Below are 57,671 nucleotides of genomic sequence, written 5' to 3'. Positions count from 1 at the left end.
TCCTGGAAGAAGGGGTCGCGAGCCAGCGCCTCCAGCAGGGCATGCGGCTCCGAGGGCAACCGGGACAGCTCACGGTAGGTTCGTGGCAGATCGTCGGTGTACCGGCTGGGTGTCTTCTTGGGCCCGTCCTCGTCGCGCACGACGACCCGGTGGTCCGGTCCGGAGAACGCCCACTGGCGTCCGTCGCCGCGATACCACGTGACCCGGTCGCTGCAGGTCGCCTCGCAGGCGACGCCGGCCACATAGACCCACTGGTCCGGGCCCGGTACCTGCGCAGCGTGCTGCTCGGCGGTGAGTGCCGCCGCCGCCAGCACCGTGGCCACGGTCTGCGGCCGTGCCGTGCTGCCGGGACGGGTGACGGCCGGGAGGCCGGGTCGCAGGGCGAAGACTCCGGCCGTCACGGCCGCGGCGGTCACCGCAGCGAGGAGCGTGCGACGGACCAGCCGAGGCGTGGCAGGAGACCCTTGCGAACATCGACGGTGCCGGAACGGTGGGCGGGCGGTGGTATCGGCGGCCGAAACCTTCCCGGTCGCGGTCTCGGCTGCCATCGCGTCCATCAGCGCCCGACGGCCGGCGACGAGACGCGCCGGGTCCGCGGACGGGGCATCGGCCCGCAGCATCCGTACGACGGACAGGTCAGTGGCCACATCGGTCGGCTCAGCCACGGCTGGTCTCCTCGGGATCCTCTGTCATGAACGTGGGGTCGACACCGCCGAGAGCCGCGCGCATCCTCCTGCGGGCCCGGTGCAGGCGGGAACGGACGGTGCCCAGCGGAACATCGAGGGCGGTCGCCACTTCCTCGTACGAGAAGTCGGCCCAGGCGATCAGCAGAAGCACGTGCCGGTCGCGGTCGCTCAGCGCCCGCAGCGCGGCAGCCAGCCGGGAACGCGCAGCCGCCGCGACGACCCGGGTGTCGGCGGCATCCGACCAGGACTGCGCCACCGGGTCCACACCGGTCCTGGCCAGCGCCCGGTAGGCGCGCAGCTCGGACCTGCGGTGCTTCGCCATGACATTCACAGCGATGCCGTACAGCCACGGACGGGCCTGCGGCCGTGCAGTGTCGTACCTGGCCCGGAGGCGGAAAGCGATCAAGAATGTCTCGCTGACCACGTCGTCGGCCAGACTCGGGCCGAGCCGGCGCAGCACGTAGTGATGCAGGTCTGCGGCATGCCGGTCATAGAGCCGGGCGAACCACTCGGGCTCCGACAACGACATCGCGATCAGCGCCGCATCGTCGCAGTCGGCCACCGCAGGCGGAGGGTGAGCAGTAGAGGCGATCACAGGACTCTGTTCTCCAGGAGAGACGGTGAGCGCTCCTCGGCACTCGCTCCTTCTTTCCCGGAGGCCACTCCCGGGTTCACGCACACCCTGCGAAGCCGACCCCATGAGCGTGGTTCCTGACGGTTGCGCAGGGGTCCGCGGGGGATGTGGCCACGACTTCTGCCGGTAGCGCTCGGGGCTCCTCCGCCAACCGATGCCGCGAGTTGGGAACTGTTGCCGTGTCACCGCACTGTCGGACCGGACCGATGACAGTCGGAGAGGCCGGCGGGGCCTGGGGCCTCTGCCCGAAGCCTGCCACGACGGCACCGCTTACCGGGAATCGGCCCTGGCCGGCCCGATACGGGCCGGCGCCCCTGTTGCCCCCCTGGGCTACCTCAGCCGTCACCGGCGACACGGTCGCACCAGGTAGGTGGGGCGCTCAGTGCGCCGGCTCCTCCTGCAACCGGTCCTCCGCCGCAGCGCTGTGCCCCGGTCCGCTCTGCCCGGGCAGAGCGGCCGGCGCCGTTCCGCTGGGTTCGGCCCCCGTCGGTGCCGCGCGCCGCTGCTGGGCCCGCTGCTCGTGCTCCCGTCTGATCCGCCGCACCTCCGGCAGCGGCATGCCCAGTCGTCCGGCGGCCTCGACCTGACCCACGCCGGTCTCCAGCATGTCGAGCACCAGGGAGTCCGCCTGCTCGCGCAGTGCCGTCAGCGGCGCCTCCAGCTCCTCGCGCAGCCGGGCCAGGCGCTCGTCCGCCGCACGCCGGCCCCGCACCAGGTCCTCCTGCAGCAGGAGGTACTCCGCCGCGATCCGCTGCCGCGCCTCCTCCCGCACGACGTACTGCGCCGCCTGCAGCCGCGCCCGCTCCCGCGCCTCTACCCGGCGTGAGGACCGCCGCCGGCCTCCGGCCTCCCGGTCGGTGCCGTGCTCCTCGGTCATGCGCACTCCTCCCGTCGCTGTTCAGCCACCCATGGTCGCCGCGGGCTGCGGCGCCGGGCGGGCCGCCGCGCGGCGCGGTCACCCGCCCGGCGGGCGCGGCTCGAGGCAGGGGAGTGCGTGTGCCGTCAGGACCGGGGTGCGCCGCCGTCCGCTGCCGCCGAACCGGTGGTCAGGTCGAGCAGGAACTGGGGCCCCGGCAGCGCCGGTGTCCATCCTCGCCCGAGTGCGGTCCTGACGGTGTCGGCGACCTCGCCCGGCAGGACGGGTGTGCTCTGCCGGCCGAACCAGTTGTCGGTACGGACCCGGTCCGTCGTGACCACGAGCACGGCGCCGGGGCGCGCGGCATGCTGGACCGCGTACGTGCAGGGCCACCAGCACATGGCCTGGGAGTAGGTCGGCCTCCGCCGCACCCGCCACAGGTAGGCGGTGCCGTCCACCACGATGCGCCGCGCACCCTTGCGGTTGAGCGCCATGCTCCCTCTCCTTCTCCCTCGCCGGGAGTCAGTCGGCCGGGCCGGTCACGCGGTCCCGGAACTCCTGGAACGCGTGCCATCCCGAGGACTGCCGCGGCGTGATCAGGTCTCCCTCGGCGAAGTCCAGCACCCGGCAGCCCAGGGCGTCCGCCAGGCGGAAGACGGGGACGAGCACGTCATCGCCGGAGCCCCGGATGTGGAGCATGACCGAGTCCACGGGATCCCTCCAGCCGATATTGAGCCCCAGGGACCAGGTGGGCCCGACGAGTTCGCCCCAGGCGGGGTCCGACAGGTCGGCCTCGGGGAGGACCTGGCGCACGATGGCCAGGACGTCCTGCAGCCGGCCCAGCGGCGGCGAGGCGTATCCCTTCGGCACGTCCTGGACCGAGGCGGCATCGTCGGGCAGACGGAGGAGAAGGACGTCCCAGATCATGGTCGACCTTCCAGACGGAGAACGGGCGGCACCGCATGGCTGCGGGACGGGTCCGCCGGCAGTCGGTGGGCGAGGGTGCGGCGGATCCGGTGGACGCCCACCTGCCAGGGGGCGCCGTCCGACAGTGCCCAGAGCTCCGGCAGTTCGGACGGCTCGGTCATGACGCGGTCGAGGGCCCGGACGGCGAGGCCGCGCAGGCCGGTGAGGCCGGACAGGGACTCCTCGAGACCGCAGCCGGGACCGGCGGGTTCGCCTCCGGGACACTGGGCGGCGACCAGTGCGGCCGCGGCCACGGCCTCCTGGGGGGTGTCGGCGTCGAGGCATCCGACGGTGCCGGCCGCGCGGAGCAGCGCGCCGCGCAGGAGGTCCTCGCGCGCGTCGGGGGCCGCCCTGTCGAGCGCGTCGCAGACGTCCGCCGCGGTGTCGTTGTCGAAGGGACCGGTGTCCCAGGTGCCCATGTCCGTCTCCCGGTCGTGGTGGAACCCGGGCATCGTTGCAGGCACCGCCGACACCGGCCGTCCCGCGCCGAGGCGCTCCCGCCGCCGGACGGCCGCAGGAAGGTGAGGTGTGGTCGTATCACCCCTTCGGTCCCGATACGACCACACCTCATGCATTCCGTCCGGTCGGCGGGTTAGCGTCGCGGTGTGATGACCGTCCACAAGCTCAGCGCGGGGGACGGCTACCTGTACTACCTGCGGGAGACCGCGACCGCCGACGTGCGCCGCGCGGCCGCGCGCACCCTCGAGGAGCACTGCACCCCGGGCGGCGGTCCGCCGGGGGTGTGGACCGGCTCCGGGACCGCCGAGCTGGGGGTGTCCGGCACCGTCACCGAGGCCCAGATGCGCGCCCTGTACGGCGAGGGGCTGCACCCGGACGCCGACCGGATCGTCGCCGAGCGCCTCGCCGCCGGCGACCGCCCGGAGCAGGCCGTGCGCGCCGCCCGGCTGGGCCGCCGCTACTACCGCTACCGCATCCGCGCCGTCCCGCACCGGAGCGCTGCTGCCGCCGGCGGACCCGGGCCGCGGCCGGACGACCGGCCCTCCGCGCCGCCCGCGGAGCGCCCGACTGCACCCGACCGGGCGGGCATTCCTTCCTCGGACGGGCCGCACGACGACGGCCCCGCCTACCGACCCGACCCCGCCCGCGGTGTGCGCGGACCGCTCGCGGTCGCCGGGTACGACCTCGTCTTCGCCGCGCCGAAGAGCGTCAGCGTGCTGTGGGCCCTCGGCGACGAGGACACCTGCCGGACGGTGGAGCAGGCCCACGACCGCGCCGTCGCCGACACCCTCGCATGGATCGAGCGGCACGCCCTGATGACCCGGACCGGCGCGGGCGGGGCCCTCCAGGAGGAGGTCGTCGGCGGCCTGGTCGCCGCCCGCTACCGGCACTACGACTCGCGCGTCGGCGACCCGATGCTGCACGACCACGTGGTGGTCGCCAACAAGGTCAAGGGACGCGACGGCGTCTGGCGCAGCATCGACGGCACGCTGCTGTTCCAGATGAACGTCCCGGCCTCCGAGCACTACAACCAGCGCGTCCTCGAGGAGCTCTCCCGGCGCCTGGGAGTGGCGGCCGAACCCCGCCAGGCCACCGCAGGAAGGCGGCCGGTGATGGAGGTCGCCGGCATCGGCGCCGACCTGATCCGCGCCCACTCCCGGCGCTCGGCCGACATCCGCGCCCGCGCCGGCGAGCTGGCCGACCGCTACGCCGCCGCGCACGGCTGCGAGCCCTCCGGCACGGCCCGCCTGGTCCTGCTCCAGCAGGCCACGCTGGACACCCGGCCGCCGAAGGAGCACGCCCGCCCGCTCGCCGGGCTGCGCGCCGACTGGCGCCGCGAGGGGGTCGCGACGTTCGGCGCGGACCGCATCGACACCTTGCTGGAGCGCGCCCGGGCCGCCGCCGCCCCCGCACCGTGGGCGGAGCCGGACGTGCGGCGGTTGGCGGAGGCTGTGCTGGAGACCGTCAGCGCCCACCGCGCCGTGTGGCGGCGCGGCCACGTCCTGGCCGAGGCGCGCCGCCGGGTCGTCGCCGCCACTGGCGGCCGCGGCGCGTTCCCGGGACTGGCCGAACGGCTCACCGACCACGTCCTGGTCCGGCTCTGCACCGACATCACCCCGCCCCTCCCCGCACCGCTTCCCGGGCCGCGGGCCGGTGCTGCCGACCGGCGCGCGGCCCGGCGGCGCGGCAGTGAGCTGTACACCTCGGCGGCCGTACTCGCCGCCGAGGAGCGCCTGATCGCCGCGGCCCGGACCCCGGCACGCCCGCCGGTCGCCGCCGCAGCCCTCGACGCGGTGCTGACCGCCCGTACCGGCCCGCCCGACCCCGAGGCGGCGCGCCTGGCACGGGCCCTCGCCACCGGCGGGCGGCTCCTCGCGGTCGCCCTCGAACCGTCCGGACCGGCCCGGCAGGGCGCGCTGCGCCTGCTCGCCGAGGCCGTCCGCACCGCCGGCGGCCGCACGGTGGTGCTGGGCCCCACCGTCGCCGCGGCACGCATCCTCGCGGCCGGGACCGGCGCCGAGCCGTTCGCCCTGGACAACCTGAAGCAGGCGACCACACCTGACCGAGCAGACCCACCACGCAGGCCGGATCCGGCCGACCAGAGCCCGGCCGGTACCGCCGCCAGGGCACCCCGCAGCGTGCGCTACCGCCCGGCCTCCGGCGACGTCGTGGTCGTGGACCGGCCCGGCGAGGCGGGCTGCCGCCGCCTGGCCGCACTGGTCGAGGAGGCCCGGCGGGCCGGCGCCCACGTACGGCTGCTCGCAACCCCCGCCCAGCTCGCCGCCCCGGCCGCCGGGAGCGCGCTGCGCCTGCTCCTCGGACGGGAACCCCTCGAGCCGGACGCCGCGGCCGGCCCGGAGGACACCGGCCGACACATGCCGCCCACCCCCGCCAGGACGACCGCCCACTCGTCGGCCGAGGGCGGCACCTGTACGCCTCCGTACCCGTCTCACGGTGCCGCCGGTCTCCACCCGCAGTCCTCCGCTGCTGCACTCGCTCTCTGGCAGCATCACGCCGCTGCCGGGCACACCGTGCTGCTCATCGCCGCCGACGAACCCGCCGCCGTCGACCTCAACCGCCGCGCGCAGACCTGGTTCCTGGACCGCGGACGACTGGACACCTCTCGCGCCGCCGCCCTGCCCGCCGGGCAGCAGGCCTACGGCGGAGACCTGCTCGTCACCCGCCGCACCGTCCGCACCGCCGTGCTGCTCGGCGGCAGGGACTTCGTCCAGGACGGCGACCTGTGGACGGTGCAGAAGGTGCACGCCGACGGATCGGCCACCGCCCGGCACACCCGCCACGGCGGCCGCGTCCGGCTGCCCGCCGACTACCTGTGCCGGCACGCCGCCCTCGGCCACGCCTGCACCGCCGACCGCCTCCCCAGGACCTCAGACTCCCTCGAAGCGGCCTTGCGCCTCGCCGCGGCACGCGCCTGCACGGAAGGGGCCCTCGCCGTGTCGGCGCGAGACTCCGGCGGCATCCGGCTGCATGGGGTGCAGGCCTTGGCGAAGGACCTGGCGCCAGTCAGCCCCACCTCCGACGGCATGCCGCCTTCCACCGCGCACGAGCCCGCTCCGCCCTCCACCACGGCGGCACGCACCGCAGGCTCGGAGCCGCCCGCTTCGCCGCCCGCGGACGGCTGGCGGGCCGTCGCCGGCAGCAAGCCGCAGGCCTCGGCGTCCACCTGGCGGTCCGGCCGCCCCGCGCCGCAGGAAGCCGCCGCACAGCGCGGAACGCAACGCCGACAGCGACAGGAGGAGCGACGCCGTGACGACCGGCCGCGTCCTCCGGACGACCGCGGCCCCGGGCGCTGAACAACGCCCGCTTCCGGCAGCACCCGCACACATCACCCATTGCCCCTATCGGGCTTCGGCACAGCCGCCTGGCACCCGATCTGCGACTGAGCGAGGCAGAGCAGTTCAAGGGAACGGCGGAGACCGCAGGCATCCCGACGAAGGGCAGCGGCGATGTTCTCCACGCCGACTGCCGTGCCCCACCGCGCGGGCCTCTCGCGGCCGCACGGAGCGGCGGCGCCACCCCGGCCGGATCCCCAAGCGGCCGGGCCTGGGTAGAGGGCGACCCCCCGCGCCGCCGGATACGGGCCCGATGCCCGCGACGAGCACGAGGACTACCTGGACGACTACCGCCAGGCCTTCGGTGCGGCCGGGGACGAGGTCTGAGACCTGGAACGCGGGCGGGGCGCGGTCCACATCAGCGACCACGGGTGCGGGATGACCGGCTGACTCATCGTCGTCGGTCCGCACCGCGGAGAGCTCCGTGCCCGGAACTGCCAGGTCAACCCGCCCTTCGAGCCGTACGGCTACCGGCGCTGGAGCTCACCTCGCCGGACCTCCGCAGCCGGCGAAGCCCCGCGGCGGACTGATCCGAAGCGATGCCCCGGCACGGCGGCTACAGCATAATCGCGGTCCATGGCCACCTCCCCTGACCCCGCCGCTCTGTACCCCGACATCGCAGCTCAAGGCAGCCTCGGCGCGGCATTCCAAACCATCGCGGCCCAGGGCGGCTTTTTTGTTCCGTTCACGGTCTCGGAGTCCGACCCGCTGCGCTACGCCGTCGTCACCAGCACGGTTCGGCACCGGAAGCCCCTGGCGATCACCGCCTGGGCGGTCGAGCGACGCTGGTCGATCCGCGGGTGCGAGTCCCTCCAAGACCTGGCCCTCGTCGAAGGCGACACACAGGACCTCGCCCAGATCATCCAGACCGCGCAGGCCTGGCACGACGGGACGGGACTGGCCGGTATCCGCCGAGCCGCGCCGTTCGTGCACCTGGCCGGCCGCTACAAGGTGCCCGACCACGACCCGGTGCGACTGACCGACTCAGAGTGGCAGCACCTGCGCACCGAGGCCACCGAGACGGAGTGGCCCGAACACCGCGCGCTCGTCGAAGCTGCGTACGCCGAACCGGCGCTGCGGATGCTCTACCCCTTCACCAGCCACTGGACGCTGCGGTTCTCCACGACCACCCGCCCCCGCCTGACCGTCGTTCCGATCTGCCTGGACGCCGCCCGCCGGGAGGGCCGGTACACCGTCAGCGCCCGCATCGCAGGCAGAACCCTCGCCGAGACGACGACGGCGGAGGAGGCCGTGGCGGCGGCTCTGCACCACCTGCCTCCCGGCCTCGGCCCTGTCACGTCCGGAACCGCCTGAACAGGCTCTGGCTCACTTTCGGTGGTAACGCATAGCAACTTTTCTTGCGATACGTGATCGCAGCAGGTGAAGGGCGTGCAGGGTGCGGCTCGCTTGACGGGTGGCACGGCGTGAGGCGTTTCCTTTCGTCGCCGTCACCGGCGATGGAAGGGCGCCGACCAGTGGGGTAGCGGCCATCACTATGCGTTACCACCGAAAGTGAGCCAGAGCCGATTACGGGACAGAGCCGCTGGCTGTACAGACCCCGCTGGCGCCGGGCCGTAGGCCCGGGTACCCGGCGGAGCGGGAGCGAGGGTGCAACCGGGTGAAGCCGCCCGGCCGCCGCACTAGGCTGGCCACGACCGACGGTTGACCAAGGGGGCGGCGTGCCGGAGCGGCTTGCGGTGGTGTCGGGCGGCGGCACGGGCATCGGCAAAGCGATCGCCCGGGAACTCGCCGGCTGCGGGCACCGGGTGGCCATCATCGGACGCCGCGCCGAAGTCCTTGCCGCCGCGGCCCGGGAGATCGACCCGGTCCGCATACTGCCGGTGGCGGCCGACCTGACTGACCCCGCCCAGGTGACCGCGGCCGCCGCCCGGATCGCCGAGCATGGCCCGGTGGACGTGCTGGTCAACAATGCCGGCGCCGTGACCACCGCGCCGGCCGACGACTCCCTGGAGGCGCTGGCGGCCGGCTGGCGCCGCGACCTGGAGACCAACCTGCTGACCGCGGTCCTGCTCACCACCGCCCTGGGGGAGCAGCTGCGCCGCCCCGGCGGGCGCCTGATCATGATCAGCTCGTCGGCCGCCCAACGCGGCGGCAGTGGCCCGTACTCGGCCGGCTCCTACGCCGCCGCCAAGGCCGCCATGCACGGCTGGGCCCTGGGCCTGGCCCGCCAGTGGGGGACCGAGGGCATCACGGTCAACGTGCTGGCCCCCGGCTACATCGCCGACACCGAGATCTTCGGCGAGCAGTGGACACCCGAGTTCCACGCGGTCAAGGTGGCCGACACCCTGGTCGGCCGGGCCGGCACCCCCACCGACGTCGCCGCCGCCGTCGGCTACCTCGCCTCACCCGCCGCCGGCTACCTCACCGGCCAGATCATCGGCCTCAACGGCGGTGCCGTACTGGGTCGCTGAGACCCCGGATGCGCGCACCGCCCGTCGTCGGCACGACACTGCTCGGCCCTTCGCATCCTCGGCCCGCAGCACAACGGCGACCGGGGGAGCGGCACCGATGACAAATCCGCGGGTGCGCGTGGTCGACCACGCCCGCGGTGGGCGTGACAACGGCATCGGCACGGGTCCGGCCGACTGCCGTGCCGGCCTGGTGCTGTCCGTGGCCATTGGTGCGCGGATCTACACCGGCATTGACACGGCTGGTGCCGGTCCCTGGGCGGCACCAGCGCCAGCCGGCTGGTCAGGCACCTGCCGCGGCCGGGCGTGCTCGGCCAGAGCGACCGGGGTTGACGACACGCTGGGACGCCCCGAAGCCGCCCGGCTCTTTCACCCGGGCAGGTGGCGCCCCGCCAGGTCACCGTGAAGGAGGCGTTCGATGGCGACCACCTCGACAGGCCGCTGCCGGAGCCGATGGAGTTCACTGCGGCGACCCCGGACGACAGCGCTGCCTGGCAGCGAGGTCTGATGACAATGACGTGCTCGGTCAGTCGTGTGGCTCCGCGCTCCGCGTCGGAGTTCGCATCCTCCCCTGGGCTTGTGCTGCGAAGCGGCTCTTGCGGCGCTGTCGCCGGTGAAAGAATCACGAATGGAGGTGGGGCGTGATGGGTTTCGGTTTCCGGGTGGGGATTCCGGGGATGAGCGTGCGCGTGTCCACGCGCGGAGTGCGAACCTCGGTGGGGCCGCGGATCGCACGGGTGAGCGTGGGCAGCGGGGGAGCGCGGGTCTCCAGCGGTCTGGGCCCGTTCTTCGCCTCGAGCTCGCTGGGCGGCGGCCGCCGGCGCACCACCAGCCGCCGCACCACCCGTGCGGTGGCTCCCTCGGCGGCGCAGTTGGAGCGGGCCCGCCGACAGGCCGAACGCGTTCAGCAGGAGGCCGCGCGCCAGGCCGCGATCCGGGACCTGCACGAGCTGCGCCGGCAGACCACCACCGTCCACCTGCAGGTGTTCCCCCCGGCCCGTCCGCCGCAGGTCCCGCCGCCGCCCCCACTGACCCTGCCCTGGTCGCTCGCGGAGGCCCGGGCGTTCCACCTGCAGGGCATCGGTCGCCTCGCCCGCGGCCAGCGCGCCGCGGCCCGGGAGGCGGCCGAACGCGACGCTCCCGGCTACCTCGCCGCCGAGACCGCGCGCCTGCGCGCGGTTCACGGCCACCTGGCCGACCAGGCCGCGCGCTGGTGGACCTCCCTGACCGGCAACGACGAGGCCACCGTGTGCGAGGCCGTGAACACCGCCTTCGCCGACAACCCCGCCGCGGGCTGCGCCGTCGGCGTCGACGGCACCGTGCTGTCGGTGGTGCTGCGCCAGCCCGACCTGGACACGCTGCCCACCCAGGCCCCCGGCCTGACCCCGGCCGGACGCCCCACGCTGAAGACCCTGACCAAACGCGACCGCACGCTGTGGTGGCTGACCTGCATGGGGTCCCACGTCATCGCCACCCTCAAGGAGGGCTTCGCCACCGCGCCCGGCATCACCGCGATCGACCTGGCCGTCCTGACCCGCCTGCCCGACACCCAGCGCCTCGGCTTCGTCGCCTACGGTCGCTGGACCCGCCACGCGGTGGAGACCACCTCCTGGCGCACCCCCGAGGACGCCCTGCGGTTCCTCGACATCGGCCAGGACGTCGCCTGCTCCGTCACCACCACCGCGTCCGGGAACCTGTCCAGCACCATCAAGCCTCTGGACACCACCCGCACACCGGGCCTGCAGGACCTGCTCGACCACGCCCAGGACGACGCCGAACCTGGGCAAGTCCCGCTCGCCGGCCTCGACACCTCCCTCGCCGGCCCCGACCCCACCGCGACGCCGCACCCGCCCCATGACCCCTACCGGCTCGCGCCCTTCGCCGCCTGGAAGCAGGCCGTCGCCGCGGGCAGCCCGCCCAGCGCCCCGAGCGGCTGCGGCGCGCCCGCCCCCGCGGCAGACGGCCAGGTGCGGCTCGCCCCCGGCCAGAGTGTCGACCTGCCCGACGAAGCCCGGCAAGGCCTGCACCTCACCTTCCGCTTCACCGGCGCCGACGCGGACCTGTCACTCCTGCTGACGGGCAGCGACGGCCGGGTGGCCCGCGACGAGGACTTCGTCTTCTACAACCAGCCCACCTCCGCCCACGGCGCCGCCCGCCTGCTCGGCAAGCACACCGACGGACCGCACACCACCGAGCAGGCCCTGATCCACCTGTCCGCACTCCCCGACGCCGTCCACCGCGTCGTCGTCTGCGTCACCATGGACGTCGACTCCGGCCTGACCTGCGGCGCGCTCACCCGCGCGACCCTGTCCGTTCAGGCCGGGCAGGGCCCGTCTTGGAGGTTCGAGGCGCCCGCGGACCCGGCCGTCCGCGCCATGGTCGTCGCCGAGCTCTACCGCCGGCCCGTCGACGGTCGGCCCGCCTGGAAACTGCGGGCCGTCGGCCAGGGATGGGCCGACGGACTGGCCGGCCTGGCGCGCGCCCACGGTGTCGACGTGGACTGACGGCCGACGCGGCAGCGCCGGTCTCTCAAGCGCGAGCCCGCCGCGGCCGCTGTCACGCGGTGGACGAGGGCCGCGGCCCGCCAGCTGATCAGCGCTCCGGCCGGCGCCCGATACCCCCCTTTCCCGGTCCGGCTCGTGGCGTGCGGAAACCCTGCCGCGAGCCCCGGGAACGCCCGTGCGTCAGAACAGCGGCAGGGCCGCCTCGTCCGCGTCGGCAATCGCGGACCGCAGCCTGCCGCGGCGGGCGGCGGCGCGGCGTTGGACGCCGCAGTGCCGGCAGCCGTATCCGGTGCGGACGGACGACAGGCGCGGTGAGCTCGGCGTGCCGCAGGCCAGGCACCGGCACGGCCATGGGGCATTGGTGCTGCCCGGATAGGGCCCGAGGGGCTCCAGGCCAGCCGCGCGCATCTGGGCGGCGGCCGACTCGGGATCGAACCCGCCGCGCGGCCCGCCCTTGTTGCGGCAGTGCCGGCACCCCGTCCCACCGCGCACGTTGCCGTAGGTGGGTGTCGACTCCTTGCCGCACGCCCGGCAGCGGCACCGCCACGGCCGGCCGCTGCCCGGGTAGGGCTCCAGCGGTTCGAACCCGGCCGCCCGCACGACCTCGGTCGCCTCCTGGGACTTCGCGGCGATCTTCCCGGCTGCCACCGCGGCGTTCCCGCAGCGCCGACACCCGCCACGCCCGCTGCGGATTCCCGTCAGCCGCGGCGTGCCCGCGTCGCCGCAGCGCAGGCAGCGGCATCGCCACGGCAGATTCGCTCTGCCCGGATACGGCTCGAGCGGCTCCAGACCGGCCGCGCGCATCTGCGCGGCGGCGGCGTCCGGGTCGATCAGGCCATGGGCGGATGGCCTGCGTCGCGGGCCGTCGACCGTGGCGCCGTCCGCCCCCGTGGCGACGATCGCCTCCACGACCATCCGCCACAGTTCCTCCACGCCGACGCGGGAGGCGTCCGCCGTCTCCGTCCACCCGTTCGGCATCACCTCGCTGGTGAGGAAGGGGGCCGCTTTGGCGTCGCGCAGCCGGTCCAGGACGGCCTGCTCGACGTCCAGGGCGGCCGCGCCGATAGGGAAGGCGCGGCGGCGGACGAGTGTCCAGCCGTTGCGGCGGTGTTGGACCAGGCGGTTGTTTGGTCCGGTACAGGCGCCGATGCCGATCTTGACCGCACCCCACCGCTCGTGCGTGATCACGTAGAGGTCGGTGGGGCCGGTGAGGTCGATGCCGTGGCTGGCGCAGAACCGGCAGCCGCCGCCGCGCCGCACCCGCACCAGGCGCGGGCGCACCTCGCGTCCGCAGGCCGCGCACCGGCACCGCCAGGGGATGTCCGAACCGGGGTAGGGCTCCAGCGGCTCCAGGCCGGCCGCGCGCATGTCGGCCGCGGCTCGCCGGGGGTCTTCGCGGCGGGCCGCCCCGGCGCGCTCGTTGGCGCAGGCGCGGCAGGCGCCCTGGCCGTTCAGGATGCCGCCCAGGGCGGGGGCGACCTGATGGCCGCGGGCGATGCAGCGGCTAGGCCAGGGATCCTTGATCCGTCCCGAGTAGGGCGCCAGGGGCTCCAACCCGGCCGTGCGCATGATCTCCAGCGCGTCCTCGGGGGCATACCGGCGCTTGGCGCCCCCGTGGGGGCGGCAGTAGCCACAGGCCCGCAACCCGCGCCTGAGGTTCGCGAGGCGAATGGTCACCTCGCGCTCGCACCCGCCGTGCCGGCACCGCCACAGCGCCGCAGGCCCGGGGTAGGGTTCCAGCGGTTCCAGGTCGACAGTGCGGAGGTAGGCGACGGCCTCGTCGTGGTCCCGCCGGGGCTCGGCCTTCCTACGCTCCCAGGCCCGACTGATGCCCGCGCCGGCCTTCTTGCGGCCGCAGGGCCGGCAGCCGCCCTGTCCCCGCTTGACCGAGCCGTGGGTGGGGCTGCCCTCGGTGCCGCACATCGTGCAGCGGCAGCGCCATGGGGCGTCCGTGCCCGGGTAGGGCCCCAGCGGTTCCAGGCCGGCCTCCCGCATGAGGTCGGCGGCGGCCTCGGGGTCCACCGGTGCGTTCGGGGCGCAGTACCGGCACGGGCCACCGCCGCGACGGACGTAGGAGTGGCGCACCGCGACCTCGCGGCCGCACGCCATATGCCGGCACCGCCAGGGGGTGCCGGTGCCCGGGTAGGGCTCTAGCGGCTCCAGGCCTGCCTCCCGCATGACAACCAGCGGGTCACGCGGATCCTTGCGCGGCCTTCCCGTGCGCACCGCCCACCATCTCCTTGCAGTCGTCGTCCATGGACCGCGGGCCGGCCCGCCCCTGATGCGTCCGAGTCGGGGTCAGCAGACTTTGTAGGCTGACCGGGTGGACTTGTAGGGGCAGGTGTCCTGGACGGTTCCGCCAGCCCGGCGCAGGGCGGCAGTGTCCTTGTCGTTGTTCCACACGTAGGCGGAGCGGCCCTGGTAGCGGTGGTAAGCGGTGTCGGTGCCCTTACCGGTGTGCACGGTCACGGTCCTGCCCGCGTCCAGGGGGTAGGCGCCGAGGGTGTACAGGGCCCAGCCCTTGAGGTTGACGGCCTGGGTGGCGGAGTTGGTGGTCTGCATCCACTCGGTGTTTAGGCTGGCATTGGAGCGGGTGTCGGTACCCGGCGAGTTGTAGCAGATCTTGGAGATGCGCACGGAGTCGGCGGCCTGGTCCGGGGAGGCGACGGCCAGGGCGGTGAGCAGCCCAGCGGCTGCGGTGGCTGCGGCTATGCGACGCCTGGGTGGAGCGACCCCCTCGTCGTGGTGCCGGCGCGGCCCCGGTCTGCCTCGCCGTGGAGGGCCTCAGCCTACCGGCGACGATCTCCGGGCGCGGGATCAATGTGGTTGCTGTGGAGGTCCTGTAACGCCCCGGATGCTCCGTATGCGGTGGAGGCGGCCACACCGGCGAGCCGCCGACCCCTGTCCTCCGGAGGCGCCGGGGCTTCGGCCTTCGCGACGTGTTCGAGGATGCCGCGTCCTGCCCGGCGGACCGACCGGAACGCAACCACGTCGCCCTCCTGCGGTGGGCGCTGCGCGCGCCGGGACCGGTCCGGCGAAAGCTCCACGGCCGCCATCGCCGAGGTGCACCTGTGACGCGCCCGGCGGGCGGCCGCGCCCGGTGAAGCCAGCGAAACCCTGGGTGCGGCCCCGCCGCAAGCCCTAGCATGATCCGCCTGGATGCCCGGCGTCGGCGTCCGGGGGGGTCTTCCGGGGGGTGGGTATGCACATCGGCGAGGTGGGCATCGAGGAGTTCCGGTCGTGCCGGAAGGCCACGATCCCTCTGCGGGAGAAGGTGACGGTTCTCGTCGGAGAGAACAACTCCGGCAAGTCGACCGTGATCGACGCGCTGCGGCTGCTCACCGACCCCGTCGACGGCCGCCGCTCGCGCTGGTTCGAGGAGACCGACGTCCGCGGCCATCTCGATCCGCACCACCCCGCGCCCGCCAGCCCGTCGCTGCACCTGGTCCTCGAGGGCATCGGTCCCAGGGAGACCGGCGCCTACCTGGAGGCGCTGCTGCCGCCCGCCTCCGACACCGCGCCGCGCCGCGCCCGCTGGGGGGTCACCTACACCCCTCCGCCGGAGAAACGCCGGCGCGGAACCACGGCATGGACCCAGGGCAGCGAGCAGCCCGCCGCCGGGGAGCCGGCCGGCCGCGCCGGCGTCCGCCACGTCTACCTGCCAGCGCTGCGCGATGCGGAACGCGAACTGGCCTCCGCCGGCGGGGAGCGGCTGCGTGTGATCCTGCGCGGTCTGCTGGGAAGCGACCAGCAGGCGGACGCCTTCGTCGAGCGGATCGGCAAACAGTTGACATCGGTGGCCGAGGACCTGGACGTGCACCGGCTGCGGCAGCGCATCAACGAACCGCTGGGCCACCTCACCGCCGGCGCCCACCGCCAGGAAAGCGCGATGGCGGTAGCCGAACCCACCTTCGCCTCCATCGCCAAGTCCCTGCGGATGCTGCTCGGCGATGCCGGAGGCCCAGCCGGGCCCCTGGCCACCTCCGGACTCGGCTACGCCAACGCCCTGTTCATCGCCACCGTCATGGCCGAGCTGGACGCCGCCGCCGAAGCCGACCTGACCGTGCTGCTGGTCGAGGAACCCGAAGCGCACCTGCACCCCCAACTGCAGACCCTGCTCCTGCGCTACCTCCAGCGGCGGGCCGAGCAGTCCCGCGCCCGCACCCCCGCGGATCCCCTCGAGCCGTCCGGGCAGCTGCAGATCGTCGTCACCACCCACTCGCCGGTCCTGGCCGCCGCCGTCAGCGCGGAGGACCTGGTGGTCATGACCCGCTGCCCGGACACCCCCACCGGCCGCTGGCAGGCACGCCCCCTGCCCGTGCCCCGTCTGGACCTGACCGCGGACCAGGTCCGTCACCTCGACCGCTACCTCGATGCCACCAAGAGCGCCCTGCTGTTCTCCCCCCGCGCCGTCCTGGTCGAGGGTATCTCCGAGCTGCTGCTCCTGCCGGCCCTCGCGAAGCGGATGCTCGCACCGGACGGCGACCACACCGGCCTCGACGAGGCGCTGGAACGGTTCTTCGGCGCCACCCGGGTCATGGTCGACGGCGTCGGATTCGAGGTTTACCTGCGCGTCCTGCTCGCCCCGGTCGACAGCGTGTGCCTGGGCCGCAAGGTGGTCCTGATCACCGACACCGACGTCGACCCTGGCGCGCCGGAGCCAAAGCGCCTGCAGGACCTGCGGACCCTCCCCGAGCGATGGCGCACCTCCGATCGGTTCCACCTTGCGGCGGCCCCGAGGACCCTGGAGCCGGCCCTGTGGTCCGAAACCAATCAACAGGCCCTCCACCGGGCGTTCCAACGGTGCGCCCCGCGGTCGGAGCACCGCTGGCGGGCCGTACTGGACTCCCCGGACCCCGCGCGACACTTCGGCGAACTGTTCATCCCGCGGGACAAGCGCACCCCCGGTCACGACGGCGAGCAGGACTCCGGCACGCCCTTGTCCAAAGCCGTCTTCGCCCAGCACCTGGCCGACGTGCTGGAGGACCCGGACACCCCCTTCGAGATCCCCGGCTACCTACAGCGGGCCCTGGCCTTCCTCACCGCGTCGGACCTCGCCCAGCAGGCCACGGCGCCGTGACCATCGACCTCGGGCGGCCCGATGCCCCCGACAACCACCGCGACGCCCTGGCCCGCCGTGCCGAGGAGCAACAACGGGCGGCCATCGCCGCCCCCGGCCCTGTCTACATCCGTGCCTGCCCCGGCGCCGGCAAGACCCATGTCATCACCAGCCGACACCTGGCCTCCCCGCGGCAATCCCTGCGCGGCGGCAAAGCCCTGATCTCCTTCACCCGGGCCGCCCGCGACCAGATGGCCCGGCGCTGCCTGCTGGCCGGCCGCGCCGACCTCACCCGGGCCCCCCACTTCATTGGCACCCTGGACTCCTTCCTGTGGGAATTCCTCGTCCGCCCCGGTCTGCCCACCACGCCGACCCCACGCCTCCTGGAGTCCTGGAACAAGGTCAAAGCCCCCATCGAGCAGGTCGACGTCTCCCTCGAACTGGGCCACTTCTCCCTGAGCATCACCATCACCCCCCACGGACCCGCCGAGCGCGTCGCCTGGGACAACCTCAAAAAACGAACCACGCAGCTGCAGCAGACAAGCAGCTACGCGCGCCCCTGGTGGGAAGAGCGGATCCGTGCCGCACGCGACACCTGGCACACCCAGGGCTACTACACCGGACACGAAGCCAGGCTCCGCGCCCTCCACCACCTGCGCACCCCCCGGGCCGCCGAACGCTTCCTGCAACCTCTGCGCTCCCGCTTCGCCGAAATCGTCGTCGACGAGGCCCAGGACTGCTCGGCTGCCGACCTCACCATCCTGCAGCGGCTGCACCTATCCGGCATGCCCATTGTCCTGGTCGGCGACCCCGACCAGGCCATCTACTCCTGGCGCGGCGCCGCCCCCACCGCCCTGGAACGCTTCGCCGCCACTCTCCCCCGCGAACCGCTGCTCATGACCGGCAACCGGCGTAGCACCCCGACGATCTGCCGACTCGCCGCCACCCTGCGGACCGGCAACCGCCCCCCGGACGACGCCGTCGTCCGACGCGACGACATCCCCATCGCCGTCATCCCCACCGACTTCAGCGCCAGCGGCGGCAACCACCGCCACCACAGCGGCAAAAGCCTGGCCGTCGACGTCTTCCTCGAGCACGCCGCCACCTGCGCCATCGCCCCCAAGGACAGCCTTGTCACCACCTACCAGCACACCCACCTGCCCCTGCACCGCGACGACTCCCACGCCAACTCCATCACCGCCCTGGCGCAGGCCCACGCGATCGTCCGGTCCCCCCACGCCATGCCCACCGAGATCGCCGACGCGACCGCCCTGGCATCACGAACGCTGCTGAACTACTGGTTCCCCGATGCGTCCGGCAGCATCGAACACATCTGCGCGAACCAGGGCCTCGGCGTCGAACACCTCCACCGCACCGCGCACGCCTTCCTCCACACCCTGCCGCCTCCCCACCCCGACTGGGCGACCGACCTATGGCAGGCAACCAAGTCGTGGCCGTCCCCGCCCGGCGCCCGGCCCGCACGCGGCAAGGGACGCCTCGGGAGCAAGCCCACCATCCCGCGCCAGCGCGCACTTTCTGCGACCAGCCGGCAGGTCCGCTTCGCCGTCATCCATCAGGTCAAGGGCGAAGAGGCTGACGCCGTCTTCTTCCTGCTGCCGAAAGAAGGCAGTGTCCGGCGCTGGATCGATGCCGATCCGGCCCAGGACGAAACCCTCCGCGTGTGGTACGTCGCTGCCACCAGGGCCCGCAGACTCCTCGCCATCGGCGTCCGCAGCGAAGAGACCCCCCAGCTCACCGCCCATCTCACCGCCCACCGAATCGCCCACACCGTCTTGTGACGCGGGCCGCCTCGGCACGACGACCGGACGCCCCAGGCCTCCCCGGCGCTTCGACCGCCACCGCGCCGGCCGGCGACTCCCTGGAAACGCTGGCGGCCGGCTGGTACCGCGATCTGGAGACCAACCTGCTGACCGCGGTCCTGCTCACCACCGCCCTGGAAGGGCGGCTGCGCTGCCCCGGCGGGCGCCTGATCGTGATCAGTTCGTCGGCCGCCCAGCGTGGCGGCAGCGGCCCGCACTCGGCCGGATCCTACGCCGCTGCCAAGGCCTCCTTGCACGGCTGGGATCACTGAGGGCACCAAGACGAGCAGTACGTCTACGACGCCGACGACAACCGCCTGATCCGCCGCGACTCCACCGGCGCCACCTTCTACCTCCCCGGCGACACCGAGGTCCTCCTCAAAGCCGACGGCACCAAGTCCACCATCCGCTACTACACCCACGGCGGACGCACGATCGCCGTCCGCGCAGGAGGCAAGCTCTCCTACCTCCTCACCGGGCAGCGGCTCTCCTTGCCACGTCCCCCCCGGCCCGCACCCGCCAGGCTGCGCCCGGCCCCCGCCCGCCCGCGTCCCGGCCGGTGGGCGCTCACTGCGGTGCCCTCGCACAGGGGGCGCGGCCCGGCCCCGGGCTGGGGCGAGGTTGGGGCGGCAGGACCGGGCCGTAGCGTTGCGGGCAGCCCGCCCGCCTGCCCGCTCGGCCGCGTCCGTCCCCGGTCGCCGCCTGACTCGGCCCGCCCCCGGGGGGCCTCGGGTCCCGTGCCTGGCCCGACGGCCGCCTGGCCGTCCACGGCGGAACCCTGTCATGCCGGGCCGGTCGGACTCTGCGCTGGCGGGGCCGGTCCGTTTCGGGCCTGCTGTGCCCGGTCGTCTCCGTCCCGGGGGCAGGGGCCTGGGAGTCAGGGGTGGCCGGTGGCCTGGTGGCATTGCGCGGCGAAGGCGCACCAGTCGGCGACGACCTGCCGGTAGCGGTCGGGGTCCTGCACCGTGCGGCCGGGCAGCGCGGCGGCCTGCCACCGCTGCCACGGTCCTCCCGGGGCCAGGAACCGCGCGGCCCATGCGGTGCCCTGCTCGGTGTCCAGGTGCAGCAGCGTGCCCAGGACCAGTCCCTGGTCGTAGGGCAGGTCGGTCCGGGGCAGGTACCGCTCGAGGTAGGCGGTGAGCAGGCCGGCGTCGGCGGCGGTGCCCAGCCGGGCCAGTGCCACGCAGTAGCCGGCTCCCGCGTACGGGGCCTCACTGGCCAGCAGCAGCGCGCCCAGGCGCTCGCGGAAGGCCGCACGGCGGGTGACGGCGATCAACCACGCCGCGACCTTGCGCTCCCGCCACCCGGCGTCCAGCAGGATCTCCACCTCCCGAGGGGTGATCTCGGCGGCGGCACACCCCATCTCCCGCGCGAACACAGCGCGCTCGGGTCCGCCCAGCCGCAGCAGACTGCCGCCCAGCCGCAGGTAGCGCCGCTCGGGCGTGACGAAGCGGCGACGCAGGGCCGACAGCTCGGGATCCTCCAGATCACGGTGCACAGCCGCATCCTGCCGCGTCCCGCACCGCCCCTCCAGTGAGTTCTCCCGCCCGCCCCCTTGCATGCCCCGGGGCGTGCCGTCGGCTCCTGTCCTGTTCGGTCATGTCCCCTGTGCCCTCCGCACCGCTGGATGAGGGGAACTCTCGCTATGGACGCGATCGGCCCCGCCGCGTCGGACCTCGCCGGGCTCGCCGTGTCGGACCTGGCCTGGGCGGCACGCGGGCTGCTGCGGGTCGTGCTGGCGGACATCGCCCGCTTCGGGCATCACGTCACCGGCGTCTTCCCCCGCCCGGCCGACCGCACCCCGGAGCAGTTCACCTGCACCACCGGCGCGGCGGCCCGGCTCGGCGTCGGACTCGCCCTGACCACCGTGCCCTTCACCGTGGCGGGCTCCGTCCTCACCGCCGCCGCTGCCCGCCTTGCCGCCCGCCTGCGGGCGGCGACGTCCTGACCGGTGTCCTGGCCGGGGGCTGTCCGGCCCGGCTGCGCCGATGTGCGGGCGTCGGCCGCTTCCCGGGCGGGTCCGGATACCACCACCGGGGCTGCCCCGTCCCCTGTACTGACCCGGCCGGTCACAGGCCGGAGAGGTCGCCAAGCGGCGGCCTGGCGCTCGGGCACCTCGTAGCCGGCCAGGAACGCGGCCAGCTGCTCGCTGCCGACCAGCGCCCGGCAGCGAGCGTGCGCGGCGTCGAAGGGTGCAGGATGTGGCCGCGCTGGTCGGCGGCGACGACCCGGTGGCGGGGCCGGAGCAGCCGGGCCGTCGTGTCCCGTTCGCCCGTGTGGCCGGCGAGGCCATGCAGGAGGACGATCGGGCGGACGGACCCGCCCCGGTCGCGGCAGGACAGCCGCACGCCGTCGCGCACCACCGGACGCTCGGACCATGCCACGCGGGACCTCCAGGGGGCCGGCCGGCCTCGATCATGCCGCACGCCTCTCCGGTCTCCGCCTCCGACCAGGGCGAAAAGGGCTTTCGCCGGGAATGCTCCGACGTCCCTGGGGCGGATGCCCTGGGAACCTCGCCGTTCGTGGAGTATCCCGTGCGGGCGGGGCCGCCGGGCCGACGCTCGTGCAGCGGGAACGTGGATCGTACTTATGTGGTCCTTGAGGGCGATTCGGTCCTCTCCGCCGTTGCCGCGTACGGAGGCGACCGGTTGGTGCGGTGGATGCCTGTCCATGGAGGAGCCGATGGCCCGTCGCCCGATTCCTGCCCTGGCCGCCGTGGCGGCCGCTCTCGCCCTCGTCATGCCCACCCCCGCCCAGGCGGCGGGCACGGACTCCGGAGGCGGATGCTTCGAGAACACCCTCCACCACTTCCGGGTGTGCATCAGCAGCGCCGACCACCTGGTCAGGCCCGACTACTACCTGGACCGCGTGCCGGCGTTCTGGCCCGGTGAGCACTGCCGGGTGCACGCCTACCTGGAGCGGACGTGGAAGATCCACCCCCACGACGCGATCGACGCCTGGGAGCGCTGGGAGTGGTACCGCCCTTTCCGCACCGGCCACGTCGTGTTCCGGCTCCCCAATCCGCAGAGCTACGGGCCGGGCGACTGGACCTTCGGCATCGCCGGCGAGTGCGCCGGCAGCAAGAAGCACGGCCACGGATGGCTCACGAACTTCGCCCCTGTCCAGACCATCCGCGGATAGCGCTCTCCGGGGCGGCGCCGCGCAGGGCTGCGTCGTCCCGCGGACGTGCTCCGATGCGTCCCTCCCGCCGGGATATGAGGCGCCGAGCCCGACGGGCCACGGGCCCGCCGTCCCTCTTCCGGGGGGTTTGCCTTTCCGCGGACTGTAGTCGTCCACAGCTTCCGGCCGCATCCCCGCGGGGCCCCGGCCTCCGCGGGCACACTGGCGCCGACCGTCCGGTCCCCCTGGTTGGGAGGAACCCCTTGTCCATCGTCGACGACCTGGCCCGCGACCTGCGGGACGCCACCGACACCCGGATGCTGCACATCGCCTGGGACGCCCTGACCCTCACCGTCGCCGCCACCGACGCCCTGACCTGGCAGGACGGCATCGAACCCACCGCCGCCCTGGGCGCGGCCATGGCGGCGTCCGCCGGCCGCGACCTGCTCCCCCTGCCGCAGGAGGGCACCCATCCGCAGCTGCCCGCCACCGTCGACACCGCGCTGACTGGAGAGCTGGCCCGGCTCCTGGACGAGCTGCGCCCGCGCCTGGACCGCGCCGGCCGCGCAGCCGACCACCCCGACCAGGTCTACGCCCTGCACGCCTGCGCCGACCGCACGGCCGAGGCCGCCGCCTGCCTGCGCACCATGCCGGTGCCCGGATGAGCGGCCCCGCAGAGGCGACCCTCGAGGACTTCTACCACCTCGCCGAGGACCGGACCGCCTCCGCCGCCCAGGCCCTGCCCCGGCGGATCCTGTCGGGGACCGAGCGGATCCACCTGGTCCGGCAACTGGTCCCGCTGGTGGAGGAGGTCGACCGCCACCTCGGCGACTACGCGGCCGCCGGCCGGTACGCCGCAGCCGCCGACCCGCAGGACGCCGCCGCCGTCGCCAACGCCCGCCGGGCGCTGCGTGACGCCCGCAGCGCCCTGCAGCGCAGCGCAGGCCCCCGCCGACCGGATCGGCCCGTGCCGCCGAACGGCGCCCGCGGCACCGTCGAGGAGGCCCTGGCCCGACTCGACGACGCCCGGCGCTTCCTGGCGCTCGCCCGGGACGTGATGGCCGGCCACCACGCGGAGGGCGGCCGGGCGGACACCCCGTACGGGGCGCTGCTCGCCGCCGGCACCGGACAGCGCTTCGTCGCCGCCCGGCTCGGCCACCTCGCCGGGCAGGCGGCGCGGTTCGGCCGGTCGGTCGTGCCGCTGACCGAGCAGCGGGCCGGGCTCTCCCTGCTCTCCTTCGAGGACGCCTGCCGGCACCTCGCCCGGGCCGGCGCCCACCTGCGGCCGCCCGACGGCACCGAGGTCGGCGCCGTCGGGCACCTGCCCGTCGCCGTCGCCCCGGCCCCGGCCCGGATCGAGCCCGACGAGGGCCTGACCGCCCGACTGCGGTACCTGGCCTCCGGCGCCGACCGCCTGCAGACCGCCGCGTACCAGGCCGTCCACCGCCCAAGCTCCGCTGCGCCTTACCACGCGGCGGCCCTCCGCGGCACGGCCTACCCCCTGGCCCTGTCCCACCTGCTGGCCGGCCGCCTCCTGCACACCGTCGCCGCCGCCCTGGACGGCGGACTGTCCCCGGAGGCGGTCCGCACAGCCGGAGAGCACCTGCGGGCGGCCGCCCAGGCGTGGCAGCAGGTCACCCCCCGGTGGGAGCGGCTCCAGGACCTCGGCGACCCGCCCGGCCTCCGCCCGGCGGTCCACCCGAGCACGGCCGAGGCCGAGGCGCTGGCCGTCCGCGTCGGACGGATCCTGTACAGCGACGACTGGACCCAGCATCACCCGCCGGGCAGCCCCCGCCCCGCCGCCGAACTCCTCGCCGAAGGTCCGGGCGCGCTCCTGCAGGCCCTGCACCGCATCCCCGCCGCCGCCGCGGTGCACGCCGAGTACGCACCCGCGCTCGTGGACCGGCTCGCCGGCCGCCTGGTCACCGACGACGGCATGGTCGACCCGCGCCGAGACGGCGGCCGCCGCTGGTTCCCCGCCCAGCCCGTGCAGATCACCGCCCTGCGCCAGGCCTACGTCCGCGCCGAGACCGCCTCCGGACGCGCCGCGTACGCCCTGGCCGACCTCGCCGAGTCCGCCCGGCTCCTCGTCCCGCGCGCCGAACTCGACCGCGCCGCCCACCTCGCTCGCCACGCCCCCGACCGCCTGGCGCCCGTGGAGACTCACATCGGCGGCTGGCGCGCCGTCGCGCGTGAGGCGGCCCCGGCGCTGTCCGAGGCCGCCGGCCGGCCCACCGGGGCAGGCCCCGCCGCCCCAGCCGACCCTTCTACCGGCGCTGCGCGTCCGTCCTGGCGTGACACCCGCCCCCGGCAGCAGCCTGCCCGCGACCGGCGCGACGACGGACCCCGCCGCGCCGACCGCAGCCACGCTCCGGACCGGTAGCCGCTGCACAAAGTCGCAGCGGGCGCGTCGGCCGCCCGTGTGCCGAAGGCGGCCACGGCACCCCTCAGCGGGCGGGCCCAGGCCGCCCTCGAGGAGCTGCAGGGCAGCAGACCGGACGGGCGCGGCCGGCGATGGTCTGCGAAGTATCAGGGCAGTTTCGGCTGGAGGGTGGCGGAGACCATGTCGAAGACGCCCCAGTAGCCCTCGATCCAGCTGCTGTCCGGCAGGCCGGTGGTGGTCCTCACGTGGGTGAAGCCCTCCACGCCGACCCAGCCGCGGAAGACGCCGGCGTCGTCGACGACCTGGAGCATCGGGCGGGGGTGGGAGTTGTACAGGTAGCAGGGCTTGCCCTGGGCCAGGAAGCGGCACCAGTACTCCTCGGTAGTGCGCCGTCCGCCGCCGATCTCGGCGAGGTAGCGCACCCGCGCCTTGTCGGTGCCGCCGCAGCTGGTGCCCGGCTGGACCCATCCGGCGCACAGGCCGCTGCTGCACAGGCGCCAGGGGTTGGCGGTGTCGGCCAGGGTCCAGGAGCCGCCGGCGCCCTCGCGGGCCACGATGCCGGTGCGGGTGGCGGGGTCGGAGGAGGAGGCCTTGGCGACGACGTAGGCGCCCTTGTAGGGCTGGGCGTCGTAGCGCGGGTCCTTGAGCAGGGCCGTCATGGTGGCCCGGCTCTCGCGGCCCAGGGAGGCGTTGCTGCCGTAGCCGACGCCGAAGGTGGCGCCGTAGTCGGTGAAGGCGCCGGCGGCGGGGACGGTCACGCCGGCGCCGTAGGCGCCGTAGAAGCCGGGGCTGGTGATGCGGGCGACGCCGCCGGAGGCCAGGCCGCTCTGGACGGTCCAGTACTCGTGGAAGGGACCGGTGGCGGCGCCGGCGCCGGTGCGGTTCCAGGTGACCGCGAGCCTGCCGTCGGCGGTGTAGGTGTAGGTGCCCTTCAGGGAGCCGGTGGGGTTGCCGGCGAAGCCGGGCAGGGTGCGCACGGAGCAGGTCGGGACGCCGCCGCCGCAGTCGGCCGCCGCGGCGGCGACCCGGGTGGGCTGGTCCTGCTGGTTTTACCGTCAGTGGCTGGCAGTGGCCGTGCCGTCGGCCGCGAAGGTGTAGTAGCCCAGCCGGACCCAGTTGCGGTAGCCGCTTTGGGCCGACGGGTTCAGCGACCCGACGGACACCACCCAGTTGGCCTTCCCTCCGGGCAGCGCGGGTGCGGCATGGGCGGGACGCGCCCAGGCCAGGGCGGAGGCGATCAGGACGAGCGCCGCCGCCAGGACCGCTGCGAGCCGGTGTGCGGGCCGCCGCGGGGTGGAGATGTTCACTTGTGGCTTTTCCTCACTGTCTGCCGGGTCCGGACGCCGTACGCCCGGACGTGCCCGCGCACGCCGCAGGGGGCCGTGCCGGGTGGGGCCCGCGCGGCCGTCCACCGGGCCCTTCTGCGGTCCGCAGGGGCGCGATGGCCTGCCGGACCTGGCCGTGCCGCGCGGCGGAGCTGCGCGCAGGCGGAGGAGCGGGCCGAAGAAATGTACACGAAGAGAACGGGATTCCCGGCAGCCGATCTGTTCTGATGCGAACTCACATCACAGGGAGATAACGAACTCTCGTGGGCGCGCTCGGAGGTGAACCTCGGCGGCCAGGGTCATGCGCTGTCCCCGTCCCGCTTCTGGCATATGCCAAAAGCACATGCAGAGAGGATCACCGACGCGTCTTGCTTTTCGGGTTGACTGCCGATCGTTCTGGCTGTTTCGGCGGCCGCGATGCACCCGATGCGGATGCGCTGAGCATCCGCTCCGGACATACGGGTGCGCTCGACGTTGCGTCGACGCGAACCTGGAAGGTGTCACGGAGTGTCACTGCCTTGTGGTGCGTGGCGCATCCCGCACTCCACCTTCTCGCTGCGAGGGGCGGAGATGCCTGCAAAGGGGTGTCGGTGGACGTGGGGTCGTGTCCCGTGAAGTGGTGTAGTGGTCGTGCACCAACGGTCATGCGGTGGGCGGCTGCGGGTAGGCCGGGTCGGTCGCGGCCTGCTGCTCGAGGTCGAGACATGGCTGATTGGGCGACGGTGCGTGCAGAGCTAGCACATTGTTGTCGGCCGCCGGTTCAGGCGGCGTGATCAGAATGTGATCAATGACTGGATGGGCGCTGGGGGCATGTTGAGCCGGTGCCCATATGTCCGTTTCGGGGCAAAGGCATTCTGGTCGCTCGGCTACCGGTGTCATCCTCGAGCCGTGCTGCCCGGCGATACTGCAATGATCTCGTGATGTGACGCTTGGTTAAGTTGATCTCATGGTGAAGATCTCGTGTTTGTCTGTGTACGTTTTCCCGGTCCTCGTCGCCAGCCGGTCCGGAGTGCAGCGTGCCCGTACGCGTTCCCGTCTTCTCGGGTGTCAGAACGCGCGCAGCGCGGCGGATCGCCGCTGTTGCCATGGCGGCATGCGCTGCAACCGCGCCGCTGGACACGGTCCCGTCGACCCCGCCGGCCGCCACCTCCCAGGCCGACGGTGGAGCGCCCCTTTACCCCGCACCGCCCACGGCGCCCACCGCTCCTCCTGTCGCATCCATGCCGATGACCGCCCCGACCGGCACCACCGAACCGGCGAAAGCAGACCAGCCCGCGGTGAACGAAAGCCAGGTTCCGGTCCCCGCGGCGGTGCTGTCCGCCTACCGGCGGGCCGAGCAGCGGCTCACGGCTGAGGACCCCGGCTGCCGCCTTACCTGGCCGGTACTGGCGGGCATCGGCCAGGTGGAGTCCGGACACGGACGCGCAGGCGCACTCACCTCCGACGGCACCACTGCACACCCGATCCTGGGGCCGGTTCTGGATGGCCGCGGTTTCGCCGCGATCGCCGACACCGACGGCGGACGCCTGGACGGCAGCGCCCGCTGGGACCGGGCAGTGGGGCCGATGCAGTTCATCCCCTCGACCTGGGCCCGGTGGGGCGCGGACGGCAACGGGGACGGCCGACCGGATCCCGGCAACGTCTTCGACGCCGCGCTGGCGACTGCCCGCTACCTCTGCGCCGGGGACCGCGACCTGACCGTTCCGGCCGACCTCGACCAGGCGATCCTGAGCTACAACCACTCAGCGGACTACCTGATCACGGTCCGGGCCTGGATCCGCTCCTACGCCAACTACGCCTCCACCGCGCCCGGCAGCGCACCAGTGCCGGCCGCGCCCACGGTCGTCGCAGCAGGCGTGCCGCAGCCGCCGACCATCCGCGCCACCGACCCGGCCGGGCCCCGCCCTGCTATCCACAGGCCGGGTCGGCGTCCGCACCACCCGTCTCCACTGCTCGGCCCTGCACACCCGGTTTCTCCCGCGCACCCGGCTTCACCCGCGACCCACCGGCCCACACCCGCCCCTCCGCGGCCGCCGCTGCCACCCGCCGATCCGGAACCCTCCCCGTCCGGCTGCGGATCCGACGCGCCCACGGCACCCCCGTCCCCGTCGGCCAGTCCCGCCGCTCCGGACCCCAGGCAGCCCACCGGTTCAGCGACACCCGGCCCCTCGGCGCCGGAAGCCACCGTCACCGCAGACCCGGCTCCCTCGGCGAGCGGGCAGCCGACCGCCTCTGCAACCCCGTCCGGGACTCCCTCCCCGTCCGGGGAGCCGCCCGAGCCGACGCCGCTGGTCAGCTCTCTCCCGGTCTCGGTGCTGGCTGCAGTAACGCTGCCGCCGTGCCCGCCGGTGCTGCCCGGCATCCAGCCCGACTGAGCCGGTCTGCCCCCGGCTCCAGGTCTCCGCCCGCGCCGCCTGCCGGCGCCGAGCGGTTGTTTCGCCGCACACCCGCATGCTGAGGCACCCCTGTGCCCGGTCGCGGCCGTGCGTCCACCTGCCTGTCCCTGCCTTTGCGGACAGGCATCCCCCCTCGCCGCCCGCCCCGCACCAAGGGGGCGGGCCCGACAGAAAGACCGTGCATGTCATCGCGTTCACCGCGCCCGCGACGCCGTGTGCCGGGCCTGCTCACAGGCACCGGCGGCCCCGGGATCCTGCGCCATCTGCGGCCCATCGCCGCAGTGCTGTCGCTGACCCTCGCCGCCGAGGCGGCAACCGTCCTGGAAGGCAGCGGCCAGGCAGTCGCAGCCGCCGCCGAGCACGCGCCGGTCGCCGCGCCCGCCGCTGCGCGGCCTCAGGGACCGGCGGAGGCCGACACGGAGGCATCGGCTCGGCTGGCGGCCCGCCTGCAGGACCGCCGCATCGAGATCCTTGATGCCCGCACCGAGGACACCAGCACCTACGCGAACCCCGACGGGTCGCTGACCAGCGAGGTGTCCGCCGGACCTGTCCGGTTCAAGGACGGCGACAAATGGAAGCCGGTCGACCTCGACCTGGTGGAGCAGAGCGACGGCACCGTCGCACCCAAGGGCCACCCTCGCGGCCTGCGGCTGGGCGGTGCAGGAGGCACCAAGGCCGACTCGCTGGCGGACACCAAGTCCGCCCCCGCGCGTGACCTGATCACCCTCGGCGAGGGCGATGAGCAGATCACGCTGCAGTGGAAGGGAGGCCTGCCCAAGCCGGTCCTGGATGGTACCCGGGCCACCTACCCCGACGCCGTCCCCGGCGCCGACCTCGTCGTTGAGGCGACCCGCACCGGCTTCGAGCAGTACGTCACCATCAAGCGACGCCCTGACCAGGACGGCTACACCTACACCCTGCCGCTGAAGGCCAAGGGGCTGAATGTCAAGCAGCAGGACGACGGCAGCCTGTTGTTCACCGACAGCAAGAGCGCCAAGCAGGCGGTCATGCCCGCGCCGGTGATGTGGGACGCCAGCGTCGACCCGGTCGCCGGCGAGCGCTCCCACCGCGGCAAGGTCGCGATGAAGGCCGTACAGCACGGCAACACCATCGACCTGGAACTCACCCCGGACGCGGCATTCCTTGCCGACCCCGCTACGAAGTTCCCCGTCACCGTCGACCCCGCGATCTCGACGCTGACCCCCTTCCTGGACACCTACGTCCAGCAGGGTGAGACCGTCGACTGGTCCGGCGACACCGAACTGGACTTCGGCAACCCGGGTACCCAGAACCCCGATAGCACTTACCGCGTCGCCCGCTCCTTCATCAACTGGAACACCTCCTACTTCGCGGGCACCCAGGTCACCGACGCCAAGCTGAGTCTGTGGAACTTCCACTCCGGCAACGTCGACTGCAACCCATACACCTGGGAGGTATGGGACACCGGCAAGCCCTCCACCGCCTCGCGCTGGACCGCACAGCCCACCTGGAACACCAAGTACGCCACCTCCACAGAGACCAAGGGCAACCCCGGCTGTGCCTCGCAGCCGGACGGCTGGATCAACGCTGACGTCACCTCGCTGGCGCAGGCATGGGCGGCGGCGGGTAACGCCTCTTCGAACATGGGCCTGCGGGGCTCGAATGAGACGGTCACCTCGCAGTGGAAGCGGGTGAACTCCGCCAACGCCGCTTCCAACCCGCCGACGCTGGTGGTCACCTACAACCGCTACCCGGCCGCAGACACCCCGACCATGACCCCGGACGGGGGCCTGGCCGGCGGCGCGCTCGGCTTCACCAACTCGCTGACCCCCAAACTGTCGGCGAAGGTCTCCGACCCCGACGGCGGCAACGTCACCGGCCTCTTCGACCTGTACGACTACACCTCCGGCAGCGACGTCCTAGTCCAGTCCGGCATCACCGGCACCACCGTCACCTCCGGAGGGACCTCCACCGCGACCGTGGCCGCCGGCAAGCTCGTCAACGGCCACAAGTACAAGGTGCGGGCCAAGGCCAAGGATGCCACCGGCGCCCTCTCCCCGACCTTCAGCGCCGACAAGCTCATCACGGTGGACACCACCGCCCCGGGCAGGACCGCGATCTCCTCCAGCGACTTCCCTGCGGGCGCCTGGTCCGGTACCCCGGACGCCTCGGGCACCTACCGGGGCACCTTCACCTTCACCCCGCCCACCGGCGACGTCCACGACGTCATCTACAACCTCGACGGCGGTACCTGGCACTCCATACCTTCCACCGGTCAGGCCGTCTCCACCGGGCTGCCGTTCAAATCCGGCAAGCACACCCTCACGGTCCGCACCCGTGACAACGCCGCGAACCTGTCGGCGACCCCGGACACCGCCTACACCTTCTACGCCGGCTCCGGCGCCGCCCTGAACGCCCCCGGCGACGGCGAGCGTCCCGCCCGCCGCACCGGCCTGTCCTCGCAGGGCAAGCCGTCAGACACCGGCGTCACCTACCAGTACCGCCGCGGCGCGGCCGACACCTGGCACGACGTGCCCGTCACCGACACCCGCCGGACCTCCGACGGCACCACGCCCTCCACGTGGCCGCTCCCGGTCACCGGCGGCGTGCCCGCAGACCTGAGCTGGAACATCACCGACAGCCTCGCCGCCGACGGCCCGGTCGACGTGCGCGCCGTGTTCACCGACGGCACCCTCACCGACGCCTCGGACCCGCACACCGTCACGGTGGACCGCAACGCCGGCACCGCGCCCAGCGACGCGGTGGGACCCGGCCAGGTCAACGACCTCACCGGTGACTACACCCTGTCCGGCACCGACGCCTCCGCGTTCGACCTGTCGGTCAGCCGGACCTTCTCCTCGCGACGGCCGACTGCCGGCGCGGACGCCACCGGCCAGGCCGCGATCTTCGGACCGCAGTGGTCGGCCGGCACCACCGCGGAGATCACCGACTCCGACTGGGCCTACGTCCGCACCGTCACCCCCACCTCCCTCGCCCTGGTCGACGCCGAGGGCGACGAGACCGGCTTCACGCTCAAGGACGCCGCAGCCGGCACCTGGACCCCCGAGCCGGGTTCCGAGGACCTCACCCTGACCGGGAAGACCGGTGACGCGACCCTGGTCCTGAAGGACACCGAGGGCACCACCACCACCTTCACCAAGCCCGCCGGGGCGAGCACCTGGCAGCTGGCCACCAGCCGCCTGGCCACCGCCAACTCGACCACCACCGTGGTCCCCGACGTCGTGCAGACCGGCGGCAAGGTCCGCCCCAAGTACGTCATCGCCCCCACCTCCGCGATCGCGGACCCGGCCACCTGCCAGGCCACCCCGGCCACCAAGGGCTGCCGGATGCTGGAGTACGTCTACGCCACCGCCACCACCGCGGCCGGCTCGGCGCTCGGCGACTACACCGGCCAGGTCAAGCAGATCAAGCTGTGGGCCACCACCCCCGGCGACTCCGCCTCCACCGCCACCGTCGTCACCCAGTACGCCTACGACGCCTCCGGCCGGCTGCGCGAGGTGTGGGACCCGCGGATCAGCCCCGCCCTGAAGACCGCCTACACCTACGACGCCAACGGCCGCGTCACCACCCTCACCCCGCCGGGCGAACTGCCGTGGACCTTCACCTACGCCAAGGTCGGCAGCTCGGCCGTCGCCGGTGAGGGCATGCTCCTGGACGCCTCCCGGCCCACCCTCACCCCCGGCAGCGCCACCCAGACCAACGGCACCGCGACCACCAGCGTCGTCTACAACGTGCCGCTGACCGGCACCAAGGCGCCCAACCAGATGGGCATCGCGGACGTCGCCGCCTGGGGGCAGAGCGACGCCCCCACCGACGCCACCGCCGTCTTCCCCGCCGACCAGGTCCCCGCCTCCCACGACGGATCGGCCCTGACCGGCACCGACTACAAGCGCGCCACCCTCAGCTACACCAACGCCTCCGGCCGTGAGGTCAACACCGCCGTGCCCGGCGGCCACCTCACCACCACCGCCTACGACCGGTACGGCAACACCGTCCGCGAGCTCAGCGACTCCAACCGCCGCCTGGCCCTGGCCACCAGCGGCACCGGTCTGGCCGAGCAGCAGCAGCTGAACATCGACAAGCTCCCCGCCGCCGACCGCGCGGATCTGCTGTCGACCACCTCGGTCTACAGCGCCGACGGCCAGCGCGAACTGGAGACCTTCGGGCCGCTGCACCAGGTCACCCTGGAGCACGACCTCGCCGCCGCGGGCAGCAACCCGGCCCTCCCGGCCGGCACCCAGGCCCCCGCCCGCGCCCACACCGTCACCGCCTACGACGAGGGCCGTCCCACCGACGGCTCCGCCACGGCCAGTGACCAGCCCACCACCGTCACCACCGGGGCCTGGATCGACGGCTACCCGGGTGACGCCGACACCCGCACCTCCACCACCGCCTACGACTGGGCCAAGGGCCTGCCCACCAGCACCGTCGACGACCCGTCCGGCCTGAAGATCACCAAGACCACCGCCTACGACGCCCAGGGCCGGGTCACCAAGACCACCCTGCCCAAGTCCAACGGCACCGACGCCGGCGCCACCGTGACCACCTACTGGTCCGCCACCGGCACCGGAGCGTGCAACGGGCGCCCCGAGTGGGCCGACCTGGTCTGCTCCACCGGCCCGGCCGGTGTGATCACCGGCGGCGGCTCCAACCCCACCCAGCTGCCCACCGAGACCACCACCTACAACCGCTGGGGCAGCCCGGACACCGTCACCGAGACCGCCAACGGCGTCACCCGCACCACCACCACGACCTACGACGCCGCCGGGCGCGCCACCAAGACCGCCGTCACCGGCGGGACCGGCACCGCCGTCCCCGACACCACCACCACCTACGACCCCGTCACCGGCGACGTCGCCACCACCGCCTCCACCAGCGGCACGATCACCACGACCTACGACGCCCTCGGCCGGGCGATCTCCTACGCCGACGGCTCCGGCAACACCACGACCACCCAGTACGACGCCCTCGACCGCCCGGTCAAGGCCACCGACTCCGCCCCCTCCACGACCACCTGGACCTACGACACCGCCAAGGACCCCCGGGGCGTCGCCACCTCGCTGACCGACTCCGTGGCCGGCACCTTCACCGCCGCCTACGACGACGACGGCGACTTGGCCACCCAGACCCTCCCCGGCGGCATCACCCAGACGCTGACCCAGGACGAGGCCGGAGCCCAGACCGGCCAGACCTACACCCGCACCAGCGACAGCACCGTCCTGCTCGCCGACACCGCCGACCAGACCGTGCACGGCCAGACCGCCGACCACGCGGCCACCACCGGCGGCACCACCAGCCAGCACTACACCTACGACCCGATCGGCCGCCTCACCCGCGCCGACGACACCGGCACCGACAACTCCTGCACCCGCCGCAGCTACGGCTTCGACGCCAACACCAACCGCACCAGCTACGCCACCGCCACCAGTGCCCCCGGCAACCCCTGCGCCACCGGCACCGCGGCCACGATGACCTACGACAGCGCCGATCGCCTGACCGCCGCCGGCACCGTCTACGACGCGTTCGGCCGCACCACCACCCAGGCCGGTGGCAACCAGCTCGCCTACTACACCAACGACCTCGTCCGCTCCCAGACCAGCGGCGGCAAGCGGCAGACCTGGGCCCTGGACCCGGCAGGCCGCCTCGCCTCCTGGACCACCGAGACCACCCCGGACAGCGGCACCACCTGGAACCTCACCGCCGCCAAGACCAACCACTACGGCAACAGCAGCGACAGCCCCGACTGGACCCTGGAGAACTCCACCGGCCGCATCGTCACCCGCAACGTCCAGGACCTCACCGGCGACCTCGCCGCCGTCACCTCGGACACCGGCAGCACCGTCCTGCAGCTCACCAACATCCACGGCGACGTCGCGCTCCAGTACCCGCTGGACACCGCGGTCAACCCGACCGTCCTGCAGGCCGACGAATACGGCAACCCCCTCTCTGGCACTCCCGCCACCCGCTACGGCTGGCTCGGCGCCAAGCAGCGATCCTCCGAGACCCTCACCGGCCTCACCCTCATGGGCGTCCGCCTGTACGACCCCACCACCGGACGCTTCCTCTCCACTGATCCCGTCTCAGGGGGCAATGCCAACGCTTACGACTACTGCACCGCAGATCCGATCGGTTGCTTTGACCTTGATGGCAAGTGGAGCTGGAAGTCCGTCGGAAGGTGGGCATGGAAGCACAAGGTTGACATTGCAGCCACAGCCCTCACGTTTGCCCCAGGCGGACAATTCTTTGCGGCTGCGCGATTTGGGTACACTGCCTTCAGGGCATACCGACTTGCGCGCTCGTCCCGCTTTGCTTTGACGGCGCTCAGGTCAAGCCGTTTCGGTGGAATGAGTTACCGATACGGTAACATCAGTGTGGCTAACTATAAGCGCGCCAAGAATGCGAGGCACTTTGGCCATGCAAGTGGCAAATGGAATCATAACGGGCGAAAGTTCAAAATCGGCTGGGCTTACAATCCCTTTGCAGGTAGGCCGACTTTCCGACTTGGGTGGAATTGGCGCAAAAAGGCTCGCCATATTCATTTGTTCTGAGGTGCAATGAGGTACCTCAGAACGAATGACGGGATGAACTATAGGAGCAATCCCTCCTCCCGCGAAGCCGAGCTCCTCAAAGTCGTAGATCAGGTTCTTTCTTCTGTCGACCCTGTGGGCATGATTCGTGATGAATCTTTCTACTTCCTTCGCCTGGCGCCTGAGGGTGGAAGTAATGTTGAGGTAACTTTGGTTATCTCCTACGGTCGAGACGTTCCCCTTCGTATCATCTCGGACGGCGAGTCAATCCGGATGGGGTGGGGGGGTGAAATTGGCGACCCATTTACCGTGGAAACCTTCTCTTCCGAAAGTGGAGATATTAAAGGGTTTATCAAGGCGCTTGGGGGCGAGCTTTCTCGGGCAATCCTAAAGTCTCGCAGGCGAGTTATTTTTGGAGGTTCGAGTGAGCTGCATATCAATGTGCGAGGGGAGTGGGTCGATCTTTTGCGGGGTGGAGTTCCGTCTGAGCCAAAATATCTAAAGAAAGCAAAGGTTCATACGAATATCATGGGCGAGTGATGCCATTTAATATTCGTGCTTGATAATTGATTGCAGTGTCGCGTTAAGTTTTATCTTCGAGATCGATTTCAAGCTTGAAGCCAGACGTCAGGCCCGTGCGCCAGTTTCCTGTCGCACGGGCCTGAATCATTAGAGCTCAACGCCGTTGCGTTTGGCGGGTGGGTGGTTCGTCAAGCCGGTGATCAGCGAGAACGGGACCCCTGGTAGATCACTTGTGTCGAGCAAGATGATCAAGATCCAGGAGTCCCGTTGCGGGAGAAGTCTGTCATCACCCGGGTGGTCTCCACGGCTGGGGGTGTGTTCGCTCCGGGGCATCTGGGCGAGCTGACCCAGATCGTGGACTTCGAGCTGGTCGACGCGGTGCTGGAGGAGACCGGGGCGCGGGAGCGGCGGCTGCGGCTGCTGCCGTCACGGGTCGTGGTGTATTTCGTCCTGGCCCTGGCCCTGTTCGAGGACTGCTCCTACCTGGCGGTGTGGGGCAAGCTCACCGCGGCCCTGGACCCGCTCGCCCCGGTCCGTCCGGCCGCGTCCTCGCTCGCCCGGGCCAGGCGCCGGGTCGGCGCCGATCCGCTGCGACGGCTGTTCGAGACCCTGGCCGGGCCGGTCGCCGGCCGCGGTCAGGCCGGATCCTTCTACCGGGGCATGCGCACCGTCGCCCTGGACGGCACCTTCCTGCACGCTCCCGACGCCGAGCAGATCACCTGGCGCTACCCTAAGCGGATCGGGGACACGATCGAGTTCGACTACCCGCTCCTGCGGCTGCTCGCCGTCGTCGAATGCGGCACCCGGGCCGTCCTGGCGGCCTGCTTCGGTCCCGAGACCACGGGCGAACTCCCCTACGCCCGGCGTCTGCTGGGCTGCCTGGACCACACGATGCTGCTGCTCGCGGACGCGAACTTCGACGCCATCGACTTCCTGCACGACCTCGCCGACACCGGGGCCCAGTTCCTGGTGCGCTCCTCCGCCCGCCGCCGCCCGGTCATCCAGCACCGCCTGCCCGACGGCTCCTACCTGGCGAGCCTGAACACGGCCGTCTACCGGGCCGGCGTCGGCTACCGGCTCCTGCCGGTCCGGGTGATCGAGGCATGGATCACCGTCACGCTGGCCGACGGCACCACCCGCACCGAGCCCTGGCGGCTGGTCACCAGCCTCCTCGACCACGAGCGCTACCCCGCCTGTGAACTCATCGACCTCTACCACCGCAGGTGGCAGGCCGAGACCACGTACTTCTCGATCAAGGCGACCATGCTCGACGGCCGCATCCTGCGCTCCCGCAGCATCCCCGGCCTGGACCAGGAGGTCTACGCGCTCCTGACGACCTACCAGGCGCTCATCCGCACCGCCGACTACGTGGTCGCCACCCGACCGGACCTGGCCATGGAACGCATCAGCTTCACCATCCTGCTCCGGGCAGCCGCCGACCAGGTCACCCTCGCCGCCGGCATACACGCGCAGACACCGGCCGACCTCGTGGGCATGATCGGCCGAGCTGTCCTGGCCGACCTCCTACCCGCCACTCACCGCCAGCGGGTCAAGGCCCGCAGCCGCAAGAACCCCACCAGCAAGTACGGACCGAACGCCGGGAAACTCCCGCAACAGACCCAGACCTACACCCTCGCCGTCGACATTCAGATCATGGAGAACGGACTTGCCTCACGCCACCGCTCGTAAACGCAACGGCGTTGAGCTCATACTCAGTCCTAGCCGAATAGGCGACATCGTCCGAGCTGCCCTCGTTCTCAACGGAATCTGGAAGTGACCACCGTTAAGAAAACCTCAGTAGGCCGAGGTGTGCATTTGGGGCAGCAAATTCCGGTCGGTCGGATCAGGCGGGTCCGGGGGGCGGTGGGCGAGGTTGAGGCAGTCGTTGGGGACCATGGCGCGAACCCGGGCGAGGAGCGGCCATAGGAAGCGGTCGTGCCAGTAGGCGGAGGCCTCGGACAGGCCCGGTTCGGCGGTTTCCTTGGCCATGGCGCCACGCCAGGCGGTGTGGAGGGCGGCGAGGTGCTCGGCGGCGCCGGGGTGGGCGGGCCAGCAGGCGGGCACCCGGTGTTCGCCGGCGGGTCGGTAGGTGTCGACGAGCCAGTCCACCCAGTCGGCCAGTTCGGTCCACTGGTCGGCGTCGGCGCGGGCGGTCCACGGCTGCGGGTCGGGCTCCGGGGCCAGGGCCTGCTGCTCGTCCAGGGCGTCGAGGTAGCGCTCGATCAGGGCTACGCGGTCGTCGACCTCGCGCAGCCGGTCCAGGAGGGCTTCGCGGTCGTTTCGGGCGTCAGGGCTGGGCGGGGCTGGGCGGTCCACAGCGGGCAGATCCTCGGGGAGCGGCGGCGGCCGGGGTGGGCAGGCCGTCCGGGGTGGGCGGGGTCACGGCGCTGCCCCGGGCTGCGGCACGGAACCGACGGCCTGGGCCGGTGCGGACTCGGGCCCGGCCGTCGCGCGCCCGTACAGGCGCTGGGAGGCGGCGACGGCCTCGGCCAGCTCGGTCTCCCAGTACGGCTCGGCGGTGGCCATCATCGGCCGGGAGCCGCTGAGGGTGACGACCATGTGCCGCTCGGGCAGCGCGGCCAGGTCGGCGACGTCCAGGATCCGCTCCCGGCGGGTGCTCCGCGCCACCGAGGCAGTCCCGGCGAGCAGCCGCTCGTCGCTGGTGCGGGTGGTCTGCGGGGCGTCCCACTCGCCGATGACCTTCGACAGCCGCTCCAGGTACGCCTCGTCGGTGATGCCGCCGCCGTACACCACGCACTGCGCGTTGTCGGCCAGGGTGTTGAGCCGGTGCTCGCCCCACAGCTGCAGCCCCTGTGACCAGGTCTGGAGGTAGGTGGCGAGCCAGATGCCCTTGGATCGGTAGTGGCTGTACAGCTCGGGCAGCTCGTGCCAGCGGCAGACGTTGGCGACCTCGTCGAGTACCCCGCACAGCGGCACCGGCAGCCGCCCGCCCGGCGCGGCGGCCGCGGCCCGGTCCGCGGCGCGCAGCACCGCCGCGGTGAGCGCGGTGGTGACCGGCGCGGCCGAGGAGGCGCCGTCGGACTGGGAGATCAGGTACAGCGTGTCGCTGGAGACGGCGAACGCGGCCGGGTCGAACCGGGGCCGCGGGTCGCGCTCCCCGTCCCCCGCGCCCTCCCCCTGGGGGACGACCCAGGCGGCGACCTGCTCGTTGCGCACCCACCGCAGGTGGATCTCGGCGGTGGCCCAGATGCCGTCGGCGGTCTTGTCGGACAGTCCGCGCATGCCGGCCAGTCCGGAGGCGGCGACGCCCATGCCGTGCCGGGTCAGGACCCGTTCGGGAGCGCTGTTGCCTCGGTCGGCCAGCCACAGGTACGCCTGCACCAGGCTGTGACCGTCCAGTGCCGCGGCCAGCAGGGTGGAGGCCAGCACCTGGCGGCCCTTGGGGTCGAAGAAGCCGTCGCGGCGCGCCTGCTCGCCCGCCTCCTTGCCGGCCTCGACCAGGACGGCGGTCAGGTCCTCGGCGTCCGCCAGGGTGCGCACGTCCGCCAGCGGGTTCCACCACCAGGCGGGCGGCTCGCCGGCGAGCTGCTGCGGGTCGAAGACCCAGCAGGCGCCCAGGTAGGACCGCGGCAGCCGGGTGGCCTCGACGACGTCGCCCTTGACCGAGGTCGCCAGGCACGCGCCGGGGGCGCGCAGGATCTGCGGGACGACCAGGGCGGAGGTCTTGTGCCGTCCGGAGGTGGCGATCACCAGGTACAGGTACTCCCACGGCGTCACCAGCGGACGGCCGGACGGCAGGTGCCGGCCCAGCCGCACCCCGGGCGCGGCGCCGATGCCGAGCCGGGCTGCCGACTCCTCGGCGCGCATCTGCAGGGCGGCCCGGTCGCGGCCGCCGGACATCCGCCGGGCCGCCTGTCGGTACGGGCGCAGGCTCGGTCCGCCGCGCCGCAGCCGGCGTACCGCCGCGGCGGCGGCCAGCGCGAGCAGGGCGGCGGTGAGCAGCTCCAGCGCCAGGACCGCGCCGGCGGCCGCGGTCCAGTGCCACGTGCCGGCGGCCAGGCCCGCCACCGCGTCCAGCGGACCGGCGTCGGGCCACCGCCCGCTCGCCCACCACTGCCCGCCCAGCAGCGCCGTCCCCAGCACGGCCACCGCCAGGGCGAGGGAGCCGACCACGGCGGCGGCCGCCCACTGGCCGGGGGTGACCCGGTCGGCGGGGCGGCTCACCGCCGCCCGCCGTCCCCGGCGGGCCGCCGCGGGGCGACCACCGTCTCCTCGCCGCCGGGAACGCCGGGCGCGCCGACGCCCTGCTCCGGGCCGGGGGCGGCGACGACCCGGTGGGCCCACCGCTCGTTGGTGTCGTTCAGCGGCAGCTCCTCGGCGGTCAGGTCGATCCGCACCGGGATGCCCGGGTGCCCGGCCACCTTGATGAGGAACCGGCCGCGGCCGGGCGGAGCGTCCTCCGCGCCGGTGCCGCTGTCGATGCTGCCCGGCGCCGACCACTGGGTGACCATCTGCCGCTCCCGCTCCGACAGCTGCACCGCCTGCTGCAGGGCCGTCATCTCGGCGGGCGGCAGGCCGCCGCAGAGCACCAGCCCGGAGCGCTCCACGAAGCCGCGGGCCTTCTCACGGTCCTCGCTGCTGGGCAGCGAGAGCAGGTCGGCCATGGAGTGGGTGGTCATGGACTGGCCGATGCCGATGGTGCGGTTGAGCCGGGTGAGCTCGTCGATCCGGTCGACCAGCCCCACCCCGGCGCGCAGGATCCGCCACAGCTCGTCCAGCACCACGAAGAAGTGCCGCCGCCCGCCGCCCCCACCGGTGCCCGGGTCGGTGCCGGCGGTGCGGTCGTGGGCCTCGATCGCGGCGAAGGCCTCCGCCCAGCAGGTCAGCAGCACCGCGCTCTCCAGCACCTTCTCCGAGGCCGGGATCGCCGACAGGTCGATGCTCACCGGCCGGTCCAGCGCGAGGCGCTGGGTGGTCTGCCGGTTGAAGGTGGCGCCCAGCGGCCCCTCGACCAGCGACTGCAGGGAGCGCAACACCGGCCGCACCGCCTGCCGGTAGCCGGCCTCGTCGTCGGCCAGCGTCATCCGCAGCAGCGGCTCCGGGCCCTGCCGCACCAGCTCCACCAGGTCCGACAGCAGCGCCGGGCGGCCCAGGTCGCGGTCGGCCAGCAGCTGCACCGCCCGCCCCAGCAGCGCCTCCTCGTCGCCGCCGACCGGGCCCCGCCGGACGATGGCCACCAGCGCCGCCACCATGGAGGCCCGCCGCCCGACCGCCTCGGCCAGCAGCTCCTCGCGGGCCGCGCCGGCCAGCCGCCGCGCGGCGGCGCCCATCTGCCCCAGGTCCAGCGGGTTCAGCGACCCCTGGCCGCGGCCCAGCCGGATGACCTCCCCGCCCAGCGCCCGGATGAGCCGGGTGTACTCGCCCTTGGTGTCGCCGGGCACCAGCGACACCGTGCCCCGGTAGTCCAGGCCGAGGACCATCCGCCGGTTGATGCTGCTCTTGCCCAGCCCCGGCTTGGCCAGGGTGAACATCGACGGGTTCGCGATCAGCCGCGACCGCTCGAACCAGGCGATCGGGTCGCAGCACACCGTGGAGCCGGTCACCAGGTGCCGGCCCAGCGGCACCCCGACCAGGGGCGCGCCGGCGCCGGTGACGTACGGCCACAGCCCGCACACCTGCCGGGTCGTACCGCGGTACTCGGCCGGCCGGTCCAGGTACGCCAGCCGCCCGCCGCCGCGCCCGCGCATGCCGCGCGCCCCGACCCTCCCGGATCCTGTCCTCCCGGCCCCGCCCTGACTGTCCCCGCGCGCCACGGCGCTCCTCCTCCACGGTCCCACCGGGCTCACAGCCCCCGGGGCAGCTTGAACGCCTGGTGCTCCGGCAGGATGCAGCCGATCGGCAGCCCGGCCAGGAACCCGCCGTCCTGGCAGCCCCAGGCGCGGCGCAGCGCGATCCGCGCGGGGGCGGCCAGGTTGCCCACCGCCACCTCGGCGGCGTCCGGCCGCTGCCCGGCGTCCTCACCGGTGACCACGGTCGCGGTCACCACCAGGCCGAACAGGGTCAGGCCCGCGCCGCGGGCCTCCTCGCGCCGCGACTGCGCCGCCGCGCCGTACTCCGCCTCGGCCTGCGCCTGCCCGCTGCGCGAGGTCATGGTCCGCGACCGGGCGGCCCGGTAGTCCCGGTCGGCCAGCACCGCAGACTCCGCGGGGGAGTGGGGGCGGTAGACCAGCGCGACGCGCTTGCGGTCGATGTCCGGGTGGGCCTCCAGCAGCGCGTGCAGCACGTCGGAGTGCACCTCGCCGCGCGGCGCCTCGCCCATGAACCAGGTCACCGACCGGCTGCCGTCGTGCCAGTAGCTCCGCGCGCCCGCCACGTGCGCCACCGGACCGGCCTGCGCCCACGTCAGCCCGGAGTCGCTGCGGGCCGCCCGCGCCCGGTCGATCACCGGGGCGACCGCCGGCTCGTAGGCGGTGCGCACCAGCTCGGCGACGCCGGTGGCCGTGACCGGCACCGCGGCGCCCGCCCCGGTGGCCGCCAGCTGCTGGGTGATCCCCGGCAGCCGCTGCCCGATGTGCACCGCCATCTCCTCCGGCCGCCGCCGCCCGCGCAGCGCCCCGCCGTCCCACAGCAGAGCCACGTGCACGGTCGCCGCCGGCGCGGCCGTCGGGTAGTCGCGGTCGACCGCCGCCATCACCCGCAGCGCCAGCTCCGAGGCGTGCGGGCTGCGCTGCGCCTGCAGCTCCCCGTGCAGCCGCTCGCCGCTGTCGGGGGCGACCTCCACCACGACCTGGAAGCCCAGCAGGTGCGGCTCGGCGCCCATCTGCCGCATGAACTGGCCCCAGTTCGCCACCCAGGCGTCGACGTCGTCCTGGTCGACCAGCGAGCCGCCCTGCGCGTTGCAGTGCAGCACCGCCGCGAAGTGGTCCGCCTCCCGGTAGTGCAGCATCCCGAAGGACCGGCCGAGGCCGTCGCGGGCCTCGTACATGTCGGTGGCCATCGCCAGGCCCGGCAGCAGGCACCTGCCGCCGGGCACCCGCGAGAGGATCCCGCTGCGGTACACATGCTCTCCCTTCAGCCGGCCCAGGCCGTAGGCGGCGCGGGCGTGCAGGTGGCTGCCCAGGTGGCGGCCGTACCGGTCGCGCACGGCCAGCGGGCCCAGCAGGACGGCGCCGGCCAGCAGCACCGTCACCGCCGCCAGGGGCGCCAGCGGAAGCAGCACCCCGCACACGGCCAGCAGCACGAACAGGACGGCGGTCGCGAGCAGGCCCAGTCCGCCTAGGCCCGCCGAGCGGGGGCGGCGCCAGTTGCCGTAGGTGCGCAGCGGGGCGGGGCCCGGTCCGCCGGTGCTAGGAGCCACTGGGACCGTCCCCGAGCTCGCGGTCCAGGCCCTGCGCGCCCTCCCGCAGGCCGTCGACCAGCTGCTGCCGGGCCCGCTGCCCGGCCTGGACGACCGCCCCGGCCACCGCGCCGGAGGCCGCGCCGACGGGACCCGCCGCCGCCCCGGCCCGGCCGCCGGCCACGGCCGCACCGCCTCCGCCGGCCGTGCCGGACCCGGCGCCCCCGGCGGCCGCGCCCGCTCCCGCAGCGGGGCGGTGTCCGGCCGCCGCTGCTGCGGCAGTGCCTGGTCCGGCGCCGCCGGAGGCACCCGAGGTCCCGGAGCCGGCGGAGAGCCCGCCGCCGGACGCGCCGCCGCCGGAGACGCCGGAGGGCAGCGCCGAGGTCAGCCCCGTCCGCCCGCCCGCCGCCGCACCCGACGGCCCGCCTCCGGAGCCGGAGCCCTGCGCGGGCGCGGCCGCGGAGCCGGAGGGCGCGCGGGCGCCGCTCGGCTCCCCGCCCCGGGCGGATCCGGCGCCGGCCGCGCCGCTGCCGCCGGCCAGGGCCAGGCCCGCCGGCTGGAACAGCCGCAGCAGTGCGGGCAGCACCACCACGGTGCCCGACAGCAGGGCCAGGCCCGCGATGGTCGAGCCGACGTCCGGCTGCGCCCCGGCGGCGCTGCCGATCAGCCGGTAGGACGCCGCGTACAGGGTCGCCGCCGCGGGCTTCAGGCACAGGAAGGCCAGCAGCCAGCCGAGCCAGCGGGCCAGCCAGCGCCGCCCGGTGTCGGTCAGCGCGCTGCCCGCCGGGATGCCGACCGTGCCGGCCAGCACCACCAGGATCGCGGCCCGGAAGTAGCCGACGACCAGGTTGAGCAGCGAGCTGACCAGGGCCACGACCACCAGGATCAGCGGCACCGCGGGCCCGCCCATGGCCGTGGTGAGGGAGCCGATGCCCGCGACGACCGTGCCCAGCTTCCGCCCGGCGTCCCCGCCGAGGCTCTGCTGGATGATCCAGGTGCTGTAGCCGTCGCCGACCTGCACGAGGACGTGCGTCCCGGACACCACGCAGCCGTTGACCAGCACCAGAGTGACCAGGCTCTGCACGATCGCCCGCAGGTCCTGCAGGCCCCGCAGCCGGTAGGCCATCCGCGCCCCGGCGACGACCAGGCAGGCCGCCGAGACCCAGGAGCTCAGCCACAGGGTGTGCTCCTGCAGCCAGGCCGCCGTCGCGGTGGCGCCGTTGGCGGACCGGCCCGCGGCCATCCCGGTCCCCGGCAGCGGCTCCACGCCGGGGGTGGGCACCTCGAGCCAGCCGGAGGTGATCAGCGCGGTGACCTTGCCCAGGCCCGCGGTGCACCAGTCGAGGAACTGCTGCACCGCGTTCTGCGCCTGCTCGCCGACCACGTCGCACGCGGCGCCGACGACCGGGACCGAGCACCAGGACATCAGACGCCGCCGAAGGGGGTGAAGCCGACCAGGGAGTGCAGCGAGGTGGCCGGTGTGGAGGTCCAGCCGTCGGGGCGCGCCACCAGCTTCCAGTCGCCGTCCTGCCACTGCACGGTGACGTCGAGGGACTTGAGCGAGCCCGCGGCGGCCGAGCCGTTGACCAGGGTGACCACGGTGGTGTCCGGGGTGTAGCTGACGAAGCGGTACCCGGCGACCTGGGCCAGCTCCCCGGGCCGGACCTGCTCGTCGACCTGCCGCAGCTGCCGGATCATCTCGTCCCGCCCCGGACCGGCCACCACCTGGCGCTGAGTCACGGTGGTCCGCGGCGCCGCGAGCCCGACCCGGTAGAAGAGGTTGACCGCCGCCATCAGCGCGCCGCGCGGGGTGCGGGCGTAGCAGCGGGCGACCGGGCCCTCCAAGCGCGTCGGCCCGGCCGCGGCCGAGGTCGGCAGGACGGCGGTGCTGACGACCGACCAGGTCACGTCGGCCGGCGGCTCCTGCGGCAGCGAGGGGTCGGTGTCGCGCGGTGCGCAGCCGGTCGCGGGCGGGACCGCGCCCCCGGCGGCGGCCGTCGCCGCAGGGGCGCTGCCGGCGTCCGGGGCGGCGGACCGCGACGGGCGGCCGGTGACCGCCAGGACCAGGCCCAGGACCGCGATCCCGGCGACCAGGAGGACCGCGGCCGCCGTCCCCGCCGGGAGGCGCCGCTCGCCCGTTGCGCGTTCGCTCATCTCCGTGGCCCCTCAGGTCAGCAGCGCGTTGGCGATCATGCCGGCGGCGCTGATCACGACGGAGCCCACGCACGCACCGCCCAGCGCCTTCATGGCCCGCGAGCTGCCGTGGCCGCTGAAGTAGGCCCAGCAGAGGATCCCGCCGCAGGCCACGAAGGCGACGCCGGCGGACCAAGCGGCCACGAAGGTGATCCAGCCCAGGATCGTGTCCAGCTTCGTGCCGACGCCCGGTGGCGGGGTGCCCAGGGCCGTCAGGACGGTGGTGGCGGTCATCGCGTCTCCTCCACGGGGCGCAGCGTGTGGTGGCGGCCGGCCGGGGACTGCCGTGCGGGCGGCCCGGCCGGTACGAGCGGGGTGAGCCAGGCGGCGGTTGCCGTCCGGGTCGGCGCGGCGAGCACCGGGCGGGCGGGGGCTTTCTGGAGGCTGTTGGCGCCAGGGGTGCCCGCCTCCGCGCCCCGGTCGTCGGGGGCCGGACTGCGGGACGGGACGGACACCGCCCCGAAGGCCGCGCCGGGCGCCACAGCAGGCCCTGGTGCGGCTGGCGCCGGGGCCGGAACCCCGGCCGGGGCGAGGCCGCGCACCGCCTCCGCGAGCTCCAGCAGCGCCCGCACCGGGCGCCGCGGCTCCGCGCCGTCCCGCCAGGCCGGGATCCACGGGACCTGCCACAGCCGCGGCACCGCACCGGACAGCGTCCGGATCCGCTCGCGCAGACCCCGGCCCGGCCGTGCGGGGGCGTCCGCGAGCAGCGCCAGGCCCAGCAGGACGGCGGAGGCCGGGACCGTGCCGCGGTCCCACTCCTGGAGGGCGGCCTGCGCGGCGTCCAGGCCCCGGGCGTCGGTGCGGGCCACCAGCAGCACGGGGACGCCGCCGGGAGCGCCCTGCACGTCGGGCCAGCGCCCCCCGGCGTCGGCGCCGCTGCCCAGCGCCCGCAGCAGCGAGGTCACCCCGGCCCCACCGTGCACGCCCAGCGCCCACCAGGCCGCGGTCGCCGGCCGGCGCACCGGGTCCGGGGGCGGCGGGAGCGTGTCCGCCCGGCCGGGCACGGCGGACGGCCGCGACCCGGGCGCGGCGGGGCCATGCCCCGTGCCGTCCGGCGGAACGGCGCCCGCCTCCCCGGGTTGCGGGGTGATCCAGAGGTTCACCCGGTCCGTCATGCCGCCTAAAGCTCCTCACCCTCCGTCATCATGTGATCGCGGAGAGCACGTTACCGCTGGTGGGCGTGGTTCCCGGGCAGCGGGCGGCGCGTCCCGGCCGTCCGACGGACGCCTCCACCCGCCTCAGGGACGGGCAGCGGCGCACCCCGGCCCCGCCGTGCCGTTCACCCGAAACGGTGCTTCGGTCCGGGTGACGTGCCCGGGACGGGCTAGCGCGGCGCCCTCCCCGCCGCCCGGCCGGGCCACCCTGGTGCCCGGCCACCTGACGCGACGGCAGATCGGAGACCGCCCTTGGCCGCCGCACCGCAGCGCCGCGCCGTGCTCGGCCTGTCCGGCCTCCTGCTGGCCTCCTGCGCCGTCGCCCAGGCCGGCCCCGTCGGCAGCGGCCTCCTGCCCGGCGCCGTCCCCTACGCGTACGCCGGCTGGGTCGGACGGGCCGGCGCCCTGTGCGCCGCCTTCCCGCCCGCCGTGATCGCCGCCCAGGTCAAGACCGAGTCCGACTGGAACCCCCGCGCGGTCGGCCCCGCCCCCGCCCGCGCCCAGGGCATCGCCCAGTTCCTCCCCGCCGCCTGGGCCCGCTACGGGCGCGACGACGACGGCAGCGGCACCGCCGACCCCCTGGAGCCCGGCGACGCGATCATGGCCATGGGCCGCTACGACTGCGCCCTGGCCGCCGACCTGAGCGCCGGCCAGGGATCCGGCCGGCTGCGCGGCGACCTCACCTCGCTCGCCCTCGCCGCGTACAACGCCGGCGTGGGCGCCGTCCTCGCCGCCCGCGGCGTCCCCCCGTACCCCGAGACCCAGGACTACGTCGCCCGGATCCTCGCCCTGGCCGCCGGCTACCAGCAGGCGCCCGCCCCGGCGGCCGGCGCCGGGGTCGCGGTCGTGGCGGCCGCCGAGCGGCAGATCGGACGGCCCTACGTCTACGGGGGCGGCGGCGCCACCGGCCCCACCCACGGCGGCTTCGACTGCTCCGGGCTGGTCCAGTACGCCGTCTACCAGGCCACCGGCGGCCGCCTGGTCCTGCCGCGCACCTCGGACCTGCAGCGCCGCGCCGGCCGCCGGGTGGCCGTCGTCGAGATGCGGCCCGGCGACCTCATCGCCTTCGACATGCCCACCGACCCGGCCCCCTGGGGCCACATCGGCATCTACGCCGGCGGCGGCCAGATGATCCACGCCCCGCACCCCGGCTCCGCGGTCCGGGTCGAGCCGCTCACCACCCGCTACTGGCAGTCCATCCCCTGGGACGTGAGGAGGGTCCTATGACCCGTCACCGGCCGGCCCGCGCAGCGGCGGCGGTCCTGACCGCGCTCGCCGCCTGCGGCTGCAGCCCCGGCGCCGCCCTGCCGCCCCTGCCGCCGACCCCGTCGGCCGCCGCGGGGGACGGCGCGGCCGCCGTCCAGCGCCCGCTGCCCGCCGGACGCCCGGGCACCCCCGCCGCCGGACTGCCGTCCGCCGCCGACCCCGGCGACGCCACCGCCGTCGCCCGGGCCGCCGTCACCGCCGACTGGACCTGGGACACCGCGCTCGACACCTCGCCCGCCGACGCCCAGCGCCGCTCCGCGCCCTGGCTCACCCCCGGCTACGCCGCCCTGGTCGCCGCCGCCCGGCCGGTCGCGGCCCCCGGCGCCGACTGGGCCGCGCTCGCCGCCCACCGGGGCTGGACGAGCGTCCGCACCCGGCAGGCCTTCGACGACCCCGTCCCCGACGGCGAACGCTCCGCCGCCCGGCAGTTCCTGGTCACCGTCACCGCCCACGGCCGGGACGGCTGGCGCGGCCCCGCCTCCACCCGCGTGCAGTACGCGCTCCTGACCCGCACCGGGCCCGGGGCGCCGTGGCGGGTCGCCGAGATGCGGGTGGCCCGGTGACCGCCGCCCGGGCGCCGGAGGCGTCCGAGACGGCCGAGGCGCCCGAGGTCCTCGAGGTGCCGGACTGGCCGTGCCCCACCGTCGCCGTCGACGCCCACGGCCGGGTCCAGGTCGACGGCATCGCGGTGCCCGTGCCCGGGGACGTGCCGCCCGACGGCGTCCGCCCCTGGATCCTGCGCCACGTCGCCGAACGCCACCAGCGGCTCGGCCGCCCCATCCGCGTCACCGCCGTCGACCCCGACGGCACCCGCTGGCCGATGGTCGTCCACCCCGACGGCACCGCCGTCCAGGCCCCCGCGCCGCCGGCGGGACGCCGTCTGCGGCGTGTGACCGCTGCGCCGCCCCGACCCGGCCGCTCCCAGGCCCGCGGGCTGGCCGCGGCCGCGGTGTTCACCGCCGCCGCCCTCGGCCTGGGCGCCCTGGGCCTCGTCCTCACCTCCGGCGGCCACCACCCCGACCAGGCCCCGCAAGGACCGGCCGCACCGCCCCGGCCCACAGCCCCGCCCGGGGCCAACCTCCCGGTCCCCGCCCCGCCCGGCTGGACCACCCGGGCCCGCTGGGCGGTGGCCCTCGCCCCCTACAGCCGCCCCGCCGTCGCCCCGGACGGCTCCGCCGTCGCCGTCCTCACCCCGGACCGCCGCCTGGCCGTCCTGGACCCCGCCACCGGAGGCGAACGCTGGAGCACCGGCCTGCCCGCCGGCGCCGACGGCACCCTGGTCCTCACCCGCATCGACGGCACCCCGGTCGCGGCCCTGCTCGCCGGAGCCCGCCTGTACTCCTGGCCGCTGGACGGCCCCGCCCACCCGCGTACCACCGTCACGCTGCCCGACACGGCCGCCGTCAGCGTGCTGGGCACCTCCCCGCTGGTCTCCCTGCCCGACCAGACCGCCGGCGTGGTATCCGCAGGGGGCCTGCGCACCCTGGACGTCCCGGTCGGCGCCACCGCCCTCGCCGCCGACGGCACCACCGTCACCGCCGCCGCCCCTTCAGGCCGCTGGCTCACCCTCACCCCCGGCCGCCGCCCCGGCCGCCCGCGCACCATGGCCCCGCCCGCGCGCGGGGCGCGCCTGCTGCGGGTGGTCGGCCTCGACGGCCGGCGCCTCGCCGGACTGTGGCAGACGGGCGACCGGCAGCAGGCTGCGGTCTACGACACCGCCACCGGCCGGATCCTGGCCCGCGCCGCCGCGCCCGGCGGCGGCCTGGAGCAGGCCACCGCCTGCGTCGGCACCGGACTGGTCGCCCTCGGCCCGCTGGTGCTCGACACCGCCGCGCACACCTCCCGCACCGGCCCGGCCGCCGCCGTCCGCTGCGCCGCCGCGGGCGGCCGGATCTACCTCCAGGACGCCGCGCAGACCTGGTACGACACCACCGCCTCCGCCAGCACCCCGCTGCCCGCCGGCGCCGCCGTCCCGGTCGGCGTCGCCGCCGGGCAGGCCCTGGTCGTCGCCGACAAGCTGCAGCAGCACCTGCTCTACGCGCTGCTGCCCGGCAGAGTCGGCGCCGACGCGGACGCGGCGGCCGGTACGGGCCCCGGTGGTTCCCCGCCCGCCGTCGTCGCCAGCCCCCTCCCGCCCGGCCGCGGCTGAGCACGGCGGTGCACCGCGCCCGACACCCGCGTCGACGGCAACCCGTCTCCGCCCTGCCCGACCGCCCTTACGCCCTGCCCGAGGAGGAGTCCCGGATGCGCCCGCCCCACCGCTGCCGCACCGCAGCAGCCCTGCCCCTGATCGCCGCCCTGCTCACCACGGCGGCCTGCGCCAGCCCGTCCACCGGCCGGGCCCCCTCCCTGTCCCGTACCGCGCTGCGACCCTCCGCCCCGCCCGCCACCGACCCCGCCGACCAGGCCCCACCGGACGCCGCCTGGCCCCCGGACGCACAGATCCCGGCCCCCGCCTATGGCGTCCCCCTCTCCCCGCCGAGCCCGGACCCCACCGACGAGGCCACCCCGCCCCTCCCGAGCCCCGCCCCGGCCGGCGGCAACGCCCCCGCCCGTTCCCGACCTGTCCGCAGGCTCCCGACACGTCCCACCGCGCCGCACCCGGCAGCCCCTCAGCCTCCCGCCCATACCCATCCCGACCTGCACCCTGCGGCGCCACACCCGGCAGTCCCGCACTCCTCGGTCCCGCACCCTGCGATGACCGTGCCCCCCGCGGTGCCGCCGACTGCTCCCAACTCCGCCGCTCGACCAGCCGCACGCCCTGCCGCACCACAGCCGAACGCCCTCCCGCCGACCAGCGCCGACGAGCCCTCGGCACCCGCCACCATCCCGTCGAAACCGCCGGTACTGCGCCCCGCTGCCCCGACAAACACGTCCCCGAAGGCCCCCGCCCGGCAGCCGGTGAAGCACCAGGTCCGCCCGTCGACCAAGAAGCCCGCGCTCACCGTCCCCAAGGGCTCGTGCAACGCCCTCGGCAAGCAGGGCGGCCTGCCGGGAGGCCTCCTGACCGCCTGCCGCCAGCTCTACGGATGACCGACCAGGCGGCACAGCGTGCAGCCCTCCCTGCTCCTCGGCCGGCATTGAGGCGTTACCGACGGTGGACGGGTAGCGCACCGGCTACGCCTGGGCAGGACGTTGCCAGCTGGCCGCCGTCGGCAGCGCCTCATCTTCAAGGGCCCTGTCATCGACACCGGAACCGACTCCGGCCACCCGGCCAGCGCTCGCGTCCACGCCGGGCAGACCGCAGCGGACCAAATCAATCCGCTGGACCTCCGAGAGCCGTACCTGTCAGGCTCCGCCTCGTGCCGATCCTCGATGTCCTGACCGAAGTGGCGAAGACGGGCCGACTGGGCCCGGTGTTCGCCGGCGCGCGCCTGGACGATGTGACCGCAGTCGCCGGTGAGCCGTTGGAGATCGGGCCGATGGACCGGCTCGGAACATGGCCGCGCCTCCTGGCTTACGGAGATCTCGAGCTGAGCGTCTGCCGCTGCTCCAGAATCAACATCATCTGCATACAGACCTGGCGCGATGACATCGACCTCCCCTCATCGATCGTTGGAGGGACCGGCATGTTCCCCGCCGCCATCAGCTATGCGGACATGGTGTCCGCCCTGGACAGCGCCGGCTGCCCCTGGCAGCCCAACCCCTCACTGACCTTCGACAGTCAGCGCACCCTCACGGCGACGCCGTCTGCCATGGACTTTGCCTTCGAGCTCCTGCCGGACGGCGAGTTCGTGCTGAACGTCGCGAGCCTTCCGGGCGACGGGCACGACTGCTCCGACCTGCGCCCGAAGCAAGACCGCCGGCACGAGGGGCGTCAGGCCCCCTGAACACTCCTCACGTCGGCGATCACCGGACCCTGCTGCAAGTCGGCCGACACCCGTCTCTCCGGATGCCGACCCTGTCCTCGGCCTTGTCCTCCCGGACTGCCGTCTCCAAGGCGACGAACCCCCGTATGGACGGGAGGGGCACGGCTGCTTCCGGAACAGCAGGTCCGCGCCCGCGTCGGGTACGTCCTTCCCCGCCTGAGTAATCGGACGGTCCTCCGCGACCATCGCCTCGAACGGACGGTGCCCGCACAGTCGTCTTCGGCGTCGCCCGCCTGTACGACCTCACCCTGAGCGATTCGTGAGGCCTGGGTCCTCGCGCTCGGATCCCGCCCGTCCGCGGGCGGTTGTGACGTTGCGCGTCGCCCTCGGGGAGGAGAGGGTCCACGGATGGAGCAAGCGTCGAGCACCCCGCAGCCCGTCCTCCGCACCGGCGACGTACCCGAGCGCATCACGGCCGAGGGCCTCGTCCTGCGGAGCTGGCAGCCGCGGGACCGCGAGGCGAGGTACCGCACGGTCCTGGACTCCTTCGACCACCTGCACCCCTGGATGGAGTGGGCCGGCGAGCCGCCGACCGAGCAGCAGCACGCGCAGCGCTTCGAGGAGGCGCTGGCCTGGCCGAGCGGCCGCAGCTACAACTTCGGCATCTTCGACGAGGGCGAGCGGACGATCCTGGGCATGGCCGCGGTCCACGACGACCTCGGCGACGGAGCCGTCGAGATCGGCTACTGGTGCCACGTCGACCACGTGGGCCGAGGGGGCGCCACCAGGTTGGCCGGGGCGCTCACCCGGTTTCTCCTCGGTCTGGACCACCTCGCCCGCGTGGAGATCCACTGCGACGAGGCCAACGTCCGCAGCGCCGCCGTGGCGCGGCGCCTGGGCTACCGGCTCGAACGCGTCGAGGAGGACGGCATCCAGGCACCTGCCGAGTCCGGCCGGGGCATGATCTGGGTCAAGGAACGCTGACGACCCGTGCTGCCGTTCCGAAGCCGCGAACCGTCAAGGCCGTTGGCGTCGTGCGCCCACCAGGACGCCGGCGCGGCGGCCGGGGTCCGCACCGGACTCGCTTGTGCCGAAGCTCCTGCACCCGCCGATTCCACTGCGTGAGGCGATCCCACCCCACCAGAACGCGCGGGAAGTGTACAGTTGTGTCATGAGCGACACGCTGCCGATCACCGAGGCCCGCGCGAAGTTCGGCTCCCTGGTGCGCCGCGCCTCGCACGGCCGCGAGCGGATCACCATCACCGACCACGGCCAGCCCGCTGCCGTGCTCATCAACCCCCAGGAGCTGGCCGACCTCGAGGACGAGCTCGCCCTGGCCCGCTACCGGGCCCGCCAGGCCGCCGGTGCCGCCGGCGGCACCCCGCACGGCGAGGTCCGCGCCCTGCTCGGCCTGGAGCAGGGGTGACCTACGCCCTCGTCTGGGACGAGCCGGCCATCAACGCCGCCGCCCGGTTCCTCAAGGACGACGCCGACGGCCTGCGCCTGGTCATGGACGCCGTCGACCTGCTCGCCGACGACCCCCGCCCGGCCGGCTCCACCCCCTACGGCTCACCCGACCTGCGCCGCATCCACGTGGGCCGCTACCGGGTGATGTACGAGATCACCGAGGAGACCGTCACCGTCGTGGTCATCCACCTCGGCCGCACCCCCTGAACCGGTCGCTCCGCCAGCCTTGCCGACCGGGCCCGCAAGGATCCGCCGGGGCCCTCACAGGCCGATGCCCGCCAGGCCGTTGTCCTGATCGTTCCAGCGGTCCGCGATCTGCAGGTAGCCGTCGAGGACCTTGCTGCCGTCCGCGTGCCCGCTGATTGCCTGCAGGGCCCTGCGGTCCTTCCCGGCGCGCCGGCCCTCGGTCAGCATGCCGGAGCGCACCGAGTGGCCGGTGAACCGGATCGGCACCCCGGCCCGTTGCCCGGCCGTGGTGATGACGGTTCCGACGGACTGCGGGCTCAGGCCGGCGCGGGTGACGCCGCCCAGGCGGTGCATGCGCCGCAGCGCCGGGGACCCGGGGTCGTGCAGGCCCGCGGCGTCCTTCCAGGCGAGCCAGGTCCGCACCGGGCAGGTCTCCTTCCGCTCTCCGTAGGGAACCGCGACGACGCGGGGGTGGGTCTTGGAGACGCGGACGTCGACGACCAGACCCCGGCCCTCCTCCAGGACCAGGTCGCGGACCAGGAGGGCGGCGACCTCGTGGCGGCGCCCGGCGATGGCGAAGCCGAGGAGGACCGTGGTCCTGTCGCGCAGCCCGGCGAGGGTGTCGGGGCAGGCGGCGACGATGGCGCGCAGGGCGTCGATGCGCATCGCCGGGGCCTTGCCCCGGCCGCGGGGCACCTCGCCGCGCTCGGCGGCCCTGCGCTGCAGGTCCCGCAGCGTCCGGCGGGCCGCCTTGGTGTCCTCAGGCGTGACCGGGACCTGGTGCTCGCGGCGCAGGGTGACCACGACCCCGGAGAGCTTGCGGTCGACGGTGGCGTACGCAAGCCGCTGCTCCTCCCACAGCCAGGTCACGAAGCCGCGCAGCGTGCCGCGGCCGGCGGCAGTAACGGGAATGCCGGCGTGGGCGGTGAACTGCTGCCAGGTCCGCCAGTCGGATGCGTAGCCGCGGGCGGTGTTGTGGGGGCGCAGGTCCTCGGCGTGGCTGTCGGAGGCGCTGTCGATCGCCGCGAGACGGCTGCGGAGGGCGTCGCCGAAGTCGTCCGGGTGGGGTGCGAGGTCGGCGGCCGAGAACTCCGCCGGGACCAGCTCGCGGCCTACCGGCTCTGCCACGGACCACCGTCCCTGCTGAGGCCGCCCGGGCCGTTGGGCGCTGTCGGGGCGAACCGGCCCACGGCGAGCACAGCGGCGTGTCCGCGCACGGCGCGGCCGGACGGATCCGGGACGCCGCGAGACGGTGCCGTGGCGTCATCGCCACCCTGATCTCTACTCACGACATGTGAGCTTATCGCTAGTACAAGGTCGGCGGGGGTGACTTGACCCCCCGTTCTGACTGCTGCTCGGGCTCTTCCTTTCGCCCTCGCCTGCACGAACCCCGGGTCCGAAGCATAGAGATCAGCTCGCCTGGAGGCAGATGCATCGCTCGGGCACCCGCACAGGTTGAGGCTTTGCCTGCCCAACGACTGCCAGGTGCTGCCACAGGCCTTTCAGCAGGACCTGTGCACACTGCGGCCACCCGCTTCTCTTCGAAGTGTCAAGCAAAAGAACCCATAAGCCTCATTTACTCGAAATTCCCAGCAACGTAGGCCTCGTGACATGTGCTCGTCGGCTGTCTCTGACTACGGTTTACACTAAGCATCTTCAGCTTTGCCACCGATCAGGTGACGCGGCTGGCATGCGATAAGGGCGGTTTGCGCAGCAGGCGAGCTCGGTCAACTGCCGTACGCGAGTCACCTCTGCGGGTGGCTGCTGAAGACGCTCACTCATCCGTCCGGGCATTCGATTGCAAAGGGGGCGCTGTGCCGGGGGCGAACGGGGGCGGGCATTTCTCGATCCATTCGGAGGAGGCCCGGGCGGCCGTGCCGACCTTCTCGTGGGAGAGTGCGCACCTCGACCGGGCGCTGAGCACGCTGCGGCAGACCCTGGACGGGCTCGGCGCGCCCTGGGGCGCCGACGCGCAGGGCACGCAGTTCGGCGACGCCTACACCCCGCAGCGCGACGCGCTGTTCCGGGCCACCGGCGTGCTGGTGCAGGGCCTGGAGGGCATCCACGAGGGACTGTCCGCCCACACGGACAACCACGTCCACGGCGACCGGCACACCAAAAGCACCTTCAGGCACTGACCGGCCGGGCGCGGCCACGGGGGGAAGCGGTCCATGGGGGAGTCCACGACGGCGAAGATCGTCCGGGAGACCACCGGCATGTGGTGGCCGGGAAATACCGCGGTCCGAGTGGTTTGTGGAGTAGAGAGAGCGACATGAATCTTCTTCCAGCATTCGAAGAGGTCTCTTCCGAAGGGCGCGAGATGTTCGGCATCGTTCGCGCTGCCGAGCGAGTGGGGCTTCTCCCGGAAAGTCTTCGCGAGCCGCTCTCCGCCTACCTCGGCAACTGCCCCACTCTGATGGTGACGAGCAATGTGCACGACCCGCTGGACCTCAGTAAGGGGATGGCTGTCCCCTTCGGGGTGGCGACCGACGGGGTCTGGGTGTGGCCGCTCTACTGGGGTTACTTCGTCCGGGAGTACGGGATTGCCGTTCCCGATGAATTCATCACCCATGCCCGGGCGCGCGGGTTCCACCCTCCGGAACTCACCATGGACGACAGCGACCGCATCGCCGAGGAGCTGACTCGCCAGGCAGGGTGAGTCTTTGCCTGGAGGGGAAATGTCGGATAGTGGTGTAAAATTTTCCGGGATGCAGTGGATTCCGAGCGAATTCCCGGAAGGGTATTGGTTTATTTTCGCTCAAGGCATCTCCCCGGATGCTCTCTTGGACCGTCTGGGCGCCGACCCTATCGACCCTGCCGTCATGGGTCTCCAGCAGGCGAACGACTACTGCTTCGATGAGGACAGCATCATCGTGAGGGCCGGCACCGCAGGTGGATGGTCATTCGCCGTAGTTCCTGGTGGGGTCGCTGGTGAGTTCGGCGTGGCCGAAGCGTCAAAAGGAACTCAAGCCTTCCAGGTCTATGGAACCACCAACGCATTGAGAGTCTTTTCGCACGCAGAGAACGGGGAGGTTACTTGCCAGTTCATCAGCGGCTGGGAAGGGGAGAGGACGGGTGTCGATCCGGACCGCTTCCTGGGCGGTCTTATTGCGGTCGGACTCCTCCTTCCCGACGGGAGGGCCCCGCGAGACCTGGGGATGGATGTTCAGGGCGCCCACAATAAGATGCTGGAGTTTGCTTCCGCGCAATTCTCGATCAACTTGTGCCTTGCGGACATTGAAATTCCACTTCGAGCCCGCAAGCTTGATTACTGATCATTCTGCCGACCTCGATTCGTCGGCGATAAGTAAGTATCTTCAGGATGGCCACCGATTGGGTGACCGCTGCAGGCTGTAACAGGCGAGGCCCTCGGGCTGTTGGTCGAGATGTTTCACATCTCAAGTCGCCAGCCTGGGGGCCTCGTTGGTCTTTTATCCTGCCGCACTCGACCTGTCGCATGTGCTCATCGAGTGGGTCACGGAGCGACTCTGTCGGGGATCTTCGATGGTCGGTTACTTGCCCTGCCTCCACCAGCATTCCCATCGCAGCCCGTGGGAGTCAAGGTAGTGCTGGAAGGCCGTGGGGTGGCGGGGGCGGTGGGCGCGTAGAGGTGCGCGCTGGGCGAGGCGCTCGATGGTGATCGCGATGCCGGCCGGCACGTGTTGGACGTGGGTTGTGCGGAGGCCGTGGTACCGGCTGCGGCGGGCCTGGTGGCCGTTGACGAGTTGGGGCTTGATACTGGTGAGCTCGCGTATTCAACCGTCGCGAGTTCCATAAGGAACCCAGTCAGTTGGTCACCGAGTGTGATCGCCAGCGGCGTATCGGGTCCATACCTCACATCGATTGTCGGACCCTTCTGCCATGCTCCCGCGTTGACGACTGATGGGGAGACATGAGGGGGCGCCGTGGTAGCGCGGCTCAGCGCCGAGGTCGCATGGGATCGAATGGTCACCTACGGCATGGACCCGACCGAGCCCTACCCCGGATCGGTCGACGCCCCATGGCACGGCACCTGTCAGACATGCAAGCAGCCGTGTCGGCCCTCATTGACCAACGCCAAGCGGCAAGGTCCGTGTAGGCCCTGCGGAGTCAAGAAGGTACAGGAATCGTTGCGTCTGTCCCTCGCCGATGTCATTCGTGACATGGAGGCGAAGGGTGTCATCGTCGTCGGTGACTACGCCAATAACAGAATACCGATCGAGTGCATCTGTATCTGGTGCGGTGCGCTTGTCCATCCGACGTACTCGAACGCGATGCGCGAGGGTGTTGGGCTGTGTGATCAGCAATGCAAGCGAGACCGGATCGGTGACAGTAACCGAAGGGATGGCGAGGTCGCCGCCAGATTCGCCCTCGCCAACAGTCTCATTCCTCTCGCTCCGTATACCGGCGCGGACGACCCATGGCAACTCGAATGTGCGATCTGTCATCACCGGGGCGGAAATACGACGTACAGCGTCATTAAGCGGCTCGGGCACGTCTGCATGCGGTGCGGTCGCATCCGTCAGGCGGATTCACGTCGCTTGAGCGAGGCCGAGGCTGTGAAGAGCATGGTGGATGCCAAGCTTCGCCCGGATGTTCCCTATCCGGGCAACGGGGGGCTTAACTGGCCCTGCACGTGCATGCGGTGCAAAACCGTGCTTCGTCCTGGCCCCCGCTTGGCTGACATCCGCCGCGGACAAGGCGGCTGCACGCAATGCGCCGACTACGGCTTCAATCAGAACGAGCCAGCGCACGTCTACCTTGTCGTCAACGACACAGCGGGCTTCTTAAAGTGGGGCAAGGCCAACAACACTGGGAACCGCTTGCAGGAACATGCCCGTCAGGGCTTCGATCGCAGGGAAGGACAGTGGAGTTTTGCTGTCGGTGCGATTGCCACCGCCGTTGAAACTGCGACCGGGGAGGCAGTACGCGCGCTCGGAGCGACGACCCGGATTGCTAGGAAATCCATGCGGTATAAGGGGTACACGGAGACAGCCAGTCTGAACGAAATCAGCGTTAAAGAGGTCTGGGCCATCGTCGATGGCCTGGCGCGTCACTACCAGGAATTGTAGCCAGGTGCTTTACTGGTGGGCTCGCGTATTCAACCGTCGCGAGTTGGTCCACCTGACTCCGGCACTGCTACCGAGCGTGGCAGCCCCTGAGGGGAGGTTCTGGGTGTCAGGGGCTGAACCGCCCCGGTTGGAATGGAGACTCGATTCCCTGAGAGGATTGAGTCATGGCACGTCCCTCCCCTTATCCCGCTGAGCTGCGGCGTCGTGCG

48 protein-coding genes (1 of these 48 running past the window's edge) are annotated in these 57,671 nt (G+C 73.4%); 27 read left to right on the top strand and 21 right to left on the bottom strand.

Annotated features, from left to right (window positions below; genetic code table 11):
• The 6 genes from ACFY07_RS21880 to ACFY07_RS21855 form a co-directional block, all read right to left on the bottom strand.
• A protein-coding gene (locus ACFY07_RS21880; RefSeq protein ID WP_390870786.1) for a CU044_5270 family protein crosses the window boundary here: on the bottom strand, positions 1–665 show its 5' portion. Its footprint begins 415 nt before the window's first position; the window shows 665 of its 1,080 coding nt (coding positions 1–665); its start codon is at positions 663–665; its stop codon lies beyond the left edge, outside the window.
• Complete coding sequence (locus ACFY07_RS21875) at positions 658–1,215, bottom strand: RNA polymerase sigma factor (RefSeq protein WP_390870895.1); 558 nt, start codon at positions 1,213–1,215, stop codon at positions 658–660. The genes ACFY07_RS21880 and ACFY07_RS21875 overlap by 8 nt, the downstream gene beginning before the upstream one ends.
• Positions 1,216–1,699: 484 nt before the next feature.
• Positions 1,700–2,197: a hypothetical protein gene (locus tag ACFY07_RS21870; protein WP_390870784.1), complete on the bottom strand. Its 498-nt coding sequence runs from the start codon at positions 2,195–2,197 to the stop codon at positions 1,700–1,702.
• Positions 2,198–2,322: 125 nt separating this feature from the next.
• Positions 2,323–2,670, bottom strand: coding sequence for a hypothetical protein (locus tag ACFY07_RS21865; RefSeq protein ID WP_390870782.1), 348 nt, complete (start codon positions 2,668–2,670; stop codon positions 2,323–2,325).
• 28 nt (positions 2,671–2,698) lie between these two features.
• The gene (locus tag ACFY07_RS21860) at positions 2,699–3,103 is read right to left on the bottom strand and encodes a hypothetical protein (RefSeq protein ID WP_390870780.1); all 405 of its coding nucleotides are present in this window, start codon (positions 3,101–3,103) and stop codon (positions 2,699–2,701) included.
• Positions 3,100–3,561, bottom strand: a complete 462-nt coding sequence (locus ACFY07_RS21855; protein WP_390870894.1) for a DUF4259 domain-containing protein — start codon at positions 3,559–3,561, stop codon at positions 3,100–3,102. Before ACFY07_RS21855 ends, ACFY07_RS21860 begins: the two co-directional genes overlap by 4 nt.
• A 189-nt stretch (positions 3,562–3,750) precedes the next feature.
• On the opposite strand from ACFY07_RS21855, the gene mobF reads away from it, so the two are divergent.
• The 4 genes from mobF (at position 3,751) to ACFY07_RS21835 (ending at position 11,887) form a co-directional block, all read left to right on the top strand.
• On the top strand, positions 3,751–6,915 hold the full coding sequence (mobF, locus tag ACFY07_RS21850; protein ID WP_390870778.1) for a MobF family relaxase: 3,165 nt from the start codon (positions 3,751–3,753) through the stop codon (positions 6,913–6,915).
• A 615-nt stretch (positions 6,916–7,530) separates the two neighbouring features.
• Complete coding sequence (locus ACFY07_RS21845; RefSeq protein ID WP_390870776.1) at positions 7,531–8,268, top strand: DUF6193 family natural product biosynthesis protein; 738 nt, start codon at positions 7,531–7,533, stop codon at positions 8,266–8,268.
• 365 nt (positions 8,269–8,633) lie between these two features.
• Positions 8,634–9,386, top strand: a complete 753-nt coding sequence (locus ACFY07_RS21840) for an SDR family NAD(P)-dependent oxidoreductase (RefSeq protein ID WP_390870774.1) — start codon at positions 8,634–8,636, stop codon at positions 9,384–9,386.
• A 734-nt stretch (positions 9,387–10,120) separates the two neighbouring features.
• Entirely contained in the window at positions 10,121–11,887 is a 1,767-nt protein-coding gene (locus tag ACFY07_RS21835) for a TerD family protein (protein WP_390870772.1), read from the top strand.
• A 180-nt stretch (positions 11,888–12,067) separates the two neighbouring features.
• Here the strand turns inward: ACFY07_RS21835 and ACFY07_RS21830 are convergent, their stop codons facing one another.
• Both ACFY07_RS21830 and ACFY07_RS21825 read right to left on the bottom strand, forming a co-directional pair.
• Positions 12,068–13,909, bottom strand: a complete 1,842-nt coding sequence (locus tag ACFY07_RS21830; protein WP_390870770.1) for a hypothetical protein — start codon at positions 13,907–13,909, stop codon at positions 12,068–12,070.
• Between the two features lie 276 nt (positions 13,910–14,185).
• Positions 14,186–14,560: a lamin tail domain-containing protein gene (locus tag ACFY07_RS21825; RefSeq protein ID WP_390870892.1), complete on the bottom strand. Its 375-nt coding sequence runs from the start codon at positions 14,558–14,560 to the stop codon at positions 14,186–14,188.
• A 529-nt stretch (positions 14,561–15,089) separates the two neighbouring features.
• Between ACFY07_RS21825 and ACFY07_RS21820 the strand changes: the two genes are divergently transcribed.
• From ACFY07_RS21820 to ACFY07_RS21810, 3 genes are read left to right on the top strand one after another with little or no spacing between them, the layout of a single operon-like run.
• Entirely contained in the window at positions 15,090–16,967 is a 1,878-nt protein-coding gene (locus tag ACFY07_RS21820; protein ID WP_390870768.1) for an ATP-dependent endonuclease, read from the top strand.
• Positions 16,964–18,745, top strand: coding sequence for a UvrD-helicase domain-containing protein (locus ACFY07_RS21815; RefSeq protein WP_390870766.1), 1,782 nt, complete (start codon positions 16,964–16,966; stop codon positions 18,743–18,745). Before ACFY07_RS21820 ends, ACFY07_RS21815 begins: the two co-directional genes overlap by 4 nt.
• Complete coding sequence (locus ACFY07_RS21810; RefSeq protein WP_390870764.1) at positions 18,742–19,038, top strand: SDR family oxidoreductase; 297 nt, start codon at positions 18,742–18,744, stop codon at positions 19,036–19,038. Before ACFY07_RS21815 ends, ACFY07_RS21810 begins: the two co-directional genes overlap by 4 nt.
• A 605-nt stretch (positions 19,039–19,643) precedes the next feature.
• On the opposite strand, the gene ACFY07_RS21805 is transcribed toward ACFY07_RS21810, so the two are convergent.
• The gene (locus ACFY07_RS21805) at positions 19,644–20,264 is read right to left on the bottom strand and encodes a DUF6000 family protein (protein WP_390870761.1); all 621 of its coding nucleotides are present in this window, start codon (positions 20,262–20,264) and stop codon (positions 19,644–19,646) included.
• Positions 20,265–20,411: 147 nt separating this feature from the next.
• Between ACFY07_RS21805 and ACFY07_RS21800 the strand changes: the two genes are divergently transcribed.
• Positions 20,412–20,714 (top strand): hypothetical protein, encoded by a 303-nt coding sequence (locus ACFY07_RS21800; protein ID WP_390870759.1) that lies wholly within the window; start codon positions 20,412–20,414, stop codon positions 20,712–20,714.
• 121 nt (positions 20,715–20,835) lie between these two features.
• Here the strand turns inward: ACFY07_RS21800 and ACFY07_RS21795 are convergent, their stop codons facing one another.
• Positions 20,836–21,150, bottom strand: a complete 315-nt coding sequence (locus tag ACFY07_RS21795; protein ID WP_390870757.1) for an alpha/beta fold hydrolase — start codon at positions 21,148–21,150, stop codon at positions 20,836–20,838.
• A gap of 298 nt (positions 21,151–21,448) precedes the next feature.
• Between ACFY07_RS21795 and ACFY07_RS21790 the strand changes: the two genes are divergently transcribed.
• The 3 genes from ACFY07_RS21790 to ACFY07_RS21780 all read left to right on the top strand — a co-directional run bounded on the left by ACFY07_RS21790 (position 21,449) and on the right by ACFY07_RS21780 (position 24,269).
• Complete coding sequence (locus tag ACFY07_RS21790; RefSeq protein WP_390870756.1) at positions 21,449–21,907, top strand: hypothetical protein; 459 nt, start codon at positions 21,449–21,451, stop codon at positions 21,905–21,907.
• A gap of 242 nt (positions 21,908–22,149) precedes the next feature.
• Positions 22,150–22,551, top strand: coding sequence for a hypothetical protein (locus ACFY07_RS21785; protein WP_390870754.1), 402 nt, complete (start codon positions 22,150–22,152; stop codon positions 22,549–22,551).
• Positions 22,548–24,269: a hypothetical protein gene (locus tag ACFY07_RS21780; RefSeq protein ID WP_390870752.1), complete on the top strand. Its 1,722-nt coding sequence runs from the start codon at positions 22,548–22,550 to the stop codon at positions 24,267–24,269. The genes ACFY07_RS21785 and ACFY07_RS21780 overlap by 4 nt, the downstream gene beginning before the upstream one ends.
• Before the next feature lie 146 nt (positions 24,270–24,415).
• Here the strand turns inward: ACFY07_RS21780 and ACFY07_RS21775 are convergent, their stop codons facing one another.
• Complete coding sequence (locus ACFY07_RS21775; RefSeq protein ID WP_390870750.1) at positions 24,416–25,246, bottom strand: hypothetical protein; 831 nt, start codon at positions 25,244–25,246, stop codon at positions 24,416–24,418.
• Positions 25,247–25,324: 78 nt separating this feature from the next.
• On the bottom strand, positions 25,325–25,576 hold the full coding sequence (locus tag ACFY07_RS21770) for a hypothetical protein (protein ID WP_390870748.1): 252 nt from the start codon (positions 25,574–25,576) through the stop codon (positions 25,325–25,327).
• A 1,244-nt stretch (positions 25,577–26,820) separates the two neighbouring features.
• Between ACFY07_RS21770 and ACFY07_RS21765 the strand changes: the two genes are divergently transcribed.
• The 4 genes from ACFY07_RS21765 (at position 26,821) to ACFY07_RS21750 (ending at position 36,728) form a co-directional block, all read left to right on the top strand.
• The gene (locus tag ACFY07_RS21765) at positions 26,821–27,969 is read left to right on the top strand and encodes a lytic murein transglycosylase (RefSeq protein ID WP_390870746.1); all 1,149 of its coding nucleotides are present in this window, start codon (positions 26,821–26,823) and stop codon (positions 27,967–27,969) included.
• Positions 27,970–28,271: 302 nt separating this feature from the next.
• Positions 28,272–34,538 carry an RHS repeat-associated core domain-containing protein gene (locus tag ACFY07_RS21760; protein ID WP_390870744.1) on the top strand — a complete coding sequence of 2,089 codons (6,267 nt, stop codon included), beginning with the start codon at positions 28,272–28,274 and terminating at the stop codon, positions 34,536–34,538.
• 33 nt (positions 34,539–34,571) lie between these two features.
• Positions 34,572–35,057: a hypothetical protein gene (locus ACFY07_RS21755; protein ID WP_390870742.1), complete on the top strand. Its 486-nt coding sequence runs from the start codon at positions 34,572–34,574 to the stop codon at positions 35,055–35,057.
• A 249-nt stretch (positions 35,058–35,306) separates the two neighbouring features.
• Complete coding sequence (locus ACFY07_RS21750) at positions 35,307–36,728, top strand: IS4 family transposase (protein WP_390870740.1); 1,422 nt, start codon at positions 35,307–35,309, stop codon at positions 36,726–36,728.
• A gap of 105 nt (positions 36,729–36,833) precedes the next feature.
• Here the strand turns inward: ACFY07_RS21750 and ACFY07_RS21745 are convergent, their stop codons facing one another.
• The 8 genes from ACFY07_RS21745 to ACFY07_RS21710 all read right to left on the bottom strand — a co-directional run bounded on the left by ACFY07_RS21745 (position 36,834) and on the right by ACFY07_RS21710 (position 45,644).
• On the bottom strand, positions 36,834–37,355 hold the full coding sequence (locus tag ACFY07_RS21745) for a hypothetical protein (RefSeq protein ID WP_390870738.1): 522 nt from the start codon (positions 37,353–37,355) through the stop codon (positions 36,834–36,836).
• 63 nt (positions 37,356–37,418) lie between these two features.
• Positions 37,419–39,224, bottom strand: coding sequence for a type IV secretory system conjugative DNA transfer family protein (locus tag ACFY07_RS21740; protein WP_390870736.1), 1,806 nt, complete (start codon positions 39,222–39,224; stop codon positions 37,419–37,421).
• Positions 39,221–40,747: an ATP/GTP-binding protein gene (locus ACFY07_RS21735; RefSeq protein ID WP_390870735.1), complete on the bottom strand. Its 1,527-nt coding sequence runs from the start codon at positions 40,745–40,747 to the stop codon at positions 39,221–39,223. Before ACFY07_RS21735 ends, ACFY07_RS21740 begins: the two co-directional genes overlap by 4 nt.
• Positions 40,748–40,842: 95 nt before the next feature.
• Complete coding sequence (locus ACFY07_RS21730) at positions 40,843–42,357, bottom strand: SCO6880 family protein (protein WP_390870733.1); 1,515 nt, start codon at positions 42,355–42,357, stop codon at positions 40,843–40,845.
• Positions 42,347–43,762 (bottom strand): hypothetical protein, encoded by a 1,416-nt coding sequence (locus tag ACFY07_RS21725; RefSeq protein WP_390870732.1) that lies wholly within the window; start codon positions 43,760–43,762, stop codon positions 42,347–42,349. The genes ACFY07_RS21730 and ACFY07_RS21725 overlap by 11 nt, the downstream gene beginning before the upstream one ends.
• Positions 43,762–44,490 (bottom strand): hypothetical protein, encoded by a 729-nt coding sequence (locus tag ACFY07_RS21720; protein WP_390870730.1) that lies wholly within the window; start codon positions 44,488–44,490, stop codon positions 43,762–43,764. The genes ACFY07_RS21725 and ACFY07_RS21720 overlap by 1 nt, the downstream gene beginning before the upstream one ends.
• Before the next feature lie 12 nt (positions 44,491–44,502).
• Positions 44,503–44,763 carry a hypothetical protein gene (locus ACFY07_RS21715; RefSeq protein WP_390870728.1) on the bottom strand — a complete coding sequence of 87 codons (261 nt, stop codon included), beginning with the start codon at positions 44,761–44,763 and terminating at the stop codon, positions 44,503–44,505.
• The gene (locus tag ACFY07_RS21710; protein WP_390870727.1) at positions 44,760–45,644 is read right to left on the bottom strand and encodes a DUF6668 family protein; all 885 of its coding nucleotides are present in this window, start codon (positions 45,642–45,644) and stop codon (positions 44,760–44,762) included. Before ACFY07_RS21710 ends, ACFY07_RS21715 begins: the two co-directional genes overlap by 4 nt.
• A 291-nt stretch (positions 45,645–45,935) precedes the next feature.
• Here ACFY07_RS21710 and ACFY07_RS21705 point away from each other — a divergent pair, with 291 nt between their 5' ends.
• From ACFY07_RS21705 to ACFY07_RS21670, 8 genes are all read left to right on the top strand, one after another.
• Positions 45,936–46,910 (top strand): NlpC/P60 family protein, encoded by a 975-nt coding sequence (locus ACFY07_RS21705; protein WP_390870725.1) that lies wholly within the window; start codon positions 45,936–45,938, stop codon positions 46,908–46,910.
• Positions 46,907–47,512, top strand: coding sequence for a hypothetical protein (locus ACFY07_RS21700; RefSeq protein WP_390870723.1), 606 nt, complete (start codon positions 46,907–46,909; stop codon positions 47,510–47,512). The genes ACFY07_RS21705 and ACFY07_RS21700 overlap by 4 nt, the downstream gene beginning before the upstream one ends.
• Positions 47,509–49,098, top strand: coding sequence for a hypothetical protein (locus ACFY07_RS21695; protein WP_390870721.1), 1,590 nt, complete (start codon positions 47,509–47,511; stop codon positions 49,096–49,098). Before ACFY07_RS21700 ends, ACFY07_RS21695 begins: the two co-directional genes overlap by 4 nt.
• 752 nt (positions 49,099–49,850) lie before the next feature.
• Positions 49,851–49,982 carry a hypothetical protein gene (locus tag ACFY07_RS21690; RefSeq protein ID WP_390870719.1) on the top strand — a complete coding sequence of 44 codons (132 nt, stop codon included), beginning with the start codon at positions 49,851–49,853 and terminating at the stop codon, positions 49,980–49,982.
• A 269-nt stretch (positions 49,983–50,251) separates the two neighbouring features.
• A complete protein-coding gene (locus ACFY07_RS21685; RefSeq protein ID WP_390870717.1) occupies positions 50,252–50,779 on the top strand; it encodes a hypothetical protein in 528 nt (175 codons plus the stop codon).
• 387 nt (positions 50,780–51,166) lie between these two features.
• Entirely contained in the window at positions 51,167–51,742 is a 576-nt protein-coding gene (locus tag ACFY07_RS21680; protein ID WP_390870715.1) for a GNAT family N-acetyltransferase, read from the top strand.
• Positions 51,743–51,929: 187 nt separating this feature from the next.
• Positions 51,930–52,184, top strand: coding sequence for a type II toxin-antitoxin system Phd/YefM family antitoxin (locus ACFY07_RS21675; RefSeq protein WP_390870713.1), 255 nt, complete (start codon positions 51,930–51,932; stop codon positions 52,182–52,184).
• The gene (locus ACFY07_RS21670) at positions 52,181–52,432 is read left to right on the top strand and encodes a type II toxin-antitoxin system RelE/ParE family toxin (RefSeq protein WP_390870711.1); all 252 of its coding nucleotides are present in this window, start codon (positions 52,181–52,183) and stop codon (positions 52,430–52,432) included. Before ACFY07_RS21675 ends, ACFY07_RS21670 begins: the two co-directional genes overlap by 4 nt.
• Positions 52,433–52,486: 54 nt before the next feature.
• Here ACFY07_RS21670 and ACFY07_RS21665 read toward each other — a convergent pair whose 3' ends face one another.
• The gene (locus ACFY07_RS21665) at positions 52,487–53,539 is read right to left on the bottom strand and encodes a tyrosine-type recombinase/integrase (protein WP_390870709.1); all 1,053 of its coding nucleotides are present in this window, start codon (positions 53,537–53,539) and stop codon (positions 52,487–52,489) included.
• A 746-nt stretch (positions 53,540–54,285) separates the two neighbouring features.
• Here ACFY07_RS21665 and ACFY07_RS21660 point away from each other — a divergent pair.
• The 4 genes from ACFY07_RS21660 (at position 54,286) to ACFY07_RS21645 (ending at position 57,462) form a co-directional block, all read left to right on the top strand.
• Positions 54,286–54,549, top strand: a complete 264-nt coding sequence (locus tag ACFY07_RS21660) for a WXG100 family type VII secretion target (protein ID WP_390870707.1) — start codon at positions 54,286–54,288, stop codon at positions 54,547–54,549.
• 134 nt (positions 54,550–54,683) lie between these two features.
• The gene (locus ACFY07_RS21655) at positions 54,684–55,070 is read left to right on the top strand and encodes a hypothetical protein (protein ID WP_390870705.1); all 387 of its coding nucleotides are present in this window, start codon (positions 54,684–54,686) and stop codon (positions 55,068–55,070) included.
• Positions 55,071–55,119: 49 nt separating this feature from the next.
• On the top strand, positions 55,120–55,686 hold the full coding sequence (locus ACFY07_RS21650; protein ID WP_390870703.1) for a DUF6461 domain-containing protein: 567 nt from the start codon (positions 55,120–55,122) through the stop codon (positions 55,684–55,686).
• 834 nt (positions 55,687–56,520) lie between these two features.
• Entirely contained in the window at positions 56,521–57,462 is a 942-nt protein-coding gene (locus tag ACFY07_RS21645) for a hypothetical protein (RefSeq protein WP_390870701.1), read from the top strand.
• Positions 57,463–57,671 lie beyond the last annotated feature (209 nt).

Source organism: Streptomyces sp. NPDC001380, from assembly GCF_042895785.1.
Lineage (GTDB): Bacteria > Actinomycetota > Actinomycetes > Streptomycetales > Streptomycetaceae > Peterkaempfera.
This window is presented reverse-complemented; position numbering and strand designations above follow the sequence as displayed.

Coding starts and splice junctions, on each gene's coding strand:
- ACFY07_RS21875 (WP_390870895.1), bottom strand. CDS start 1,215: ATGTCGTTGTCGGAGCCCGAGTGGTTCGCCCGGCTCTATGACCGGCAT.
- ACFY07_RS21870 (WP_390870784.1), bottom strand. CDS start 2,197: ATGACCGAGGAGCACGGCACCGACCGGGAGGCCGGAGGCCGGCGGCGG.
- ACFY07_RS21865 (WP_390870782.1), bottom strand. CDS start 2,670: ATGGCGCTCAACCGCAAGGGTGCGCGGCGCATCGTGGTGGACGGCACC.
- ACFY07_RS21860 (WP_390870780.1), bottom strand. CDS start 3,103: ATGATCTGGGACGTCCTTCTCCTCCGTCTGCCCGACGATGCCGCCTCG.
- ACFY07_RS21855 (WP_390870894.1), bottom strand. CDS start 3,561: ATGGGCACCTGGGACACCGGTCCCTTCGACAACGACACCGCGGCGGAC.
- mobF (WP_390870778.1), top strand. CDS start 3,751: ATGACCGTCCACAAGCTCAGCGCGGGGGACGGCTACCTGTACTACCTG.
- ACFY07_RS21845 (WP_390870776.1), top strand. CDS start 7,531: ATGGCCACCTCCCCTGACCCCGCCGCTCTGTACCCCGACATCGCAGCT.
- ACFY07_RS21820 (WP_390870768.1), top strand. CDS start 15,090: ATGCACATCGGCGAGGTGGGCATCGAGGAGTTCCGGTCGTGCCGGAAG.
- ACFY07_RS21800 (WP_390870759.1), top strand. CDS start 20,412: ATGGACGCGATCGGCCCCGCCGCGTCGGACCTCGCCGGGCTCGCCGTG.
- ACFY07_RS21790 (WP_390870756.1), top strand. CDS start 21,449: ATGGCCCGTCGCCCGATTCCTGCCCTGGCCGCCGTGGCGGCCGCTCTC.
- ACFY07_RS21780 (WP_390870752.1), top strand. CDS start 22,548: ATGAGCGGCCCCGCAGAGGCGACCCTCGAGGACTTCTACCACCTCGCC.
- ACFY07_RS21765 (WP_390870746.1), top strand. CDS start 26,821: ATGACCGCCCCGACCGGCACCACCGAACCGGCGAAAGCAGACCAGCCC.
- ACFY07_RS21755 (WP_390870742.1), top strand. CDS start 34,572: ATGAACTATAGGAGCAATCCCTCCTCCCGCGAAGCCGAGCTCCTCAAA.
- ACFY07_RS21735 (WP_390870735.1), bottom strand. CDS start 40,747: ATGCGCGGGCGCGGCGGCGGGCGGCTGGCGTACCTGGACCGGCCGGCC.
- ACFY07_RS21725 (WP_390870732.1), bottom strand. CDS start 43,762: ATGTCCTGGTGCTCGGTCCCGGTCGTCGGCGCCGCGTGCGACGTGGTC.
- ACFY07_RS21720 (WP_390870730.1), bottom strand. CDS start 44,490: ATGAGCGAACGCGCAACGGGCGAGCGGCGCCTCCCGGCGGGGACGGCG.
- ACFY07_RS21715 (WP_390870728.1), bottom strand. CDS start 44,763: ATGACCGCCACCACCGTCCTGACGGCCCTGGGCACCCCGCCACCGGGC.
- ACFY07_RS21710 (WP_390870727.1), bottom strand. CDS start 45,644: ATGACGGACCGGGTGAACCTCTGGATCACCCCGCAACCCGGGGAGGCG.
- ACFY07_RS21700 (WP_390870723.1), top strand. CDS start 46,907: ATGACCCGTCACCGGCCGGCCCGCGCAGCGGCGGCGGTCCTGACCGCG.
- ACFY07_RS21680 (WP_390870715.1), top strand. CDS start 51,167: ATGGAGCAAGCGTCGAGCACCCCGCAGCCCGTCCTCCGCACCGGCGAC.
- ACFY07_RS21675 (WP_390870713.1), top strand. CDS start 51,930: ATGAGCGACACGCTGCCGATCACCGAGGCCCGCGCGAAGTTCGGCTCC.
- ACFY07_RS21655 (WP_390870705.1), top strand. CDS start 54,684: ATGAATCTTCTTCCAGCATTCGAAGAGGTCTCTTCCGAAGGGCGCGAG.
- ACFY07_RS21650 (WP_390870703.1), top strand. CDS start 55,120: ATGCAGTGGATTCCGAGCGAATTCCCGGAAGGGTATTGGTTTATTTTC.